This window comes from Halostella salina, assembly GCF_003675855.1.
Lineage (GTDB): Archaea > Halobacteriota > Halobacteria > Halobacteriales > Natronoarchaeaceae > Halostella > Halostella salina.
The window spans coordinates 1-54,294 of sequence record NZ_RCIH01000005.1; the positions used below are offsets into that span (position 1 = coordinate 1).

A 54,294-nucleotide genomic window follows, 5' to 3' on the forward strand; every position below is an offset into this window, starting at 1 on the left:
TCACCCTGAACAACTCGAAGGAGATCGAGATGGCACAGGGGCTGTCCGCGGACATCAAGACCGAAGGAGACGATTGAGCGGGGAGGACCGCCGGTAGGCGTGTCCGAACTGCGATCGCTCCTTCGTAGCGAGCGACGACTGACGGCTCGCGCTTCTCTTTATACACCGAGGCTGATCCCCTGCTGGTCAACCGACTGACGGAGTGACGCGGGCCGAAAGTGAGAGACGAAAGGTACGGCGGGACGCCCCGGACCGGAACCGCCCGGGCGGTTCCGGATGTGATGTGGACGCGGACGCGAGCGCGACGGGTTTTGCCAGCACGACGTGAAAAGCGTCGACTGCTGGCGCTTGGGCGTACGGTGCGGAGACGAATAAAGCCACCGGGCCGCGCTACAGTCGGCGGTCACGCAGCGCCGGGAACTCCTCGCGGACCGCGGCGACCGTCTCCGGGTCGGCCTCGGCGGTGACCAGCGCGGGGTCGTCGTCGCTACTCGCCACGGGCGTCCCCCACGGGTCGTACACGGTCGACCGGCCGAGCAGTTCAGCGTCGTCGAACGCGCCGCTCCCGTTTATCGTCGCCACGTAGAACTGGTTCTCGACGGCGCGGGCCCGCGAGAGCGTCTGCCAGTGTTCGACCCGCGGATACGGCCAGGCGCTCGGCACCAGCGTCAGCGTCACGTCCTCCGCGAAACCGCGGTACAGTTCGGGGAACCGGAGGTCGTAGCAGGTCGTGACGGCGACCGTGTGGTCGTCGAACTCGGCGGTCGGCACGCGCTCGCCGGGCGTCAGCAGTTCGTTCTCCGCCGACTCGTAGCCGAAGAGGTGGTGCTTTCGGTAAACTAGCAGGCGTTCGCCGTCGCGGTCGAACAGGACCGCGGTGTTGGCAAGCCCCTCGTCGGCCGGCGTCGTGGCGGTCTCGGTCTCGCTCAGGTCCTCGACGATGCTCCCGGCGAGGACGCCGACGCCGTGCTCGGCCGCGGCGTCCCGGATCCGCGTCAGCGTCTCGCCGTCGAGCGGTTCGGCGCGGCGACCGTACAGGTCGAACGCGAAGTAGCCGACGTTGAACACTTCCGGAAGCGCAACGAGATCCGCGCCCGCCGCCGCGGCCGACGCGACCGCCGACTCCGCGCGGTCGAGGTTGCCGGCCACGTCGCCGGCCTCGATCCGGATCTGGGCCAGCGCGACGTTCACGCCTCGACCTCCAGGTCGGCTCTGAGCGACGCCTCCAGATTGTCGAGTTCGGCGTCGAGATTCCGTTTGAAGAAGCGCTCGACGCCGGGAAGCCGGCCGTCGACGACGAAGGAGTTGTGGAGCTTACAGCCGTCGGCGGTCGCCTCGATCTCGTGTTCGCCCGTGACCCGCATCACCTTCGACCGGCCGACGAACTTCACGAACCGGGGCGGGTCGCGCTCGACGTCCTCCGTTCGGACCGTCGCGGACGTGTCGAGCAACGGGATCGGCAGGTCGACGTACCAGACCGCCTCCGTGCCGTCCTCGTTGCGGAGTTCGAAGTCGGAGACGACGCTGATGGAGCGTGCGCGTTTCTCCGGGTCGGCGATGAACTCCCAGATTCGTTCCGGCGGTACGGCGAACTCGAAGGTCCGCTGGACCCGGACAGTCATAGTACGAACGTCCGACCCGGGAGGGTAAAAGTCCGCTGGAACGTACGGAGCCGGCGGGCACGAGCGACTCGTGTTCGGGGCGGCTTCGGCAGGGCGACCGAGCGTCTCAGCTCCGCGTGACCTTCCACGTCGTCGAGCGCGCGCGGCCCCACTTCTCGATGTCGACCTCGTCGCTCTTCTCGGCGAGTCGGGGGAGGCGGACGCCGACCTGTTTCGCCGACAGCTCGATGGCGTCGGCGATGTTTTTGGCCCGGAAGTACTGCTCGCCCCGGGAGACGCTCTCGCTCAGGTACGCGAGGATGCGTCGTTCCTCTTCGGTGTAGTCAGTCATCGTCTTCGCGCGTGTATACGTCGCTGACACGTATAACCATTTCCGTGGGTACGGAGAGCTTACCAGTAGACGTGAATGTACGCGACGGCGAGGGAGGCAAACAGCATCGCCGCGCCGAAGCCCCACGCGGCGGCCCGCTCGGGCGCGCCGACGTACATGCCGACGGCACCGGCGGCGGTCAGCAGCGAGAACAGCATCGCGAACCCGATCCCCTTGTCCGACGCGACCGTATCGGTAGCCATACCCACTGCTTCCCGCGGCGGGGACTTATATCGTTCGTGTCCCGGCCTCCCGTCAGTACTAACTCGGCGTCGTTCGTTGAGCCGGTCGATGAACGGAGACCGTCTCAAGGCGGCGTTTCTCGGGAGTAAGATCCGGATAGCGGCGACGGCGCTCGGCGTGGTGGTCGTCGCCCTCGGCGCGGCCGTCGCGCTCGGCGTCTTCGGCGTCCCGGCGGTCGAATCCGTCGACAACCGGTTCGGCGACGTCAACGACACGACGACGGTGGTGGTGACCGACCTGACCGTCTCCAACCCGAACCCCGTCGGAACGGGCTTTCTCGACGCCTCGGCGACGTACACGGTCCGGATGAACGACGTGCGGATGGCGGCGGGCGAGCGCGGGAGCCTCGCCCTCTCGCCGGGCCGGAACGAGCTCCGGCTGGAGACGTACATGGACAACCGCCGGATCCCGGACTGGTGGGTCACCCACATCCGCAACGGCGAGCGGACCGACGTGGCGATCGATGCGCGGATCCGCTCCGGGACGCTCGGGCAGGGCGTGACGATCCAGCGGGGACGGACGATCAACACGAGCATGATCGAGCGGTTCAACTCGACCGAGACCCGCGAAATCGAGGGGGACAGCCCCCTGTCGGACGGCCCGGTGCTGTACGTCAACGAGACCAGCGGTCGGTGGGGGAACGTCACGGAGGCGGAGACGCCGGTGAACACGGCGTTCGTCGCGTACAACCCCGAGAACGTCCCCTACACCGTCACGCAGATCCGCTACGAGATCACGATGAACGGCATCACGGTCGGCGAGGGAACCAGCGACCGGGAGTACATCATCGAACCACGGACGACCGAGGAGATCCGGACGCGCACCGCGATCCGGAACGAGAACCTCGACGAATGGTGGGTCTCGCACCTCCGCAACGACGAGCGGACCGAACTGCGCATCGAGTTCGCGGCGACGATAGAGGTCGAGGACCCGACCTCGATCACCGGCGATACGGTGTCGCTGGACGTCCCGCTGGACGCCATCACTCACGAGGAGACCATCGAGACGGACATCCTCGGGAGCGGCAACGAAACGTCGGGCTGACGCCGATAGAGTTTTGAGGCTCCCGTCACCATGGGTAGACGCATGACACGGAGTTCACAGGCTCCTGATCGAGTTCTTCTCCGGCGATGAGGTATCGGTATCGACGACGCAGGGCGGACAGTCGGTCGTAGTTCACGTCGACGGCGACGAACACGAGCTAGCCCGTAGCGACGCGGTCGCGCTGCGCGAGGCGATCAGCGACGCCGTGACCGAGACGCGCGAGTTCTTCCGGACGGCCGGCACGTACCGCGAGGACGGCTCCTACGAGGTGAGCCGCCGCGGCGCGGACTCGGCGGGCAACGCGAAGGTGTTCGAGAGCTTCGACGCCGTCCGCCGACTGTACGACCGCCTGCCCGGCACGTTCTCCGCGGACGACGTGGAACACACCGGGATCACTGGGTCGCGCAAACACATGCTCGTCCGCCACTTCGCCGAACACCCCGCGTTCGACTGCGAGATCGAAACGCGGAGCCCGCTGACCGCGACCAAGGTCGGCGACGACGCGGAGATGCCCGACGAGCACCCCGACGCCGCACAGCCGAGCGCGACGGCCGACTAGCGGTCGTCGCCGGTCTGCAGTCAATCACCCGTCAGCTGCAGGTGCAGCAGCCGGTATCCCATGTAGCCGGCCGACATGACCACGCGGCCAGCGCGAGCGCGCGGCACTCCGACGCGCCGCGGGCGAGCGTTCGGGGAAGGGCAGGCACTCGAAGCGTGCCTTCGCGACCGCGAAGGCTCGCGCAGACTAGCGGTACCTGGGTCAACGCGCGAGCGAAGCGAGCGCGTTGCGGCGGACATGAAAAGGGCGCAGCGCGCCGCGCCAGCGGCGCGCAAGGGCTTTCTTAGTTAATGGTAGTGTGCTCGCTCTCCTCGTTCAGCGCGAGGTTCGCGGCGATCTCGGCGTTCCGCATGGCGAACTCGGCGGTCTGCTGGAGGCTGACGAGCACCTCGCGGACCTCCAGCAACGAGTCGTTCTCCATCTCCGGCAGGTCCGAGAGGATCTCCTGCTGGCGGTCGCCGATGTCGTGGAACAGCTGTCGGACCTCGATGGTGAGGTCGTAGTCGCGCTTGACCGCTGACTCGACGGCGAGCGCGGTGATCTCGTCGACGTCGTCGGTGAACTCGCGGATGCGCCGCATCGTTCCGCTGTCGATGTCCAGGCTGTGGCCGTCCGATTCGAGGACGATCTCGGCGATGTCCTCGGCGTTGTCGGCCGTGAGTTCCAGGTTCTTGGCGATCGAGCGGTAGCCGATGAGCGGGAAGCCGTCGCCCAGGCCGACCGCGCGGGCGAGGTTGGGGTTCTGGTAGGCGGTGAAGATGAGCCGCAGGAGGAGGACGAAGATCTTGTTGGCCTGACGCTCCCGGTTCAGGGCCCGCTGAGCGAGGTCCGGGTTACCGTGGGCCAGCGCCTTGATCGCCTCGCCGCGCATCGTCGAGCCGGTGGATTCGAGCCGTTCGAGCAGGTTGTCGAGCGTGAAGTCCTCCGGGTCGACCGAACAGCGGATCGAGATGCTCTCCGGGGTCTCCTCGATGACGCCCAGGCCCATGAGCTGCGTCTCGGCCTTGTAGACGGCGTTGATGTGGTCGGAGTCGAGCGCGCCCGAGGACTGCTCGACGCGGATGACCCGGCGGCCGAGCACGTACTGCGCGAGGATCGCCCGCTCGACGGCGTCGGCGTCCAGGTCGTCGGCGTGGATGATCGCCTCCGAGTCCCCCGTGCTGACCGACTCCGGCATCACCGTCAGCGTCCCCTTGCCGCCCATCCGGAGGGACACCTCGTCGCCCTTCTCGACGTCGTGTTCCTGCGCCCACTCCGCGGGCAGCGTCATCGCCAGCGTGGACGGCCCCAGCCGTTGCACCTTGCGTGTTTCCATGGCAGTTCAATGGCGAGCGGATACCTTAACCTTGACTATACCACCATTAACACTACGGGAGATATTATAACAATAGTTGCCGGTCCGGCAGGGGTGGGTTGCTCAGACGACCTGCAAGAGGCGGCGTTCGACGCGACCGACCCGGACCTTCCGCCAGCCGCGGAGCGACTCGTCGACGGCCTCGTCGCCCGTGTCGACCCGGAGGACGCCGACGGTGTCGAGTTTGGCCTTCGAGGCGACCGCCTCGACCTCGGACCGTCGGATCACCGCCGGCGATATCTGGTCGTTGCCGCGGCCGAAGAGAAACCCCTGCCCGCCGATCGGCGAGACGACGATCACGTTGCGGTCGCCGAGCGATTCGAGGATCTCGTCCTCGGTCGCGTCCCGCACCAGCACTTCGCCGTCGTGCCACACGTCGACGCCGAGCGGTGACCCGTCGAACCCGAGCGCCTCCTTCACCGCGCCGACGGTGCTGCCGGGCCCGAGGACGTACGTCGTGTCGGGGTCGACGTCGGCGGCGACCCCAGCTGCCAGCCCCTCGACGCTGCCGCCGCCGAGCTGCTTGCTCGACTGCACGGCGTCGGCCACCGGCACCGGCCGGACGGCTTTCAGTTCCGTCTCCACCTCTCCGCCGCGGTAGGCGTCCTCGTCGATGTCGTTTATTTCGCGGTCGGCAACGTCCTCGAACGTCGCGGCGATCCGCCCGGTATCTCGGGGCGAGACGCCGAAGGTCGAGGAGTACACTTTCACGCCGGCCGGGACCCCGAGCATCGGCGCGTCGCTGTCGCGGTCGGTCAGCGTCTCGGCCACGTCGACCGCGGTGCCGTCGCCGCCGGCGAACAGCACGAGGTCGACGCCGCGGTCGACGAACTCGGCGACCGCCTCGCGGGTGTCCGCGGCGGTCGTCTCCGCGCCGGGGTCGGTGACGACTTCGGGGTCGAACCCCGCGGCCGCCGCCTCGTCCGCGCCCATGCGCCCGCCGGCGGCGAGCAGTTCGACCGCGTCGGCACGCTCCGCGAGGGCGTCGAGCGCCTCGCGAGCGCGGTCCGGCGCGCGCGGCTCCGCGCCGCGCTCGCGGGCCGCCTCGACCTTCCCGTCGGTGCCTTTCAGCCCCACTCGACCGCCCATCCCGGCGATGGGGTTGACGACTACCCCGATCCGTCGCATGGACGGATCTTCGCGCGTGCAGGCAAAAATCGTCTGCCCGCGCCGGTTCGTCAAGAGTTAAGAGCGCGGCACCGAAACGCCCCGGACATGACGACGATCCTCACCGAGACCGCGCTGCCGATGGACGCCGTCGGCTACGGCGTGCTGGGCGTCAGCCTGCTCATCACCGCGGCCTGGCTCGCGTACCTGTATCGGTGACCGGCGCGGTGACAAGCGGTCGGTCCCGCTAGTTCTCGACCGGCTCGACCCGGTCGCGGATCCAGTCGGCGGCCGCGGCGACCTCGTCGGCGTCGCCGCCGCTTATCTTCACCCGGACGTGGTCCCCGGGGTAGCAGCCGACGGTCACGTCGAACCGCGACCGGAGGTCGTCGACGCGCGACAGCAGGGCGCTCTCCGGCTCGTCGGCCTCGACGACCGCGACGTGTTTCTCCGCCCCCCGGAACTCCGCCTCGACTCGCTCGAACATCGCCTGCATCTCTGCGGGGACGCCCGGCAGGACGTACACCGACTCGACGACGCAGCCGGGGGCGACGCCCACTTCGTTGTGGAGCACGCGAGCCCCTTCGGGGAGGTCGGCCGTCCCCTCCGTGAGGTCGTCGCGGGTGTAGCCGCCGTTCTCCGCGAGCCACTCCAGCGCGACCTCGTGTTCGACCACGTCGCGGCCGAGCGCGGCCGCCACCGCCTCCATCGTCACGTCGTCGTGGGTCGGCCCGAGCCCGCCGGTGACGAGAACGGCGTCGTACTCGGCCCGGTACTCGTTGACCACGCGGGCGATGTCGGCAACGCGGTCCGGGACGACGGTGACGCGCTCGACCGTCACCCCCCGGCCGTCGAGCCGGTCGCATATCCACGTCGCGTTCGTGTTGGTCGTGTCGCCCGACAGGAGTTCGTCGCCGACAGTGACCACCGCGGCGTTCATGCGCCTTGCTTACGGGCGGGTGAGTAAAAGCTCGCGGGCTACCCCATCCCCGGCGGCGGCCCGTCGTCGAACTCGTCGTCCTCGGTGTCGACGTCCAGCCCCATCTCCTCCCGGCGGCGCTCCAGTTCGCGGATCTGCCGGAGGTAGTAGATCAGGCCGGCGACCAGCACGACGCCGAGGACGGCGACGATCCCGCCGAAGATGTAGATGTCCCGGTCGAGGTAGTACCGGACGAACACGTTGCCCTCCGGGTCGTCCCACCGCAGGTGGACGCGGTTATCGACGACCTCCTTCTCGGGGTTGCCGGGGCTGACGTGGCTAAACAGGAAGTTCCCGGTCTGGTGGTTCGGCGGCAGGACCACCTCGTGGGACCCCTCCACGAGCACCGGCGACCCGAACTGCTTCGGGCGGGTGTCGGCCGTGTACGCGACGGTTCCGTTCTCCGACGGCAGGTCGATCACCGTCTCACTCCCCTGCTTCTCCACGTCGAGGGCCGAGCCGTTGACGAACGTCCCGTTGGCGTCCCGGAACTGCACCGCGCGGACGTTCACCGGCTCGTTGCCCGCGAAGCCCTGCTGGTAGACGGTCAGTTCGGACTGGTTCGAGACGTCGTACACGGCCTGGTACTCCGCGCCCTCGATCGTTATCGTCGCCGTCGCGTTCGTCTCCCAGTCGTATTCGGCGGATTCGTTCAGCTCCTCGTCGGTGATGTCGTCGGCGAAGGGGCCGAAGCTACAGCCGGCCGTCACGGCGAGCAGGCCGACCACGACCGTGCCGAGGAGGAGCCGCCTGTTCATGGGACAACGCAGCGGAGTTCGGCGGGGAGGTACTCCCCGATGCTCGCGAGCAGGCCGGGCGGGTCGGTGCCCTCGCCGCAGACGATCGACTGTTCGAGCAGGCCCAGGCGCTCGACGGTGACGATGTCGCGGGCGTGGCCGGCGCGGTTCACCGTCGCGCGCACCTCGGCGCGGGTCGCGCTGTTGACGTTGACCCGGCCGTCGCCGCGGGTCCACTCGTAGAGCCGGTCGCGCTCGGCGTCGGCGAGGCTGTGGGCGTCGTCCTCGCCGCCGTACACGAACCGCATCGGCAGGTGCTGCACCAGCCCGAACCGTTCGCGGACCTGTTCCGGCGAGCCGGGGCCGAGCCCGAACTCGTCGGTCGGGACCCGGATCGCTTCGCCGGCGTCGAGGACGAACCCGTCCTCGTCCCACCGCTCCAGCGTGCCGACGTACGTCTCGCCGGCCTCGAACTCGCCGGTGATCTCCCCCCACTCCTCGCGGAGCAGGTTCCGCGCGACGACGGCGTCCTCGCCGGAGACGGTGACCGACGGGAAGTCGTCGTGGCGGACGCCCACCTCGTAGCTCACGTCTAACTCGTCCAGCGCGTTCCCGACCAGCGAGCGCAGCGAGTCGACCGCACGCTCCCGGGCGTCGCCCTCGACGTACAGCTTGGTTGCCAGGACGACCATTATGCCTCGACGTTCAGTTCGTCGCGGAGCGCCGCGATGCGGTCCTCCATCGAATCGACGAGCCGGGTGTTCTCCATCGCCTCCAGCGGCGAGCCACATTCGGGGCACTCGAAGCCGAAGTCCATCGCCTCGCCGAACTCGAAGCGGATGGAGTCGACCTCACAGAGGTAGAACTCGTGGTTGCGCTCGTACTCCTCGCGCTCCTCCAGCGCCTCCAGCAGCCGGTACATCTCCTCCTCCAGGTTCTCCGGGATGTTCTCGTACTGGAACGTCCAGAGGTACGTGAGCCACCCGGAGTCCTCGTCTCGCAGGCGGCGATACGTCGCCAGGTCGTTCTCGTAGAGGATAAACAGCGCCCGGCGCACGTCGTTGAGTTCGAGGTCCAGCTCCTCCGCCAGTTCCTCGTCGGTCACTTCGCCGTCCGGCGGGGCGGCGGCGACCGGCATCCCCTTCGGTCCGACCAGCTCGTGAAGGTACTTCTGAATGACGGGGTCCTCGAGCAGGTCCTCAAAAGCCATTGGTTACAACCGGGGCGGTCAGGCGTTTAAAACCTCCGAATCACTCACTCGGTTCGGTTTTCGTGGCTCGCAGTCCCTTCGGGACTGCTCACCTCCGGAAGACTCCCTTCGCTCGCCTTCCGAGGTTCGCGATTCCGTCGGAATCGCTTACCTCCGAATCACTCACTCGGTTCGTTCCGGGGCGATGCCTCCCGGGGTAGCAGGCCAGTTCGGTGGGCAACTGATCTCCGGCCGTCGTGGACGAACTCCCGCACGGTCCGGGAATCAATCGCCCGTTTCGGACTGGTGATTGTACGCCCAGTACAGAAAGAGCCCGATAAACGCCAGTCCACTGACCCCGGCGAGGAGGTCCGAAACGAACTGCGGGAGCGAGAGCACCGCTGCAGCCCCCGAAACACCGTACGCGAGCAACGCGGCGGCTCCAACCAGCATGAACGCGAATTCCGCCCGGGAAACACGGCCACGAACGACCCCGTATCCGCCCAACCCAGTCACCACCACGCCGAAGACGACAGCCACGGACTGTACTTCGGGGCTCTCGACCATAACGTGTCACTCTCACATAGAGTTGGTAAGCTTTCTGCCTGTACTGATCGGGGAGCAGATCCGAGTGTGATGTCCGTTCCACTCTGGTACGCTTACCACACGCCGTACGACGGTCCGGAGTCGGTCGTGTCCTCGCCGGTGGTTCCGGAGTCCATCCCGCCGTCGCCCCGGACCGGCGTCCCGTCCGGGGCGAGCACCCACCACACGTCGCCGACGCCCTGCCCCGTCGCGTCGCCGGGTTCCTCGTCGGGCGCGTAGTAGTACAGCGGCCAGCCGTTGGCGGCCACCTGTGCCGAGCCGTCCTCGCGCTCGAACGTTGTCAGTTCGGCGGTGACGCCGTCGCCGGCCGTCGGATCCTCGGCCGTGAGCGGCGGCCAGGTCTCCGCACAGCCGCCGGAACAGGTGCTCGCCCCTTCCCCCTGCGTATCCTCGTCGAACATGTACAGCATCAGCCCGTCGGGGCCGACGAGCACCTCGCCGTGGTCCGGGTGGGAGCGCACACTCACCGTCGCGCCGTCGTCCATCCCGCTTCCGTCACTGTCGGTCCCGTCCATCCCGGTCGTCTCGGTGTCGCCGTCCATCCCCGAGGCGTCGGTATCGGTCTCCGTATCGGTTGCGTCGCCGTCGTCGCCCCCGCCGAGACAGCCGGCGAATGCGAGCGTCGTTGCGGTCGCGCCGAGGAGTTTGCGCCGAGTCGGTGGCATATTCGTTCGGAGGCGCTCCCCGTGAAAAGTCGTTTTCCGAACTGCGTCCAAACTTCGTCCCGAGTCGGGGGTCACCGGAGCGTGACCCGCGCGACGAACGCGAGCGCGACGAGTTCAAGCGTACAGAGCATCGTGACGCCGACCTGCACGTCGGGATCCGAGAACTCGAACCAGGCGATGAAATCGGGGTGGAGGACGTAGAAGTAGAGCCAGAGGAGGTTTTCCAGCAGGAGAAACGCCGCGAACACGAGCAGCGCGAGCGTGTGGCTCGCGCCGTGTCGCCGGTAGTTGCGGAGCCAGACGGCTCCCAGCCCCAGCAACACGACCGCGTTCGCGGCCGCCGCGAGCCTCGCGGCGGTGAGCCAGACGTCCATCGTGTGCCCGTTAGTAACTCCCCGTTATATGTGCTGTCCAAACTTCGTCCGACATCAGTCGCCCTCGCCGTCGACGGTCTCGAAGATCTCCTCGACCACGTCCCAGTTCGCCCTGACCTGGTCCGTACACAGGTACACCGCGGCGTACTCGTCGCCGGACCGCTCGACGACGTTGTTCTCCAGCAGCACGTCGAGATGGTGCCGGATCGTCGTGTAGTCCATGTCGAGCCGCTCGGCCAGTTCGTTGGCGTTCCGCGGCCGGTCGTCGAGCGCCCGGAGGATGCGAACCCTGGTCGGACCGCCGCGCGAACTCGCGAGCAGGTGCCAGAGTACGCCCTCCATCCAGCGGCATTTGCGGGGCGGGGGACGTAAACACCGGGCAATCGGCTGGCAAGCGTCCGGGCTGTCGGGGCCGCCGTAGCTGTCACTCCTCGTCGGGCGAGACGACCTTTTTGCCGGTTTCCATCGGGACGACGCGCTGGTCGGCGTCGGTCCACTCGCGGTCGAGTTCGCGCCCGTCGAACAGGCGGTCGAGGAAGACGGCCAGCCCCGCAACTTCGGAGTGGGGCTGGTTGGTGACGCCGACGTTCCAGTCGGCGGCCTCGTACACGTCGAACGACACCTTCTCCGCGCCGACGACGACGAGGACTGGCTCGTCGTCGTGGGCCGCCCGGATCGCCGACTCCACGTCCTGGACGCGCTCGCCGTACATCGTCAGGTGGACGACCGCTCCGGGCCAGTCCCGGATCGTCGCTTTCGGCGAGTCGACGAGTTCGGCCGAGAAGGGGCCGCCGAACCGGTCGGTGATGTCCTCGACCGTCTCCTTCGCCTGCGTGGACGCGGTCAGCAGTACGCGGTCGGCCCCGAGCGCGCGGGCGGTCAGCCCGACGTGGGTCGTCATCCGCCCGTCGCGGCCGGGTCGGTGGCCGAGCCGCAGCACGGCGACCTCGGGTTCCCCCTGCATGGGGGACCAGTCGCGGGGGAGCGGTTAGGGGGTTTCGCTTCGGAACGCGCTACTCGTCGTTCTCGTCATCCGCGTCAACGACGAGCACGGGGATCGTCGCCGTGCGGACGACCCGTTCGGTGACGCTCCCGAGCAGCACCCGGCTGATGCCGGAGCGCCCGTGCGACCCCATCACCGCGAGGTCGATGTCGTTGTCGTCGATGTACGCGACGATCTCGTCGTGGGGGCTGCCGACCGCGACGTGTTCGACGGCGTCGAGCCCCGCATCTGCGGCCGCGCGAGCGACCGCCGCAGTCGCCTCGTCGGCCTTCTCCCGCACCTCCGGCATCTCGCTCAGTTTGCCCTGCCGGAGGCGCTCGACCTGCTCGGTGCCGAGGCTGTAGTTGGTCGCCTGCAGGTCGACGACGTACAGCGCGTGTACCGTCGCGCCGTACCGCTCGGCGATGTCGACGCCGTGTTCGATCGACCTGCGGGCCGGTTCGCTTCCGTCCGTGGGGATCAGGATGTTGTCGTACATTGTTCAGTCGTCTGCGGGCGCGTCGCTATCGACGATATCCTCCGCCGAGTCCATCTGCTGCATCGGCTCGGGACTGTGGCACTGCCGGACGAGGCGCTTGATGTCCTCCGGGGGTTCCTCGGTCGCCATCGAGACACCGATGGTGACGGCGAACACGATCGGAACCGCGATCAGCGCCGATCCGATCGCCGGAACCCACTGGGCCAGCGTCGGCGAGATGGTGCCGTCAAGCGAGCCGACGTACGTCGGCAGCACCTCGTTTATCATCGGGATCGTCCAGATGACGAGGCCGGTGGTCATGCCGGCGAGCGCGCCCTGGCGGTTCGTGTTCTCCCACCAGAGCCCGAGGAAGAACATCGGGAACAGCACCGCGCCGGCCAGCGAGAACGCGTAGGAGACGAGCGCGGCGATGGGAGCCGCCGGGTCGAGCGCGGCCAGCGTCGTGATGACGCCGAGCGCGACGATGGCGGCACGGCCGACGAACACCTGCTCGCGCTGGGTCGCGTCCTCCTTGATGATGTTGGCGTAGATGTCGTGGGAGATCGCCGACGACCCGGCGATGAACAGGCCGGCCGTCGTCGCGATCGCCGCGGCGATGCCGCCGGCGGCGACGAAGCCGACGAACCACCGCGGCAGCTCAGCCAGTTGGGCCGCGAGTACGACGATGGTGTCGGCCTCGGCGGTGCTCATCCCGACACCGCCGTAGAGGTCGACGCCGAACGCCGCGAACGCGGGGGCGCTCAGGTAGAGGAGGCAGATGAAGAACAGCCCCCAGACCGTCGACCAGCGGGCGGTCCGCTCGCTCTCGACCGTGTAGAACCGCACGAGAACGTGTGGTAAGCCGCAGGTCCCGACGACCAGCGAGAACGCCGTCGCGATCCAGAGGTAGTAGCTCTCGTTGGTGAACGGCTCGCTGAACTCGTTGCTAAGCTGGTCGAACAGCGCCCCGTACTCGATCTGCGGGAGCACCGTCGAGTAGCCCTGCGAGAAGCCGACCGCGTACAGGCCGGCGAGGAACGCGACGATGAGGATGACGTACTGGACGGCCATGTTCTTCGTCGCGCCCAACATCCCCGAGAGGGTGAGATAGCCGACCGTTATCGCCATCATGAACACGACCATCGACTGGTAGCCCGAGAGGCCCGGCAGGCCGATGTCGCCGAAGATGTACAGGCCGACCAGCCCCATCCCGCGAGCCTGCCCGATCGCGTAGACGAAGCCGATGAGGAACGTGGTGACTGCGCCGATGGCGCGCGCGCTGTCGGAGTTGAACCGGTCCCCGACGAAGTCCGGCGCGGTGTACTTCCCGAACCGGCGCATCTGCGCGGCCATGAAGATGAGCAGGATGAAGTAGCCCGTCGACCAGCCGACGATGAACGCCAGCCCGTAAAAGCCCGAGAGGACCATGATGCCGGCCATTCCGAGGTACGACGCCGCCGACATCCAGTTCGCGCCGATCGCCATCCCGTTCTCCACGTTGCCGATTGAGCGGCCGGCGACCCACATCCCCTCGGCGTCGGCCACCTTGAACAGGTAGCCGATGACCAGGAACAGCAGCAGCATCGAGAGGACGAGGATCGCCGGCAGGAGCTTGAACGAAACCTCGAGCCCCTCCGGGAGCAACTGGAGCGGGACCGCGCTCATTCCTCGACACCTCCGTCAGCGGCCGGCGTGCCCTCCCCGGTGCCGGGGCTCGACCCCGACCCGTGCTCGATGCCGTACTTCTCGTCTAGCTTGTCCCGTCGCCGCGCGTACCAGAACGAGAGCGCCAGCGCCCCGCCGGGCGCGCCGATCGAGACGAGGAAGTAGTGCAGCGGGAAGCCGATGCCGGGGATCGTCTGGGTCATGACGCCCGGCGCGATCGCCGTCGCCGTCACCGGCCCGAACACGACCACGGCCCAGATGGCAAACCCCGTCCAGACGACGCGGAGGTGGTCGCGCATGAACGGGGTGCTCGGCTTCAGCAGGTTCACCTCCCTGTCGAGGTAGTCGGTTTCGCGGTGGCTCTGTGCGGCACTGGTGACCGTGCCGCCGTCCGGTTCGACTCGTCCGTCCGCCGAATCGTGCGTGGTGTTCTCACTCTCACGCGTGTCGTTGTCTGTCATAGTTGCGTTAGCTCGGTGGTGTCTCCCTGCGTTGGTTCGAAAAACGGTGCCCGCTCAGTCGTCCCCGACTTTCGCCTGGATGTCGTCGACGACGTCGGGGTTCCGCAGCGTCGACGTGTCACCCAGGTCGTCGTCGTTGGCGATGTCCTCGAGCAGGCGGCGCATGATCTTGCCCGACCGCGTCTTGGGGAGTTCCGGCGTGAACACGACCTGTTCCGGACGCGCGATCGGGCCGATGGCGTCCTCGACGCCTTCGACGATCCGGTCGCGAAGGTCGTCGCCCTCCTCGTAGCCGTCCTCGGTGATGACGTAGGCGTAGACGGCCTCGCCTTTCATCTCGTGGTCGCCGCCGACGACGGCCGCCTCGGCGACGCCCTCCACGCCGACGATGGCGCTCTCGATCTCCATCGTGCCGAGGCGGTGGCCGGAGACGTTCAGCACGTCGTCGACGCGGCCCAGCACCGTGATGTAGCCGTCGTCGTCGATCTTCGCGCCGTCCTCGGGGAAGTAGATCCACTCGTCCTCGTCCGCGTCGGAGTACTCCGCCCAGTACTCGCTGACGAAGCGCTCGTCGTTCTTGTACAGCGTCCGGAGCATGCCGGGCCAGGGCTTCTGGACCGTGAGATGGCCGGCCTGCCCGGGGTCGACCTCCGCCTTGTTCGGGTGGATCACCTTGGCGTCGACCCCCGGCAGCGGCGGCCCGGCCGACCCGGGCTTCATCGTGTTGACGCCGGGGAGCGTGGTGACCATCATGCCGCCGGTCTCGGTCTGCCACCAGGTGTCGACGATGGGGCACTCCTCGTTCCCGATATGCTTGTAGTACCACTTCCAGGCGCGGGGGTTGATCGGCTCGCCGACGGTGCCGAGCAGGCGCAGGCTCGATAAGTCGTGCTCGGCCGGGTACTCCTTGCCCCATTTCATGAACGCCCGGATGGCGGTCGGAGCCGTGTAGAAGATGTCGACGCCGTACTCCTCGATGATCTCCCACAGGCGGTCCTTCTCCGGGTAGTCCGGCGTCCCCTCGTACATCACGCTCGTCGTCCCGAGCGCGAGCGGCCCGTACACGATGTAGGAGTGGCCGGTGATCCAGCCGATGTCGGCCGAGCACCAGTACGTGTCGTCGGCCTCGATGTCCAGCACGGCCTGGCTGGTCCAGCTGACGTACGAGAGGTAGCCGCCCGTGGTGTGTTTCACGCCCTTGGGCTCCCCGGTGGTGCCGGAGGTGTACATGAGGAACAGCATGTCCTCGGCGTCGCGCGTCACGGGGTCGACGGACGCGCCCTCGTGTTCCGCGACGAGGTCGTCGTAGTCGTGCTGGCCGTCGCCGAGGTCGTGGTCCAGGTCGTCGCCGAGGCGGTCGACGACGACCGTGTCGACGCCGTGGTCGACGCCGGAGAGGCCCTCGTCGGCCTTGTCCTTGTGGTCGAGCGCGTCGCCGCGGCGGTAGTAGCCGTCGCAGGTGACCAGATACTCCGAGTCCGCGCTGTTCATCCGGGTTGCCAGCGCGTCGGCGGAGAAGCCGGCGAAGACGACGCTGTGGGGCGCGCCGATGCGGGCACACGCCAGCATCGCGACCGGGAGCTCCGGGATCATCGGCATGTACATCGTGACCACGTCGTCCTCCTCGACGCCGAGGTCACGCAGCGCGGCGGCGAACTCCTCGACCTCGTCCAGGAGTTCAGCGTACGTGTACGTCCGCGTCTCGCCGAGTTCGCCGACCCACTCGATTGCCGCCTCGTCGCCCCGGCCGTCCGCGACGTGCCGGTCGAGGCAGTTCGCCGAGGCGTTTAACTTCCCGTCGGTGAACCACTCGTAGAACGGCTCGTTCGAGTCGTCGAGCACGGCGTCGTACTCCTCCTCCCAGTCGAGGAGGTCCGCCGCCCGCTCCCAGCAGTCGGGCCAGTTCTCCGCGAACTCGTCGTAGATGGCCTCGTCGGAGACGTTCGCCTGCTCGACGAACGACTCCGGCGGCTCGAACGCCTCCTGTTCCTCCAGGCGGGCTTCGAGCTGTACGTCCTCCGGTGACTCACTGTCTCCCATGGTACAGTGTTTCAGTCTCCAACCTTCACAATAAATCCTCCATCTAAATGTACAAACCCGTCGCCCGTTCCGAAGCGTTGTCGGAGCCGCGCCGGACCGTCGGGGGCGGAGCTACGTTCCGTCGGGAGCGTCGTCGAACACCGCCTGCAGGAGCTCCCGCTGGCCCTTCCGCAGGTGGTTGTGGAGCGTCGGGGAGGAGACGCCCATCGCGTCGGCTATCTCCTCGGCGGTGCTCTCGCGGGGCCAGTCGAAGTAACCGCCGGCGTACGCCGCGTGGAGCGCCGACTCCTGGCGGTCGGTGAGCCGGTCGTCGACGCCGCGGCGGAACTCGTCGACGCTGCGGGCGGAGCGTTCGGTCTCCCGTTTCCCGATCACTGCCGCGCTCGGGAACGCGTCGGCGACCCCGTCGACGACCGACCGCAGGTCCGCATCGCTGGGCAGCTCCGCGGTCAGCCGGGTTCCGTCGCCGCCGACGTGCAGGTCGCTCACCGTCGCGCCGGCCCGGGTCAGGGCGACGGCGGGCGTCGTTCCGGTGACGACGAACTCCAGCAGCGCGTCGTCACCCCGGGCCTCGACCAGCCGGAACGATTCGACCGCGTCGGCGGCCTCGGCCCGGTCGAACGCGGCCGACGGCGACGCGCCGGCGATCGAGAGGTAGTAGACGAGCGCCGCCTCGTCGCCCGAGACGAGCGACTCCAGCGTCAGCGTGCAGTCGCAGTCGGCCGCGACGCGGTTGAAAAAGGAACGCTCGCCGTCGACCCGCAGTTCCAGTTCGACGACCGCGTCGGAGAGGAGTAGCTTCCGCCGCCGGAGCGCCGTGACGGCGTGGCCCACGCGCCGGCCGAGCGCCCGCAACTGCGCCCGCTCCTCGGCGTCGAACGCGTCCGGCTGGTCCGACAGGACACAGAGGACGCCGTGGGTCGTCTCGCGCGCGACGAGCGGGACGACCGCCAGCGACGCCGCGCCGCAGGCGCGGAACGCCTCCCCCTCACCCCCCGCAAGCGGCGGGTCGGCCGCCCGCCTGACGACCGGCTCGCCCGTCTCCGCCGCCCGGTCGACGGCGTCCGTCGCCGCGACCGCCGCCGCCATCGTCGCTGCGGCGTCGTCGGCGACGCCTGCGACCGCACTCGGTGACCCGGCGTCGGCGGCGACCCCGGCGGCGTTCGTCCACGCGCCGACGTACGGGCCGCCGGCCAGCCCCTCACAGGTCGCCCGCTCGACCGCGTCCCGGCTGTCGGCGGCCAGCGCGTCCTCGCCGGCGGTCCGGACGGCCGCCGCGACCGCCTGCCGGTGCTGGAGCCGGTCGAGTTCGTCGGGGGTCGCCCCGCCGCCGTCGCCGACGAGCCGGTCCAGCGCGCCCACGAGCGCCGCCTCGTCGGGGGCGTCGAGATACGGTTCGAGCGCCTCGAAGCTCCCCCACCCGCAGGCCGTCTTCACGACCCGGGGGTTGGCGTCGGCGTCGACGAGCAGGCGGCGGGTGAAGTAGCGCCGCAGGTCCCCGACCGAGAGGTCGGCGTACCGGTCGTCGCCGGTGCGTTCGGCGGCCCGGTCCGTGGCGTCGGCGACGATCATCCGGACGCGGCGCGCGCTCACGTCGACGAGCCGGTCGTCCGGGTCGACCCCGTTGCTCCGCGCGTACCGCCGGAGTTCGCGGGCCAGCCCCGGCGTGACGAGCGTCTCGCGCTCCACGCCGCCGTCGCCGTCCGCCACCGCGAGCAGGTGTCGTGCCGGCTCCTCCCGGACCTGCCGGAGGTCGGCCGGGCGCACCCGGGGCATCTCGTCCGCCCGGAGTCCGCCCTCGCCGGCCAGCCGGATCAGCACCCCCTCGCGGTAGCGCTCCGTCGTCCCCCGGAGCCGCTCGTAGGCGGCCGTGTCGAGCCACGCGCCCCGGTCCGTGGTCGCCCCGCTCGCGCTCATCGTTTCTCCGATACAGCGACAGCGAAATGAATCCTTCGGTGGAAACGGTGTGTCAGTTCGGGGAAATTCGCGGATATCTCCGACCATCGTTTCCGCTTTTCAGCGAAGCCGAAACTCACTCGTTCCGGACCGCGGCTTCGATCTCGCCGACGACCTCCGGGTTCCGGAGGGCGCTCGTGTCGCCGAGGTCGTCGCCGTCCGCGATGGCCGTCAGCAGGCGGCGCATGATCTTCCCCGACCGCGTCTTCGGGAGGTCCGGCGCGAAGACGACCCGGTCGGGCCGGGCGAACGGGCCGATGGCGGCCGCGACGTGGTCGCCGATCCGCTCGCGGAGCGCCGCGGTCGCGTCGTGGCCGCTCTCGGTGCTGACGTAGGCGAACACGGCCGTGTCGGGGCCGTCGTCCGCGCCGACGACGGCGGCCTCGGCGACGCCGTCGACCTCGACGATGGCGCTCTCGATCTCCATCGTCCCGAGGCGGCGGCCCGAGACGTTGACCACGTCGTCGATCCGCCCGAGCACCGTCACGTAGCCGTCCCCGTCGACCGTCGCCCCGTCGCCGGCGGCGTAGCGGTAGCCGCCGTCGTCGGTCCGCTGCCAGCACTCCTCGACGAAGCGCTCGTCGTTCCTGTACAGCGTCCGGAGCATGCCGGGCCAGGGTTTCTCGACCGTGAGATACCCCGCCTCGCCGGCGTCGACCGAGTCGCCGGCGGCGTCGACCACGTCCACGTCGACGCCGGGGAGCGGCGGCCCGGCCGACCCGGGCTTCATCGGGTCGACGCCGGGGAGCGTCGAGATCATCATCCCGCCGGTCTCGGTCTGCCACCAGGTGTCGACGATGGGGCACTCGCCCCCGCCGACGTGTTCGTGGTACCACTTCCAGGCGCGGGGGTTGATCGGCTCGCCGACGGTGCCGAGCAGGCGCAGGCTCGACAGGTCGTGGCGCTCGGGGTACTCTTTCCCCCACTTCATGAACGCCCGGATCGCCGTCGGCGCGGTGTAGAACACGTCGACGGCGTTCGTGTCGACGATCTCCCAGACGCGGTCGCGGTCGGGGTAGTCCGGCGTCCCCTCGTACATCGTCGTCGTCGCGCCCAGCGCCAGCGGGCCGTACACGACGTAGGAGTGGCCGGTGATCCAGCCGATATCGGCCGAGCACCAGTGGGTGTCCTCCGGTTCGAGGTCCAGCACCGCGTGGCTCGTCCAGGCGGCCTGCGCGAGGTAGCCGCCGATGGTGTGTTTCACGCCCTTGGGCTCCCCGGTGGTGCCGGAGGTGTACATGAGGAACAGCATGTCCTCGGCGTCGCGCGGTACCGGGTCGACGCGCTCCCCGGCGTGGGCGTCCAGCAGGTCGCTGTAGTCGCGCTGGTGACTGGGGAGATGGTGGCCCAGTTCGTCGCCGAGGCGGTCGACGACGACCGTCTCCCGGACGTCGTGGTTCACGTCGAGCAGGGCGTTGTCGGCCTTGCTCTTCAGGTTGAACGCGGTGCCGCGGCGGTAGTAGCCGTCGCAGGTGACCAGATACTCCGAGTCGGCCCGCTCCATCCGGGTGGCCAGCGCGTCGGCGGCGAAGCCGGCGAAGACGACGCTGTGGGGCGCGCCGATCCGGGCGCAGGCGAGCATCGCGACCGGCAGTTCGGGGATCATCGGCATGTACAGCGTCACCACGTCGTCCTCGCCGACGCCCAGGTCCCGGAGCGCGGCCGCGAACTCGTTGACCTCGCGGTGGAGGTCCTGGTACGTGTACGTCCGCGTCTCGTCGCGCTTGCCGACCCACCTGATCGCCGCGCGGTTCTTCCCGCCGCCCTCGACGTGCCGGTCGACGCAGTTGTACGCCGCGTTCAGCCGCCCCCCGGTGAACCACTCGTAGAACGGCTCGTTCGAGTCGTCGAGCACGGTATCGTACGGCGTCTCCCAGTCCAGCAGGTCGGCCGCTCGTTCCCAGCAGTCGGGCCAGTTCTCCGCGAACGCCTCGCGGACCGCCGGGTCGCTGACGTTTGCCTGCTCGACGAACGACGCCGGCGGATCGATCGCCTCGGTCCCGCCGGTCTCCCGTTCGGTGTCAACCCCCGTCCCGTCGCTCATTTCACGGCGTAGCTGTGGGCTGAAAGCGGCATAAGCGTTCGCACTACCCACGCTGTGTGGTGGGTATCGGCCCGACCGGTGACCACAACGTACTTCCCGCGAAGCGTCGGACCGGTACGCATGGACCTGTCCGGAACCCGAGTGCTCGTCACCGGCGGTGCCGGCCTCGTCGGCTCCCACATGGCCGACCGCCTCGTCGCCGACAACGACGTGGTCGTCGCGGACGACCTCTCGAACGGCCACCGCGACTGGGTGCCCGACGACGCCGAGTTCGTCGAGGTGGACCTGACCGACCCCGACGGCGTCGCGGAAGTCGTCACCCCGGAGGTCGACGTCGTCTTCCACTTCGCCGCCTCGAAGGAGGTCGACACGGACCGCCCCCGCGAGCAGTTCGACGCGAACAACGCGATGACGTACAACCTGCTCGAACGGATGGCCGAGGTCGGCGTCGACCGGATCGCCTTCACCTCCTCCTCGACCGTCTACGGCGAGGCACCACGCCCGACGCCCGAGGACTACGCCCCCCTCGAACCCATCAGCATCTACGGCGCGAGCAAACTCGCCGAGGAGGGGCTGCTGTCGACGTACGCCCACGCCCACGGCTTCACCGTCTGGACGTTCAGATTCGCCAACATTCCCGGCCCGGCGTTCGACGGCTCGGTGATCCCCGACTTCGTCGAGAAACTGGCCGAGAACCCCGAGACGCTCACCATCCTCGGGAACGGCCGGCAGGAGAAGTCCTACCTCCACGTCGAGGAGTGCGTCGACGCCATCCACCACGTCGTCTCGACCGCCGACGACGCGCACAACGTGTACAACCTCGGGACGCGGACGACCACCTCCGTCACCCGCATCGCCGACATCGTCGCCGACGAGATGGGCGTCGACCCCGACTACGAGTACACCGGCGGCGACCGCGGCTGGACCGGCGACGTGCCGAAGATGCGCCTCTCCGTCGAGAAGCTGGCCGCGACCGGCTGGGAGCCGCCGCTGTCCAGCGACGAGTCCGTCCGGAAGGCTGCGCGGCAGCTGGTCGAGCGGCTGGAGTGACGGCCCACCGTCCTCGCTGGACCCTCAGAGCACGATCAGGAGGGCTGCCACGAACCCGAGCATCACGAGCGACCCGAGACCGTACTTCGCCGCGCTGACCCGGAGGTCGCCGGCGTGGGCGTCGAACCCCCGGTCCGAGACGAGCAGCGGCGTCCCGTCGGTTCCCCGGACCACGGGATCGCCCCCTTCGACGCGGACCTCGCCGCGCACCTGCAGCGTATCGCCCTCCCGGATCGCCCGCGACTGGAGGGAGTACTCGCCGAGGTCGACGCCGTCGTTGTGCCGCTCGACGACCCCCGCCAGCCGGTCGAGCGAAACCTCGTTCGTGTCCCCGGAGAGGTCGACGTACGGCGAGTCCCAGAGATACGTCGAGAAGGTGTCGCTCTTGGTGATCCCGCCGACGCTCACCGCGGAAAGCGCGGGGCTGTCGTGGGACTCGACGAGCCACGACGGGTCGATGCGAACCGTCCTGCCCCCGTCAGTGACGGCGAACGACCCCGACTCGATGCCGGACGCGAACGTCGCCATCTCCGGGCGCACCTCTCCCTCCTCCAGGTCGACCACGTTGTCCCCGGACTCCGGGAACCTGGCCCGCCAGAGATACGCGGCGACGGCCGCGTCGCCGTCGCCGACGGCGGTTTCGGCGGCCTCGGGTGGCTCGTCGACGACGACCGTCCCGTCGACTGTCGCCGGTTCACCGTCGACGACGCCGCGGTCGGGGGCGGTCCCGGAGAGCGTTTGCGACAGCCTCGCGCCGGTTATCGCCCGGTAGCCGTACCAGAGCCCGCCGGGAACCAGAAAGAGGGACACGGCGAGCGTGAACGCTCCGACCATCTCGATCGTCGGGTCGTGGTCCGTGCCGATAGTTGTCAGTTGTGGTATCGTTCGGTGACCGGTCGCACGGCGTCACCGGTCGCCGTCGACCGAGAACTCGACCCGCGCCTCGCAGTCCTGCTCGCGTGCCTCCAGCGTCGCCACGGCCGCGTACTCGCCCGGATCCGGGTCGTCCCACGACGCCTCGTACGTCGCGACTTCGCCGGGTGCGATCGTCTCGGAGCCGAGCGCCTGCGCGAACAGCCGCCCCTCGCTGAAGCGCCAGACTTCGCCGTCGTCCAGCACGGCGAAGTCCGCCTCCAGCGCGTCGGGAAACGCCAACTCGACCGGCTCCTCGCCGTCGTTCCGAACCGCGAACGCGAACTGTACGCCGCCGTCGACGGTCACGTCGAGCGACCCGCGAAGCGTCATGGCCCGGGCTACCGAGCGGTGGACCATAGCCTTTCGGTCGGGCCCGCAAGCAGTACGCCTTTACCCCGGGATCGCCTACCGGCGGGCGTGCAGATCGTCGGGTACGACACGGGGTCGCCGCCGTCCGAGGAGTCCGACGGCCGCGACGCCGCGCTGTTGCTCGCCGCGGACGGGCGCGTCGACCGCGTCGCGCTGACGCCCGGGACCGACCTCGCCTACAGCCTCGGCGACCGACGCTGTGCGGGCGCGGTCGACGGGGACACCCACTACCCCTGCGAGAACGACGGCGCGCCGTACTGCGACCAGCACGCGAGCACCTGGGTGTGTGCCCGGTGTACCGGCACCTGCCTGAAAGACGAGATGGACTGCTACGAGGAGCACGCGGTGTATCTCGCCGCCTTCGCGCCGGCGACGTTCAAGGTGGGCGTCACGCGCTCGTGGCGGCTGGAGACCCGCCTGCGCGAGCAGGGGGCCGACCGCGCCGCCCACGTCCACACCGTCTCGAACGGGCGGATCGCCCGCGAACTGGAGGCCGAGATCGCGGCGGAGGTCCCGGACCGGGTGCGCGTCCCGACGAAGATCGACGGGTTCGGCCGCGACGTGGACGGCGACGCGTGGACGGCCCTGCTCGACGGGTTCGAGGTGATCGACCGCTGGCGCTTCGACTACGGGCTCGACTTGGACGGCGGGCCGGTGGCCGAGACGCTGGCGGCCGGCACGGTTGTCGGCGTCAAGGGGCGGGTCCTCCTGCTCGACAACGGCGGCACGACGTACGCCGTCGACCTGCGGGACCTGGTCGGCTACGCCGTCGAGTCGGGGTCGGTGTCGCGGTCGCTCCAGTCGAACCTCGGCGCGTTCACCTGAGCCGAGTCACCGAACCCTTTTCGGGCCGGCGACGAAAGCCGGAGGTATGTCGGACGACGACTCCACCGACAGCGAGGAACAGGCCGCCGAGAACAACGGCGAGGGCGAGGAGAAGTCCTTCCGCGAGCGCGTCGAGGAGATCCGCGAGAAGCGCGCCGAGGAGGGCGGCGAGGGCGGCGAGTCCCGAGAGGAGCGCATGGAGGAGATGATGGGCGGCGGCCCCGGCGGCCCCGGCGGCATGGGTGGCGGGGGCGGCGGCAACCCGTTCGCGCAGATGATGAGCGGGATGATGGGCGGCGGTCCCGGCGGTGCGCCCGGCGGTCCCGGCGGCGCGCCGGGCGGCCAGTCCGAGGGCGGCAACGAGGAACTCGTCCGCGAGGTGCGACAGCTCCGCGACGAGGTCCGCGACGCGACGCGCCAGCTTCAGCGCATCGCCGACGCCCTCGAAGACGACTGAGAGCAAACACCACGAGCGTAGTTTCCGCCGATTCCTGTCCCGGAAACCGACACTAATTTTAACCGGCCACCGTTACTACCCCCACTACGATGTCGCTGACAGCCGTGCTCGTCGCGAAACTGCTCCGCGACCTCCCGCGCCAGCACCAGCGGGCGGCGCTCGTGTTAGCGCCGCTGTCGGTGCTCGGCTACGTGGGCGTGTCGGCGGCGTACGAGTCGGACCCGTGGGTCGGCGTCGCCCTGCTCGTGGCGGCGACGCTGCTCGCGACCGGCGTCGTCGTCGCGGTGATGACGGGTATCGGTCGGACGCTCGACTCCTACGACACGCTGCCGTAGAGGTCGGCCAACCGCTCGACGGTTCGGCTGACGCTTATTTCGTCCCGACGGTCCAGACAGTTCTCCGCGAGGCGGTCACGGTCGTCCAGCGCGTCCTCGATCCGCGCCCGGAACGCGTCGATGTCGTCCTCCGGGTAGTGATACCCCGTGACGCCGTCGACGACGGTGTCCGAGAGCGCCCCGCTGTCGACGCCGACGACGGGTGTCCCGCAGGCGTTCGCCTCCAGCGCGACGAGTCCCTGCGTCTCGACGGGGCTGGGGAACGCGAACACGTCCAGCGCCGAGTAGAACGCCGGCATCTCCTCACGGTCGAGGAAGCCGAGGAACCGGACGTCGGCGGTACTGTCGGCGGCCTGTGACTGCAGGTCCTCGTGGGCCGGGCCGTCGCCGCCGAGGACGACGGTCACGTCGAGGCTCTCCGCGGCCGCGATCAGGTCCGAGAGACGCTTCTCGTAGCCGTGCCGGCCGGTGTACCCGACGAGCGTCTCACCGACGAGGTCGTGCCGTTCGCGGAACTCGGACGTCTCGGTCGGTCTGAACTGCTCGGTGTCGATCCCGTTCGACACCACCTCGACCGGTGTCTCGACGCCGAGTTCGTTCCGGAGGTACTCCCGGACCGGTTCGGTCGGCACGACGACGCGGTCGGCGCGGTTGAAAAACCACCGCTCGTACCCGTCGACGAACTCCCGGAGGCCGCTCGCGATCCCGTCGGTCGGCGCGAGGTAGTCGGTGTACTCGCCGCCCGGCGTGTGGTAGGACGCGACCAGCGGCGCGTCGGCGCGGCGCGCGAGACGCATCGCGCCGAGGCCGAGCGCGAACGGCGTGTGGGCGTGGACGACGTCGACGTCCTTGACGGCGCTCGGGATCTTCGGCGCGCCGAGGCGGTACCCCTGGTACCACGGGAACGCGACGCTTCTGACCGGATGTTCGTTGGGGCCGGGCGAGTGGCCGTCCGACCGGGGGTACACCACGTCCATTCGCCCGCCGTTGCGGTTCCAGCGGTCCCGCCAGGCGTCTATCGTGTAGGTCACGCCGTTCACCGTCGGGAGATAGGTGTCGGTAAAGGCGGCGACCTGTTGGTCCATTACCGGGCCATTGGTGGGGGAGTTAATAAAAAACCCGTCATCTCCCGATCACCTCGGTTCGACCGTCCGATCCCCCTCCCGTCGCCGCCTCGGAGGCCGCTGTTGAATTTAAGTTCGTGCAGGGAGATCACACGGCACATGGACGACCTCGCTGACCTCGCGGTCCTCGCCGTCTCGATGGTGGCCGCCCTCTTCGGCGTCACGCTGGTCGGTGCCGGCGAGGTGACCGGTCTCGCCGCGCTCCTCGTCGGGGTACTCGGCTTCGCGTACCTGAAGGTGGACCTCGATGCGGTCGGTGCGACGGACGACGCCGGCGAGCAGGCGGCCGCCGAGGACGACCCGCTGACGGTGCTCCGGGACCGCTACGCACGCGGCGAGATCGGCCGGGACGAGTTCGAACGCCGACTGGACGACCTGCTCGAAACGGACCCCGTCGAGCGGGAACGGGACCGCGACGAGGAGCCGCTGCTGGAGGACCGATGAGCGTCGAACGAGCCCGTCCACCCCGACTCCGTCACCGGGTTTGTTCGCTGCAGGACCTCTAGGAGTAGAAACAAAAAATACTTGGCTTTCAGTTGCCCAGCGTTACGTGGGGCGTTTCAGGATAACACTCTCTCCTTGTCCTGATCGGCCCCGGAATCCCCCCACCCCCCCATTTCCGATGACGATACCCGAAGAGCGCGTCGCCCGGCTGGAGTCGCTCGCACGCGAGGCAGCAGCCGCGTCGAACCAGGAGCGCGCCCGGGAGTACGTCCGGCTTGCCAGACGCGTCGCCGAGCGCAACCGGCTGGCGCTCCCCCGCCAGTTCAAGCGGTTCACCTGCGACGCCTGCGACAGCTATCTCCGTCCGGGAGCGAACGCGCGCGTCCGGACCCGCGACGGGCACGTCGTCGTCACCTGCGACTGCGGCGAGCAGGCACGCTACCCGTACTGACGGGGTCGGTTCGTGCAACAAGCTTGAAACCGGAGCCGAACGTACAGGGTTCCATGACTGATCAGCAGCTCCGAAAGCAAGCACACGACACGGACGTCACGGTCTGGGTCGGCAAGAGCGGGATCGATGCGGTGACCGGCGAACTCTCCGACCAGTTACAGGACCGGGAGCTCGTGAAGGTGAAGTTCCTCCGGGCGGCCCGTGGCGGGACGAACACCGACGAACTGGCCGCGGAACTGGCCGACGCCGTCGACGCTGAACTGGTCGAGACACGCGGGAACACGGCGGTGTTGCACTGATGGCGATCATCGACGAGTATCTCATCGACGCCGGCCTCTCGGCGGACCTGGCCGCACCGATCGCGTCCGCCATCGAGTTCGTCGTCGGCTTCGCCGTGGTCTATCTCATCGGCAAGACGTTCGTCTACCCCCTCGTCCGGCGGCTGCTGAACCGCCGTGACCTCGACGCCCACGCCCGGAAGCCGCTGATGAAGGTGACCCAGATCGTCGTCGTGTTCGCGGCCATCTCCGTCGCCTTCGGGGTCGCGGGCTTCGGGAACTTCCTCAACTCGCTGGCGACCATCGCGGCGGCCGCGACGCTGGCGATCGGCTTCGCGCTGCAGGACGTGATCGCCAACTTCGTCGCCGGGATCTTCATCTTCACCGACCGGCCGTTCCGCATCGGTGACTGGATCGAGTGGGACGGCAACTCGGGCGTCGTCGAGGACATCAGCCTCCGGGTTTCGCGCGTCCGCACGTTCGACAACGAGCTGCTGACGGTACCCAACTCCCAGCTGACCGACGGCGTCATCAAGAACCCGATGGCGAAGGACAAGCTCCGCCAGAAGTTCGTGTTCGGCATCGGCTACGACGACGACATCGAACAGGCCACCGACATCATCATCGAGGAGGCCGAGAAGCATCCCGACATTCTGGAGGATCCGGCACCCTCGGTCCGACTGACCGAACTGGGCGACTCCTCGGTCGGCCTCCAGTCGCGCATCTGGATCGCCGACCCCAGCCGCGCCGACTTCGTGAAGGTCCGCGGCGACTACGTCACCAGCGTGAAACAGCGGTTCGACGAGGAAGGGATCGACATTCCCTACCCCAACCGCACGCTCTCGGGCGGCCTCGAACTGGCCAACGCCGCGGAGATCTCCCAGCCCGCCGACGACTGAACGGCCACCGGGGAGCCTTTCTTTAACGAACTGACCTTATCTCGGGCCGGGAGGCGGTCCCGTCCGCCGACCCACCGGGAGATCAAAGATCTCCCGAGCCCTCCCTCGCTTCGCTCGGGAGGATGGGGGAGGGCAGGCTGGCAGTAGTTGCGGCTCGACGTGTAGCATACGGCGGCGGAGCCGCCGTTTCGCCGGACGCGACCGCAGGGAGCGTCCGGGGTTTTTGATCGACATTTTTTGCCCGAGCGGTTCGCTCGCTACGCGAGCGAACCCGAGGGACGAAAAAGGTCGGTATGAATGGGTGGACGCCCGGAGTTGCCCGGCGTCCCGAACGGGGGAATCCCGGTTGCCTCCTCCACCCCGCGACCCATCGAGCGACAGGTGTCCGACGGTCCGCTGCTCGCTTCCGCGCCTGACGGATTGCCGCCGACCAACCGCGGCGAGCCGTCCCTGCGGACGGTCGCCGCGGACCGCTGTCCCCGCTGGACGAGGCTTCCACGTTGGCTCCCGGGGCCCCGTCCGGTCGGACCGGACGCGCCCGGGGTTCGGTCCCCGCTGAAGGCCATAGGGCGGGTGGAGAGCAGGGCCTAGCTGCCCGACCTAGTCCATTCACTGGTAGCCGGTGCTGTCTTAAGGGCCTTTCGGGTTAGTCGGGGACGGCGGGCCGTCGTCGGGAGTCGGTCCGGCCACTCTCGACGGTGCCCCGACACGGTCGTCCGCGTCAGAACAGCCGAAGGACGCGCGCGTAGAAGGCGGCGGTCGCCGGCACGACCAGCGTTACCGCGAGGAACAGCCAGCGGTGGTACTCGATCCAGTCGGCCGTGCCGATCTGGAGGACCAGCGAGGCGTCGACCGAGGCCGCCCAGATGCCGGCGAGGGCGGTCATGATCAGCCCCAACCCGAGCGTCGCGCCGGCGGCGGTCTCCGGCGGGGTCCGTCCCTGTCGCCCGGCGGCGAAGGCGATGGCGGCGACCAGCGCCAGCATCGTGATCGCCCACGGGCCGACGAAGCCGGCCGAGTAGTAGGGTTCGAGACCGCTGGCCTCGGCGGCCGGGAGGGCGACGTACGGCGCGGCGGCGACGGCGGCGATGGCGAGCGTGCCGAGCAGCCCGAGCGTCGGCGGAACCGTCTCGTCTACCATATCACGAACTGGTCCCGCCGCGCGCATAAACGCGGCGTTCGAGTCGGAAGGTCCAACTGGCCGGACCTCCGTACCGACGCGTATGGGACTGGGAAGCACCGCGAAGAAGCTCCAGAACGTCGCCGACCGCGCCGAGCAACTGTACAAGCAACTGGCCGACGTGCGCGAGCGCGTGATGAAACTGGAGAAGACGACGACCGAAACCGGCGACCGCGTCGAGCGGATGGAGACCGAACTGGAGAAACAGCGGGCGGTCCTCGACGCCATCGCCGCCGACCGCGGGATCGACGTCGACCAGTTGCTCGCCGAGGCGGCGATCGAAGAGGTCGACGACGAGAGCGATGGCGAGGGTGAGACCGCCGCCGCCGACGATACGGCCGGATCCGGCGAGTCGACGGCGGAGTAACCCGGAGACAGCCGACTCGTTTTCCGTCCCGGCGGCCGAATCGAGGCCCGGGACGGCAGCGACGACCAGTAAAGTATAACGGGCGCGGCAACTATTGCCCGAGCGATGACCACCCATCGGGAACCGGTCGACTCGGTGCTCGCCACCGTCGGGGAGACGCCGCTGGTTCGCGTCGCGGCCTCGCCCGACGACGTCCCCGTCTACGCCAAGGTGGAGTCGTTCAACCCGGGAGCGAGCATCAAAGACCGGATCGGGAAGTACATGCTCGAACGCATGATGGAACGCGGCGAGGTGTCGCCCGGCGGGACGGTGATCGAGCCGACCGCGGGCAACACCGGGATCGGGTTCGCCGTCGCCGCCGGACAACTCGGCGTCGACGCCGTGTTCGTCGTGCCCGAGCGGTTCAGCGTCGAGAAGCAGCAACTGATGGACGCGCTCGGGGCCGATGTCATCAACACGCCCACCGAGGACGGCATGGACGGCGCGATTCAGCGCGCCCACGAACTCGCCGAGGAACTCGACGACGCCGTCGTTCCCCAGCAGTTCGCCAACCCCCTCAACGCCGAAGCCCACTACGAGACGACCGCGCCGGAGATCTACGAGGCGCTCGACGGCGAGGTCGGGGCCGTCGTCGCCGGCTGTGGCACCGCCGGCACGCTCATGGGGATCGCGGAGTACGCCCGCGAGCAGCACCCCGACACCTACGTCGTCGCCGTCGAGCCGGAGGGGTCGCTGTACGGGACCGTGCTCGGCGAGGACGAGACCGAGGACGAGTACAAGATAGAGGGGATCGGCACGCACGACCCGACGACCAACGAGCTGTTCGACCCCGAACTCGTCGACGCGGTGATCGACGTGTCGGACCGCGACGCGCAGGACGAACTCAAACGGCTCGCCCGCGAAGAAGGGCAGTTAGTCGCCTCCAGCGCCGGCGCGGCGAGCGTCGCCGCGCGTCGAGTGGCCCGGGACATCCGTGACGGCGAGATCGACGCCCCGTACGACACCGTCGTCACGCTCTTCCCCGACTCCAGCGAGCGCTATCTCTCGAAGGGGATCTACCGGTCGTTCGAGGAGTGGGACGGCTAGCGGAGCCGCTGGTGTTCGACCTTCATACAGCGGTCCTGCACCACGTGTAGGCCGGCCGCCTCCGCGCGCTCGGCCGCCTCGTCGTCGCGGATGCCAAGCTGCGTCCAGACGACCTTCGCGTCGTCGCGCTCGACCGCCTGGTCGACGATGCCGCTCACCTCCTCGCTCGGCCGGAACACGTTGACGACGTCGATCTCCTCCTCGACTTCGGAGAGCGAGTCGTACGCCCGCTCGCCCAGCACCTCCTCGGCGAACGGGTTGACCGGCGTCACGTCGTACCCGTGTTCCTGCAGGTATTTCGGGATCTCGTGGGCGTCCTTCCCGGCCGTCCCCGAGCAGCCGACGACCGCGATCCGTCGCAGGCCCAGTAACTCACGTAGCTCCGCGTCGCTCTCGACGGGCATTGGAGAGAGATCACGGAGCCGGCCGATTAAAGCCTGCTGGTCAGTTCGACGCCGACGGCACGCCGACGGTCGTCACCGACGGCTCGCCGCCGTCGTCCTCCACCTCGATGACGCCGTCGAACAGCTGTTTCAGCGTGTTCAGGGTCTGTTCCTCGTGTGCCGTCGAATCGAGCACGTACAGCCCCAGCGCCTCCGCGCTCTGGACGCGCCCGGTGAACACGTGGAGGAACCGGAACACCGTCTGGACGTTCGAGTACATCAACAGCGTCGACACGGAGTGGAGCAACACGCGGTTGCGCTGGATCCCCCGGGTCTCGTAGAACTCCTGAAGGAACTCCGAGAGCTGGATCCCCAGTCCGGTCATGTCGACCGGCGAGGAGGCGTACTTCACCCGGGGCGTGTTCTCCGCGTTGCCCACACCCCGTTGCTTCGTGACGCAGTCGACGACGCCGAAGGGTTTGTCGTCCAGGTCGGGCACGAGCCGCTCGTACTCCGTGACGAGCTTGTCCGCGCTGTCTTTCGTCGTGACGACGATCGCACCGTCCCCCTGTTTGGTTCCCTCGGCGAGTATATCGGTCGCTATCCGCCGCTTTCCGGTCATTGGGGGGCCGGAAACGAGCAGGTTGGTCCCCGGATTCACTTCGACATCCGGGAGGACAGGAGCCAGATCATACATGAGGGATCGTCGTGGAAAGACCAGCACGGATGCGCCCGGCTGTTTTCTGATTAGCTCAACGTGTTCGTCTGGTATAAAGCTGTACCAAGCGGTCGCATATAGTTTTTGGTTCAAAGTGCAACCCGGGCGTAATAATGAACGCCCGATCGTACTCAGGCCGGGACGACCGTCGCCCCGCGGCCGACGACGAAGGCGACGGCGGCGAGAAACATGCCGTACTTGATGTGGGACTGACCGGCTGTCGGGTCGGCGAAGCTCTCGGCGGCGGCGTACAGCATTATCGCGTCGGCCGGCACCACGACGAGCAGATACGCCACGCCGAACGTCTCCCGGAGGTACGGGACTGGACTGGCGAGCACCGCGACGACGAGGACGGCCGTCCCGACCCACAGCGCTCGCCGTTCCCCGACGGCGATCGGAAGCGTGTTCAGCCCCTCCTCGCGGTCGCCGTCCACGTCCTCCACGTCCTTGATGATCTCGCGGGTCACCGTCGACAGCGCCGCCAGCAGGAACAGGACGACCGTGGCGTCCGGCCGACCGACCGCCGCGCCGCCGAACAGGAACGTGCTTCCGCCGAGAACGGCCACGACGGCGTTGCCCACGCCGGGCAACCCCTTGAACAGCTTCGTGTAAGCGACCAGCGCCACGAGGTTCACACCGGCGATCGCGATCGCCAGCGGCGGCAGGACGACCGCGAGCACGACCGCACCGAGAAACAGCGCGAGGCTGAAGGCCAGCGCCCCCCGCGGCGACACCGCCCCACGCGGGATCGGTCGGTCGGGGTCGTTGATCGCGTCGATCTCCCGGTCGAAGTAGTCGTTGATCGCGTTGCCCGCCGCCGTCGCGAGCACCGTCGCGCCGACCGCGGCACCCGTCGGCACCGCCGGCACCGTCAGGCCGACGGCGACGAACGCCCCGACGAACGTCAACGCCCCCGCAGCGACCGCGTTCAGCGGGCGCGTCAGTTCGACCAACCCACGGGCCCGCCGTCCGACACTCATGGCCGTGGTTCCCGACGGCTTGCTAATAAATCGCGCGGTCGTCGACGGGTGAAATCATTGGGTTTAAACCGCCCGGTCGCCCTCCGATCAACTGCGGGCGCTTAGCTCAGTTTGGACAGAGTACTTGGCTTCGGACCAAGCTGTCGCGGGTTCAAATCCTGCAGCGCCCATGTGTAATTAAGTCGCCGCGCATCCACGCGACGGCGGCAGGTTCCTTAAGACACTCACGCGACGACCGACGGTGAGTCCAAGTCGTCGCAACTTGCACCCCCGGTGCGTCCCGCGGTTCCGGAGAGCCAACATGGACGCACTCACACCCGACGACGCAGTATCGCTATACTTGGAGGACCGCCGAGCAAACGTGAGCGACGCGACTATCCGGTCGCACCGCTCGCGCCTCAGTCACTTCTTAGACTGGGTCGAGGAACAGCCGGACATCGAGCACATGAGCGACGTCACAGCTCAACACTGTCACGAGTACCGGTTGTGGCGGCGAGACGGGCCCGGTGACCCGAACGCAGTGACCATGAAGACGCAGATGGACACGTTCAGGGTCTTTCTCAAATGGGCCGAAAGCCGGGGTGCGTGCCCGGAGAACCTGCACGACGCAGTCCTCAGCCCCACCCTGTCGAACGGTGAGAACGCGAAGGAAACGATGCTCGATCCCGACGTCGGCGACGCACTCCTCGAACACTTGGAACGGTTCGAGTACGCCAGCCGGGAGCACGTCGTTATGCTACTCATCTGGCGAGGACTACTCAGACGCGGCGGTGCGCGAGCGATTGACGTTGGCGACGTCGAACTCTCAGGTGACGACCCGAGAATCCGAGTCCGCCACCGGCCCGACGAGGACACCCCGCTCAAGAACAAGAACGACGGTGAGCGCACGATCGGCATCAAACCCGAGACCGCGACCGTCATCGAGGATTACATCGAGACAAGCAGGCACGACGTCGAAGCCGACGGGCGCGAACCACTACTGACGACCGTGCACGGACGCCCGCACGTGCAGACGCTGCAAGCCGACTGCTACGCCGTCACACGCCCATGCGAGGGACCGACCGGGGAATGCCCGCACGACCGCGACCCCGGCGCGTGCGACGCCGCACGCGACCGACAGCAAGCCTACGAGTGCCCGAGCTCCCGCGGCCCGCACGACACTAGAAGGGGAGCGATTACCGCGTGGCTGCAGGCAGACGTCCCCTCAGAAATCACGGGCGCGCGAGCATCGACGTCACCGGATGTCCTCGATGAGCACTACGACCAGCGCTCGGAGAGACAGAAGCAACGGCAGCGCCGGAAGTACTTGGACCGAGTGTAACCGGCGCGCGTAGCTCAGGGTGGCGAGCCAAGGGGGAGTTCGTGACACACCCCCCTCAAAATTTGTAGTTGTAGTCACACCCACCGGGAGTGTCGAGACAGGCGTGGACCGCGCCGCTGGGCGGTCAAGCCCCACCGGGCGACTGACTACCTTTTCACCACGGGTAGATCCCTCAATATCCAACACCATATTCGGGCATTTCGGGGCCGTAACTACCCAGTGACTTACCTAGAGTAACGAGTGCAGACACAGCGAAAAACTTTATCGCGGGAGCTAACACGCTATTACGATCTCGGGTATCTCCCCACCCGGTAACTCCCCGACCGAAGAACCCGACGTGTAACTACCGTCCCCGGTTTTTCCGAGCGAATCGGCGAGTATCACGTGTACCGATGCCCCCAGTAGTCATCCTCGCACGCGGCAACACCCCCGACATCCGGCAGCAAAGCATCGACCAAATCAAGAACTGGATTGAAACCAACGACGTCCCAGGCATCACCGCCGACACCGTCCAATCGCTGTTCGAATGGACCGAAGAGAACGCCGCGACCGCCGGCATCAAACAAGACGCCAAGTCATACCTGTACGTCGCCGCAGGCACGGACACCGTTCGGGACAGGCAGGGACCCGACGACCCGGCCGTGAAAGCGCTGGAACGCGCACGCGACACTGACGGTGCGAGGCTCATAGTAGACACACTCGCAGGACTCCCGGTCGAGGACGTGTTCACGGTCGCGCGCACGGGTACGGGTACGGACGTGTACGACGCCACGCACGACGTCACGATCACCCCGCCCACGTCAGGCGACGAGTACTCCGTGGCGACGCGACGCGCGATCGAAGTCCTCGCAGGCACCGCCGAGCACGCGGATGCGCTCCTCGCAGGCATCGAGTGGCAGGGAGGTAGACCGCCGCTTGGGTGCACGAGCGAGGGTGGGCGGCTCGCACCCGACGTCAACTACGACACGGTGTGTCGAACCCTGCAGCGGGTCGAGGACGGCGACATGAGCAAAACGCGCGCCGCCGACAAACTGTCGTGTGCTCGCAAGACGATCGACAACGCACTCGATAGGCCCGAGTTGTACCGGCTCGAATAGCGAGAGGACCGACGGTGCAGCCGGCAGGCAAAACACCCCCTTTTCGCCGAAACCGGCCGCGCGAATCCGGAAAGTGCCGATACAGGCGCTGTACCGGGCGATTCACCCCGGCAAAACAACCAAAATCCGGCGTTTACCCCCGTGTTGTTTTGCCCGATTGCCGCGAGAAGCCTTCTACCGGCCGAAAACAGTAACCCAAAACAACCAAACCGAGTTACCCAATCAAATTCAAACAATCGGGGAGAGTCATGTTCGTGTTGCAGTCAAGTGCGTGTACCTGTTTTGGTTGAAGCGGTCTCCGGATATCGGTACTCTCAGACGCTCTCGCAAGGATGCAGCAAAACAACCGGGGGGTAATCGGCCGAATCTGGTTGTTTTGCCTGCGGGTCGTCGGTCCGTTCGGTGCGGTGCCGTGTGGTGGCGGTGGCCTGTGTCGGTGCCTGCCGGGTGTGGCTGCAGCTGCGGCGACGGCGGTATGGTCGTGCAGTCAGTCGTCGGCGGCAACTCTCATCGGCGGGTGTGTTCGTGGGTCGATGCGCCGGTCGCGCGGGCGCTGTGGTATGGTTTTTTGATTCGAGTGTGGTTCCGTTCGGATTCCGCGCGTGCTCCCGCTATCCTTAAGTTAAAGGTAAGGGGTTAGTGTCGATGTTTTGCCTACTCGGTACCGTCTGGGATAAATACGAGTTCGTGTGTTTCACGGCCTGTACAGTGCTTTCGGTGTAGTTTTGTAGTTGAATCTAATCCCGTTCGGATATCCTACTCAGAACCCCCTACGGCAAGTCTTTAAGTGCAACCACGGACAATCATATGGTAAGCTCACTCGGGACACGCACCCCGCTCACTGTGGTCGATTATCGGCCGCAGAACGTGGGTGCGGGCGCGCCCCAAGCGCGCACGCACCGAGTGGGTGAGTTAAGGTATTCCACCCATGCGACGAAACAACGCAAACTCAGATAAAACCGAGGGTTTCCCTCAGAAGCCCTTGACCGCATCAGTCGAACTGGACGGTGAAACAATCACGATCGACGCCGCGCACCACGTCGTCAACGACGACGCGCAGCTGCTGCACCTTTACCTCGAAGAACGCGCCGGTGGCATCGACGTCACCGTGCCGCTCGCCGACAGCGCGGCGGAGGCGTGGGCGCGGACCGACGTCGGCCGGGAGGCACTCGGTCTCGATACTGACGACGACGACCAGGACGCGACGGTGACGCCCGGGTCGCAAGTCGAGTACCGCGGTGAGCCGTGGATGGTCATCGAGACCGGTGCAGACGGCACGCACGCGCTGTTAGACCCGCGATCGGACGCAGCTCGGGACATGTGCCCGACGTCACCCGCGGCAGGTGACTGCCCGACAGTCAGTGCGTCAATTGACGAGGTGACTGTCATCGTGCAGAACACCGGCGGCACACCGCTCGCTGCGGACGGTGGTAGCAACGACGAGGATGACGACGGTGAGCTCGTTACGGACGGCGGGCGTGACGTGTGCAAGCGCGACGAGTGCGACAAGCCCGTGGACGCGAACCCTTGGTTCGACCCATTTTGCGGGCGGTACTGTCTCGACGAGTACCACGACCGCGACGCGCTCGATCACTACGACGTGACGGGGTGGTGAAATTGCCCAGGGACACTAACAACAACGACGACGACGCTGCAGACGCACAGGACACCGTCGCGGACGGCGGCACCGTCACCGGGGGTAACAACACTGAGAACGGTGACGAGGCGCTCGAAACCGGCGACGGCGACTTACTCGCCCAGCTCAACGGGTACTCGGACGAGGAAATCGAGAACGCGGTGGACGTCACCGGAATCGAGATCGACACGCACGTCGATAAGCGATTCACGAGCGTTCCCGAGACCACGGACGAGACCGGTGAGGACCGCGACATGCCGCACGACCGTGACGAACTGAAATGGCTCGCCGGTGCAATCGACTCAGGCGCGAAAGTCACGGTGTGCGTGCGAGTGCTCGATATCCGCGAGTACGATGACGGACACGCAGACGTCATCGTCGCCGACGGTACGGCGGCGACAGCGATTGAGGTGCCGGCGCAGATGCGGCCGTCAACGGACGAGCAGCCGGACCCGGTGGACCAGTACAGTCCCGGTGACACGGTGCTTATCGAGCGGCTCGATGCCGTGGAAGTCCGTGGGAACGATTACTACGTGACGCTCCGGCACGGGTTCGACGCCACTGTCGAAGTGTGGGACGAGTGGGACCGGCCCGACCACGTCCCGGTCGGCGTGACCGTTGACGAGAAGAGCGCGTTAGTGAACGACGCGGAACGGTACGCGTTCGAGAAGACGCACGTCGCGCGTGAGCGTGTGGTCGAAACGATCGTTGACGAGTTCGAACTGTTGAACCCGAAGGACACCGATGAAATGTGGATGTGGGTCGATGAAACCGCGTGGGAACCCGGCGCGGAAGACGTCGTGAAAGGAGTGCTGCAGGACGTGTTACCGTCGCAGGCGAACACTCGCGGTGAGCGGAACGAAATCGCCGACCAAGTCAAGCTCGCAACGCAGACGAACGACAACCCGTTCACACTCGGTCCGCCAGACGACCCGGACCTGAAATGGTGCGTCCCGGTGCAGAACGGACTCATCGACCTGCGGAAGGAACCCGGGCAGGAGCTCATCGACCACGCACCGGAGCACTACACGACGCGGCCGGAACTCCTCGATGTGTCGTACGACCCGGACGCGGAGTGCCCGGGCATCATGGAGAACCTGGAGAAGATAGCGACGGACGAGGCGATGCGGAAGACGATCGAGGAGATGATTGCGAACGTCATCATGCGTAACAACGACTTTCGGAAAACCTACATCAAGGAAGGCGACGAGCAGACGGGGAAGTCGTTCATCGACAAGCTGGTGAAGTGGTTGGTCGGTGAGGACGGCGTGCAGCACATGGACTTCACGAAGTTCGTGACCGACGACTTCGAAGCCGACGCCGCGCGGAATTCGTACGCGGTCATCGACGACGACGCATCAGCAAACAAAATCTCGAAAGAACAGTGCTCGGCGTTCAAGAAATTCGTCGGTAGCGGCGGTGTGCGGACGGGTGCGAAGAACGTGCAGCGCGAGAGCTATGACCCGTTCGCAACGATCATGATTAACGTGAACGACCCGCCGGTGTGGACCGGTTGGGACGGGTCGATTAAGAGTCGGCTCATGCCGCTGTTCTTCACGAACCAATTCGTGGCGGACCCGGACCCGGACGACCCGAACCAGCATCAGAAGCGCAAGGAATCCGAGTTAGAACGCGAGCTGCGCACCGACGAGGAACTCTCGGGCCTGTTGAACGTCGTCATCGAAGCGGCGAACCGGTTGTACGAGACCGAGGAATGGTCGATCTACGAGAACTACTACGACGAAATGCTGACGCGTGACCAGGAGGAAGCGCACGCGAAGCTCATCCGGAAGTACCGCAATCACGCGGACACGACGCGGCGGTTCGCTCGGAAGTTCATGACGCAGACCGATGAAGCGGTGGAAGTGCGGAAAGACGACTGGCACGCGATTTACCGTCGGTACTGTGACGACGAAGGGAAGGAACCGCAGGACCCGTCGAAGTTCTGGCAGCAGCTCAGGGACGACGATACGGTGTACATCGAGACGAAGAACCCGTACCAGTCGAAGCGCGTGACGGTGCACCTCGCACCGACAACGAAAGCGCTCGAATACGCTCCCGCGCCGGTGAAGGACCGCATCAAAGGGCTCGTTGAGACGCCCGGGTTCAACACCGGGATTGATGAGACGACGCCGATCGCCGAGCTCCCGCACGGCAGCGATTACGTCACGGTCGAGGGTGAAGTCGTGACGAAGACGCTCGATAAGGACCCGCGTGACGGGTCGATGCGGCAGGTCATCGTGTTGGAGGACGACTCGGGCGGTCGGGTGTCGGTGTTGTCGCCGAATGCGACGGATGAGCTCGCCGATGACGAGTTGATGGATGCGTTCGACGCGGTGCTGCAGGGTGATACGGTGCGCGTGCACGCGGGTATCACGCTGCGTGACGGTCCGTATATGCGGCTGCAGGCAGGGTCGTCGTCGGTCGATATCGTTGACCGGCCGGCGGGCCGCGGGTCGGACCCGACTGACGTGACGGACGCCGACGACGGTGACGGTGATGAACGGTCGCAGGCGGACCGCGTGCAGGGCGTGAAGGACGTCGTCGCGGACCTCGAAGCCGAGCACGACCAGGGTGCGCCGGTCGAGGACGTCATCGACGAACTGCAGGAGCGCGCCGGGATGGATGCGGATCAGGCGGAGCACCAGATCGAGAAACTCAGGCAGAAAGGTGCCGTGTACGAGCCCGCGGACGGTCGGCTCCGGATGACCGGAGGTGAGTCATAGACGATGCCCACGCATCAGACCGCGATGCGGATCATGTACAACCGCGAGACGCTGCACCACTTCCCCGCGCCGGGGAAGCGGTGGCGGTGGTCGGACGTCGTCGGCAACGGCGAGGGTAAGGTTGACCCGAAGGAAGCGCACGTCGTCAGTGCGTACCTCGTTAAGCACGATGACGGGCGGTACTCGGTCGATCAGCGGCTCGAAGAGTACCTCGATGAGAAGTACTCAATCGAGTTGGAAGGGTCGGTGACGGACCCGCAGCAGGACACGCTCCCCGGCGTTGACTCGGGCCCGTCGCGGGAGTCGGTGCGTGCGGACGGCGGCACTGACGGGCCGCGTGACGACCACGGTCGGGAGCTCCGGCAAGTGTCGCTCACCGGTGAGGACGTGACGGACGATGCACGGCTCGCGCAGGCGCGTGAGACGATGCGTGAGCGTGACCGCATCAGTGACCAGGATTGGTGCGGGCGTGCGGGTCGCGCGGTTCGTGACGCCGAGCAGCGCCGTCTCACCGCGTTCATGGACGCGGGCGCGGGCGTGTTCCACCGGGCGACCGGCGACGTGTACTCGGGCCCGAGCCCGGCCGCGGGTACGTCGGGTGGCGAGCCGGTCGTCGCGTAACACCGGCCGCGAGAACACCACCCTGCAAAATTTGAGTCTGGTTGTGTGGTCGTAATTCCGGCGTTTCAACGGGTTGAGCGTGCTGTGAACGCCCGTGTTGGCACCCCCGGGGGGTGTTACAGGTACGCGGCAGGGTTGAGGGACACGTGCCAATCGTACCGGCAAATCACCGCGTCCCGGCGCGTTACCTCGTACTGCCCCAGGTTGTTATCGCCGCGTAACCGGAGGAACGCGTCAGTGCTACCGACCTCAGTTTCAACGACGCGGTGAATGACTGTCGGTCCGTCCCGTGGTGGGTGGCCTTGTCGGGCGATACGTTTGTCAGGGTACGGTGTGCGGTTGAGTTCGACTGCGTCGTACGTGGGTGCGGCGACGACGTCACCCTCCTCGATATCGCCGGGTGCGACGCCCGGGTCGCACACGACGACCGCGGGCCCCGATATCGTGGGGTGCATCGAGGTGCCTGTGGCGATGCGGACGCCGGGTGCAGCGGCGATCGTGGCGACGACGAGCAGGGTGATGCACGCCGCGACGACCGCGTACCGTTCCCAACTCTCACTCATTACTCGATTATCGTGCAGTAGCTCGGTTAAACCCGGGACGCAGTGTCCTAACCCGCCGTGGGGGGTTTATCCGGGCATTCACCCGAGTTCCGGCCGAGGCGCTCGCCCAAACCGGAAGCGGGCGCTGTAACCGAATTATGGCACGAAACGAAATCGACGTCATCGACGTCGCCGGGCTAGTCGCATACCCAGTATTCCTGGGAATCCTCCTCGGCATCTTCACCTTCTCGGTGGATGTCCTGGGCGGATTCAATTTCAACCAAACGCTGTTCGCGGACTACGGTATCGAAGTCACGATCGCCGCGCTCGCCGCGCTCGCCGCGGGTGGGTGGATTATCGTGACGAACGAAATCGACGGGAGCGACTACGAGACGCACGAATACGCCGGTGTGCTCGCATCCCTCGGATTCCCAGCGCTGTACATGGTGCTTGAACCTGTGCAGGTGCTGGTGAACGGGAACGAAATCGCCGCCGTGTTCGTGTGGCTCGCCGGGTCCGCCGTGACGGTGTACGTCGCGTACATCGAGTGAGGACCAGTCCTCCACCGATATTTCAAAAACAATGGCACGAAACACTCAGACTGAAGTAGAATCGGACGCCGACCCGCCCGACGACTCGGGCGACGGCGAAACGCAGCTGTACCGGACCACCGGCCCGCACATGAGTCGCCGCACGATGCTGAAGGGCATCGGCGCTGCCGGTGCAGCCGCCGCACTCGGTACCGGGACGGTCGCGGCGGACCACGGCAGCACGGACCCGGTAGACGTCCCTGAGGACGGCACCGGTGACGGCGATAACGCCGGTGTGAACCCGGCGCGGGTCAGCGACGGTGCGCAGGTGTTCGGCGCGCTCACGATGGGGCCTGCAGGGGTGCTGGCAGGCAAGGCGATCGGTGACACAGTGAGCGATAACGTCGATGCACCAGACATCGCCGCGGAAACGGTTGGCGACTGGATTTATGGGGGTTACGAGGACAGGCTCGACACGCAGCTGCAGGCGGACCTGCACGCGCACGCGGACACGGTCGCTAACAGCAACCGTTGGTCGTTCAAACAGCTCGATAACCGCCTCGCAGTGTCGAAGAACAACTGGATTGCGCAAGCGCAATTCGAGGTAATCAAGACGCTCAACGACGTCAAAACGACGACAACCACAACGACGAACACGACCGAGACGAACACCACCAGCACGACCACCACGTCAGGCACGACGGGGAAACAGGAAGCGGTCGATGCCGGTGTGCAGGGTGTGCTCGATGCCGTCGCACCAGTGCACCGCAACCTCCTCGCAATCGAGACAGCGACGACACTCAGGTACGCATCGTTCGACGCGCGCGAGGACGCCGCCGGGATCAGTGACAGCGACAAAGTCACGCACCCGGTGCACAACGCCCCGACCGGCTCGACAGTCGCGGGCGTGGTGCCCGTGCACGTCACACTCACCGACGGTGAGACTGTCGAGTCGTGGGCATTGCACGTCACCGCCAACGGTGATGACGCAGTCCTGCACTCGCACGCCCAGGACGCGGCGCTCACGGCCGGTGATAACCCGTCACTCCCGGTCGATGCGACGCGCATGTACGAGCTCGTTGACGAGTTCAGTGTGAACTCGTCAACGGGGAACGTGGAGTACACGCACCCGGAGACGGGCGATGTGATCCCGGCATACCCCCTCAACCGGGGGGCTGATGACGTGCACGCGGTGTATGACCCGACAGGCGACCGGTCGGCAGACGACTTAACGTACCTGCTTGGTAGTGAGTCCGTCATCGCTCCGGTGCTGCCGGGCACGGATCTCACCATTCCGGGGATGGGCGATTACTTCCGCGAGCGCGTGTACCCGATGGCAGCCACACTCACCAGCGAGATCGAGACGTACGCGAGCGACGTGTACGACGCGGTCGCGGCCGGCGAGATCGACGTGTCAGACCTGATGACGCCCGCGATCTTCGCGGAGGAACTCGCGCGCGACTGGGCGAGTTCCGGTGACACCGGGTACTCGCGCGCGTTGCTGGCGCAGCTCGGCATCGACACGGACCTCCAGACGTCGATGGACATCACTGTCGCTAACAACACCGACGCGTCAACCACGCTCGATTACAGCGCGATCGGTGAGACGGCCGCGTTCGCGCACTCCCTGTCGAACGCGCAGGACGAGGTGACTGTCGTCGTGGACCCGGGTGGCGCGTCGGACAATAGCGGGACGATGCACGTGCCCGCGGGCACCGAGACGATGAACGTCCGCGTGGAAGGGTACACGGACGACCCGTCGAACCCCGGGTACGTCGTGCAGGACGTCACGCTCACCACGTCGGGCGGGACGACCGTCACGGTGCCAGTGTCCGAGCTCGCCGAGCAGGACGGGAACGTCGCCGCGGGCGAGGCGTGGTACGACGAGCTCGATGCGGACGGTGACGGTAGCGTGACGATCAGCAGCATCGACGTCAATTACACCGTCACGTCGAGCGACGGGACGACGTCGGAGTACAGTGAGACGGTCGTCAGTACTGCGGGACTGTCGATCCGCATCGACGCGTCAGACGTCGCGTGGAAGTATAGTGACGCGCGACTGTCAACGAATTGGCGGCCGCACGGCGGCGACCCCGACCAGTGGAGCACTGCCGTCAGCGAGAAGACGACGTTCACGGGCGTCACACTCAGCGATACGACGAACGGTGACACGCTCGATCTCACGGTCGGGTTCAAGCACGACGGTGAACCGGACTCATCGACCAGTCCGACGACTTACACCGTCCCGTCGGGCAAGTCGCTGAACGTGCAGCTCGCCGGCACCACCAGCAACGTCACCGCGGTGAACATCACGACCGCCGCGGGGAACACGCACACGGTGAGCGTGCCGAGCGGCACCACGTTCGTGAGCCTGCCGCACACGGACGTCGTGAGCGCTGGGTCGGATTACACGATCGACACAGTGTCGGTCGAGTACAACAACTCGTCGGGCGGGACGAGCACCGCGACCGCTGGCACAGTGTCGCAGACCCTGTCGGTCGAGAACGTCGATATCCCGACGTACGATTTCCTCACCGGGAAATGGTACTTCACGGACAACGCCGGTGACGGTGACCACGTCATCGTCGCAACCGAGAACGGTGACTGGGTCGAACTCGAATCCGGCGACGTGTTCAAAATCACCAGCGCGACCGACGCCGACGGGAACTCCCTGAAAGGCGTGACACTGTCGGACACCAACCGGCACAGCTTAGACGTCACGCGAGTCGAGGAGGAAGTCAAGCGCGCGATCGAGACGCAGCAGGCAATCGAGGACACCACGCCAGACGATATCACCGGTGGCGGTGGCGGTGGTGGGCTCGGTGGCAGCGCCGCGGGCGCAGCGCTCGGTGCGGTGCTCGGCGGTGGCGTCGCAGCGTACGTGTTGAGCGAACTCCTCGGCGGCGACTAACCCCGCCCCTAATTTTAGCTGTGGTTAAGTGGTTGCAAAACACGGGTTTCATCCCCTTGAGACGCCCGCGAGTCGGCGTGTTGGCACCCCCCGGGGGGTGTACCGTGCGGGGTTTATCCGAGCATTTGCCCGACCGACGACTATGAAGAAGCTGATAGCGATCGTGATAATCGCCGCAGTAGCGGCCGAAGTGCTCGGTGTCCCCGTCATCGACCCGGTATGGCAGTGGGTCGATTCGACGCTCATCGACCCGTTCATCAATTGGCTCACCGGCCGGGTGGCACCATGGTAGCGACGCGCCCCGTCACTGTGGTTGTAGTCGCCGTGTTGCTCCTCGGTGCGACGGGTAGTGTCGGTACTGTAGTTGCGCAGGAAAACAACACGACCACGACGACGCCGGGGAACGAGTCGGATCCGTGGACAGACCCGGAAGGAGCGGAAACTACGGACACGAACCCCGGGGAAGACGCCGAGAATCAGTCAGGACCCGGCGCGAGTAACAGCGGTGACAGTGCCGGTGACAGTGAGTCGAAAACACTCTCCCGGTACACCGAAATCACGGACTGGGAGTACAGCGGTGGGCAGTGGGTCATCACGTTCGACGCGTCCGAGCCGGTCACCGTGACACTGTCGCAGGCCGGGCAGGCCGAGGAAGGTGCGACGACGTTCAACATCCGTCAAGTCACTCTCGATAGGGGTGTGAACACGGTCACGTTTGAAGCGGCAGCGCTCAACGGCGAAGCGCAAGTATCGATCGTGTCCGAGTACTCGATCGACGAAGGCCGCGGTGTGCTGTTAAGCACGGGTCAGACGGGTGGGTCGAGCCCGTTCGAAGGCACGTCAGCGACCGCCGGGTGGCTGGGTGGCGCGACAATCACGACGCTCATGGGCGTGTTAGCGTTCCGCCGCAGGCTGAAAGGCGGGCGCGGTGCGCCCGAGGAGGTGTAACCTAACGATGCTCGAAGAACTCATCGGCAGCGAACCCATCGAACGCACCGCACCGACATTCGACTCGAAGTGGGACCGCGTCACGTACCTACTGTCCGAGTGGAAGTGGCCGCTCATCGTTATCGCAGTGTCCTCGATGATCGTGTACGCCTCTACGGACACGCGACTCCCGACGCCGCCGGACGCCGCCGTCGCGTTCGCAATCGCCGGCGGGCTCATCGCAATGCCGTCATACATCGTGTGGGTCATCGTAGCGAAGAAAGTCGTGAGTAAAATCTCGGTGCGCGTCATCGAGTACGGCGGCCCGAACGGTGAAGTGACGACGTACGACGTCCCGCCGAAAACGTGGAAAGCCCGAGAGACGAACCTGTTCGATGCGTACCGTGCGCCCGGCACCGACCAGTGGAAAGTGTGGGACTTGGAGTGGAAGGACGATATCGACCAGCTCGAAGTCACCGGCGTATGGCCGAGTGCCGCCGACCCGAATGATGTCTACAAGTCGCAGAAGAAGGTCGAGAAAATGTTCATCGATATGCTGAAAGAGCTCATGAAGGCACAGGCGTTCCAGGCGACCGTCGCGGCGAAGGGCGTGGACATCTACGACGAGTCGCACAAGGAACACCTGGAGCTTACTGAAGCCGGTATCCTCCCCGATGGAGTCGATGCGGCCGCCAAAATCGAGGAGCTCGAAGATGAAATCGCCGGGTCGCTCGATATCGAGGAGATCGGTGAGATGGACGGTGACACCGGTGATCCGGACCGTATCGACGCTGCACAGTCACCGGAACCAGCTCCGACGGACGCTCAACACGGGGGTGAACGGTAATGCCAGGCGATAGTCCCGACTGGGTATTCGGCGAACTCGGCGAGTACGTCGAGGGTCGGCACAAGAACGAGAACGATAACACGTACCGGCACGTCGGCGAAATCGGCGATAACGACGTCCGCACGTCACTGACGAAAGCGAAAGCAAGCTTTGACCGGCTCATCGAGAAAGGTGAGCTCCCGGACTGTGTCGAAGGCGATTACTACGATAACCGTATCCCGCGGCAAATCCGGCGCATCGAAGGCACCGAGACCGCGAGCCGAGCGGTCGCGCAAGGCGACGCCGGCACGCTCCGCTCGATGACCGGTGCGCCGGACAAGGCGACGGACCTCAGTTACCAGGAGCCGATCCGGAAGATGATTAAAATCCTCGGCGACCGGCCCGCGCCGATGATGTACGTCGGCGGTGAGCCCGGCGTGGGTAAGACTCGGTGGGCGCTGTGGACGCTTGAACTGTGGAAGGACAACGTCGCCCCGAACGGCATCATAGCGAGCAACCTGAAGACGCTCAAGCCGACGCAGGACCATCGTGACGACCGGCACGAGCACGTCGCCGGGTACCAGGACCTCGATGAGTGGTTGCGGCAAGAGGACATGTCTACGGTCATGGCGGGCGACGCGACGCCGAAAGCGATACTCATCGACGAAGCCAGCTCCGCGCTCGGTGGCGGTGGCGAGGACGGGTACAACGTCCGCACGTACCTCGGCCCGCTCATCTTCAAAATCCGGCGGTTCATCTCGAACGATGGACTGGTTATCTGGATCGGGCACGACAAAGGCGACGTGCACCCGCTGTTCCGAGCGATCGCTATGTTCGTTGAGAAAGAGTCGAAGAAGGACTTCACGGTGTACGAAACCGTCCGCAACCGCAGCGGAGTCGAACCGATTCAGTCGTTCCAAGGCGTGCCGCCGGGGAACTACGACGTCAATGAGAACGAAAAGCCGGACTTTGACCTTGACCCGACCGGCGGTGAGAACCTCGATGAAGGCGGTGACGACGCGATCGACAGCGGTGAAATCCAAGGCATCATTCGAGACACGGCGATTTACACCGTCGTGAAGAGCAAGGAGGACGGGCTGACAGACCGCGAGGTAGCGGCGAAGGTGCCCTACAGTAGAACGTGGGTTAACGACCGTTGGAACGAATACGAGGACGGCGAGCACCAGGACACGGTTGACAGAGTCGAGGAGCGAATCAAGTGACTGCGTCGGGGTGCGTGTCTGACAACCACCATGACACCCCCCTATACTATACATAGTACTGCACTGACCGCAAGGGAAGTGACGAATGAATATGAGTGTGGTTGCAGCGCGCGGGGCGTGCAGCGGTCGGGCCGATTGAAGTTCAAATGACGCGCGTCACACGGGTTGCGCGCGTACGCGCGCGCGGGAGAGCGGTCGGCGTGCCCGGTTTATCCGAGCATGTGGTCGAGAATCAGGTACAGCATGACAGTCACACAGGCGTTTATCGGCGGCGTGCCGGGCGGGCCCGAGCTCTTGGTTATCCTCGGTATCGCAGTGTTGCTGTTCGGCGCGGACCGTATCCCGAAGCTCGCCCGTTCGACCGGTGAGGCGATCGGCGAGTTCCGGAAGGGCCGCGAGGAGTTAGAACAGGAGCTCGAAGACACCGCGACCAACGACGCGGGTGATGAACGGTGAGGGTCGAGACGACCATCGAGTGCACCGAGTGCGGTGACACCGTGATGCTCGATACGGCCGCGGTCGAGCTCGCGTGCAGCTGCGAGTTCGCGCCGCTCGCGTCGCTCCCCGACGCGTGGCGCGTGATTGAGTCGGGAGAACCGGCTGACGCGGGCACGAACCCCGGGGGTGACGCAGAGTAATGACGTCGAATCAAACCTCAGGGAACGCCGACCGTCGGAAAGCCGCGGGGACCGCGGTCGAACGGTACGTGTGCGACGAGTACAATCTGCAGGCGGACCACTCCGGCCGCGCCGACGCCGCGTACGCGAACGGCACACCGGTCGAGATCAAAGCAGCGCTGCGCCGCAAGTCCGACGGTCGGGGAGGAACGAAGGAAGGCGAGTTCGCCGTTTTCGAAAGCGCGCACCGGTGGTTGCGCCGGAACGACGGCTACTATATCTTCGCCGTTTACAGGTTCCGCGGCCGTGGCGTGCAGGTACTCGAAACGAAGCGCGTGCACGCATCGAACCTCCCGTATTTCACGTTCAACGAGAGCAAACACCCCGGGCGCGGACGTGACGATCGTGAGGCTCGATTCAAAATCTCGCAGATATTCTAACCCCCTCGAAAATATGTGGTTAAGTGGTTGCAAATCACGTGTTTCACCCCCGTGAGATGCCCGTGAGTCGGTGTGTTGGCACCCCCGGGGGGTGTGGCGTCCCGGGTTTATCCGAGCATTCGAGTAACCTCGCACATGCAGGCAACCAGTACACCAGAATCGCACGAACTGCACCCCGCGGAAGCCGCCGACGCCACCGAGCAGAAATGTCCTCGATGCGGGACAGCCACGATGCGCGCCGACGGTGAGCAGTGGTGTGTCGTGTGCGCCGCGCCCGTCGAGAGTGACGAGGCAGGGTGACCACCACGAGTGAGCAAGGTGCGTGGCCGTGCAGTGTTACCGTCCGATGTTACCGCCCATCCTTACCGGTCATCGTTATCGGGAGGGACGGGCGCAGTTTGCGGGCTTACTTGGCGATCGGGAACGTCGTGCAGCGCGTGCAGCTTGTCGATACGGACGTCGCGGTGTGGGTCGCGCGCATCGACCCCGCTCGGTGGGACACGATCGTGCGAGCGTGGAGTACGCGAGCGAAAGCACGGGAGTGGGTCGAGGCGCGCGTAGACTCGGAAATTACGTGGGAGGAACCCCGGGGTTCGAGCACGCATGAGACGCTGCACGGCACTGCAGACGCCGGTGATACTGACGTCGAGGTGCGACGCGTCCCGGTGCAGGACCCGGCAGCGCTCGCCGGCCGTTACCCCGACGACCTCCCGAACGCCCGGTACCTCATCGACCGCGACGGCGACGACGAATGAGTTTGCGAGCCATCAAGTGATTGAACGATGTGTGTTCACGTGCCGCCCGCACCTGAACGCGGGCGGCGTTCCCCGAAGTGAGAGTGTGAGAGTGCCCGGTTGTGGTGGACCGGGAACCCCGCGGGCGGGCGCGGCACCGCCCGCCCCGGCCGCGGTGGTGCGCGGCCGACAACAGCTACCCGGACCTGTAGTTGTAGTCTTTTCCTAACGAAGACCGACTCTCATCCTACCTGATATTTATTATCTCCCCGCAACCGAGGCACTGTATGGCAACAGACACCGGTGAAACCGCAGCGTGTCAGAAGTGCACGCGAGAAATCCCGGTCGAAGCCGACAGGTGCCCCGAGTGTGGCCACGAACCCGGACCAGGGATCCTCGGCGGCATCGTAATGTGGGTGAGCCTGATGCTCGGTTCGACGTTCCTTGTCATGAGTCTTGCCAGTCTCATCGTTATCGCAGACGGGTTCCCCGTCATGCAGGGCCTCACCGTAGCCGGGTTTACCGGGTTCATCGCCGCCGTTTTCCTCGGCATCGTGTACGCCGGGTACAAAGGCGGGCAGCGCGGACCGACCGACGAACCCATCGGGTCGAGCGGCAACAACGGCAGTGAGTCGAAGAGTATCAGTGAGTCGTGGCAGGAAGGCTCGGAACGCGGGGAGCGGTGGGCGGAGCAGATTAACGCGGCGTACTACGCCGCTGTGCACGCGCTCCCGTCGTGGCTGTGGACCGTCGGTGTACTTCTGGGGTGCGTCTTGTCGTTTGCAATGTGGCCGGCAGCTGCAGCGGAGAACGAAACGGCGATGGGTATCAGTCTCATCGCCGGCGGTGGATTGCTGTTTTTCGTGATTGTCGTCGATTCGCTCCGGTTGAACGATGCGTACGATGAACTGAATTTCCGCTGGTGGTTCTGGTCGATTCTCGCGTTCCTGCCGCTCATCGGGTGGCTGTTCGGGCTCGCATGGTTGTGGCGACGACGCCGGAAAACCGCGAGCGCGGCATAATCCTACCTATCCATGTCTGAGAGACCCGTCGCAGTTGACGCCGACGAAACCGCTCGAAACGATAGCCTCCCGTACCCGATCGTGGCGTACCCGCCGCATTACGGCACGTTCATCGGGTTCAAACCCAGTCACGACGGTGATCTGTACTTTTGCTCATGCGCGCGTGAAGCCATCGAGAACTACGTTCAATGCGAGATTGAAGGACTCACCGGGTCGCACCAGGACCCGACGCCGGAGAACGTGTTGAACGGGGGGTTCCCCGAGGAAACGAAAGACATCGTTCGACGCGCCGGCATCAACGATGCGAGTGAAATCCCCGAGGTACTCCGGTTCGAGGACCAGCTGTGTCACGAGTGCAACGCCGTCGTTCCGAAGAGACGGTACTGCGCGGACATGTACGGCACCGTGTTCAGGCAGAACTACGGGTGGTACGTGTACAAGAAATCGTACGAGTACGGTGTGTGCAAGCCGAAATCCGACACGTTACTCGCAGACACGTTGTTCGACAGTCTTCCCGGTGAAATCGTTTCAGTCGTGGACGACGATCTTATCGAGGAGTTAGAAGCGAAAGCGGCCCGGTTCAACGAACTCCGGCAGAAACGGTTCGACCGGGAGCGCGAAATCGAGAACGCGAAGAAAGACGAGATGCGTGAGTTACGGGACGAGTTCGGTGATGAACGCGGGTCCGACGAGTACTACGACGCGTTAGGGTCGATTCGAGAGAAGTACGAGGGGAAGGACCCGCTCGCGGAGGACGAGCAAGCGGAGTTAGACGAGTTACGGGAGGAACTGTCCGAGAACAGTAAGCGCGTCTCGGACACGATCGAGAATGAAGTCCGGCAGGCGGTCGGGCACTACGAGAAAGGGAATCGGTGGACGTCGGAGACGATTCTGTACCAGCTCATCGAATCACGGTACGGTGACGAGTACACGATCGAGCGGCATCACCGCCCGGACTGGTTGGACGGGTTAGAGCTCGATATTTTCCTTGTGGAACCCGGTGTGGGTATCGAGTATCAGGGCGTGCAGCATTACGAGGCTGTTGAGCACTGGGGTGGCGAGGAAGCCTTGGAGGAACGGCAGGCGCGTGACGAACGGACACGTGAACTGTGCGCCGAGCGCGGTGTGGAGTTAGTCGAGGTTCGGCACGACGAGGAACTGTCCGAGGAACTCGTCACGTCGAAGGTTGACGCCGTGATTGATGATTGAAAGAACTTCTATAAAGAACCTCACCCACGATTGGCGTGAACCGTCGTTCGAAGCCGTGAACCCGAAGTTTCTGAGGGGCAAGTAGGCGAGTCGTTAATACGTGCGAGTCGGAACCCGCGATTGATTATGAGTGACAGTCCAGGGCAGGAACTGTTAGCATTGGCGAGTCAGCGCCCGCCGGTGAACCCGTTCGGCGCGAAGTACACCGACCCAGTCCTCGTCGCGTTACTCAAACTCCCGTACGTGAGCTACGATCGGCGGCAGGCGCTCGCGGAAGCGTGGGACGAGTGGAAACCGGACGAGTACGTCTACCGGGCGTTGGCGTGGTACGCCCGTCACGACCAGAACCTGTTGCTGTTCGCGCGGCTCGCAGTGACGGTGAGTCCGATTGTTCTAATGCACGTCGGGGTTGGGGTGGGTCGAGTTGTATCGTTTGTCGTCGCGTCTCTGTTCATCGTTGAATGGTTGAATCGGGTGCGGGTCGAGAAGGAGCGCGAGCAGGCGATGGAGGATGCGAAGCGAGAGTACTGGCGGCAGGTGGAGCGACCGCGGATTAATGCTCGGGAACGGGAGTTGTGGCAGGAGTTAGCGGAGGAGCGTGACTGGGAAGAAGAGGAGGACTCTGCCGAGTCAGACGAGTAGTCAACCAGCGTTCCCGTCGTCGTCATCGTCGGCGAAATCGTCGAACGGGTCGATAGCGGGCCCCTCCATCGAGAAGTTCCCGTTCCCGTCACCGTCACTGTCGTCGTCAGTGTCCAGCTCGAAGCCGTTGTACTCATCCCACCATTCTTTTTCGCCGCCCTCGTCGTCGCCGCCGTCTTGGTCGTCACACATCACGACCACGTCAGGCCTAAACCCGCATAAACGTGCGGTATGGGCGTTCTACCACTGTTATCGCCCATCCTTACCGTACATCCTTACCGTACATCCTTACCGTACATCCTTACCGTACACCCTTACCGTACACCCTTACCGTACACCCTTACCACCCATCCTTACCACCCATCCTTACCGATCACACTGATCGCCGTCCCCGGTTTATCAGAGCGTTTCACCGAGTACCGAGTATGAGCGACACCTTCGAGGAATGGGTCGAGGACGGCGTTCAACTAGTCGAGGAGCACGCGTCGCCGTGGCAAGGCTGGGTGCTCGTCGCGCTCACCGCGCTCATCGCACTCGGCGCTCCGGAACGGATGTCGGAGTTGCTCGCAGTCACGATCGTGACGATGCTCGCGGGGAGCATCGCGCTGATAATCGTTCCTAACCGGTCACGGTGCCCGGCGTGCGACGCGGTCGTCGCGCACAACGCGGTGCACTGCGGGGCGTGCGGCGAGGACCTGGGGTGCGAGCACGACGACCTGCATGACAGTGTCGAGTATTGTCCGCGGTGCGGCGACAATGTCGGTGGTCGATTGAACCAGGATTACTGGTGTCCGGTGTGCGATCGTGACCGTGAGACCGGCGGCAAGGCCGCGGTTTGCGATGGGTGCCGAGGAAAGGACGGTGAGGACCGATGAAAAGGGCGACCGTGACCGAAGCCGCAGTCACGTCAATACTCCTCGGTATCGTTGCAATCCCGGTCGTACTCGTGACAGGGGACGTGTACGCCGGGTCTCTCGCCGGTGCAGTGGCAGTGACCGTGGCGAACGTGGCGTATTGGAAGTGGCGAGAGGTGCGCGGCGATCTTGTGGTCGATGAGCACGGGACGCCGTGGTACGTTCCAGGTGAGGACCGATGACGGTGAGTGTCGAAGCTTGGATGTTAGCCACCGCGTTCGTGGCCGGGTTCATCACTGGAGCGGCCGCTGCGATGTACTGGTTCGTTCACGGGTTCGTTATGGGAGCGGTTGAACGACTCGAAGCGCTGGAGTAGGGGTGTCCGATAACCCCCCATTCTAGGACAGAATCCCGGCTCATGTGACCGCGAGGGGTGGGGTGAACGCCCATCTATCACGGTTTATCGTCCGGACTGTGAGGTTAACGGACACCCCACCGTCACGGGTTTATCCGAGCATCACACCGACTGTCGAGTGTAACATGCCCCCGACCGACACAGACACAGACGCCATCGACGACGACGAGTTCGACCAGCTCTTCGAGACCGAGGAACAGGCACGCACGCGACTCGACGTCGCCGCGGACATCGTAGACGCATCGATGGTCGCAATCGAGGACGCAATCGACCGCGGAGAAATCACCCGGTCGTACGTCACCGAGAACCCGGGCAAGACAGCGTGGACATCGTTCCGCCACGGGGTCGAGGCAGCGACAGTGCCCGAGGATACTGACATCCGCGTCCCCCTCATCGTGACCACGGTTGAGACCGCGATCCGACGCGAGTACGGGGACGAACCCCGGGTGCGAGACGCATAGAAATCCGAACAACGACCCTCACACGACACAACACACTAACCATGCGAATGAAACCATTCGAGACCGACGACGGGTATCGAGTATGGTTGAACGACGACGAAGTCGAACGCCTCATCGAGAAGATGGAACAGCGCGGCGGCACCCGGCACGCGGTCGGCGGCCGGCTCGGTGTGCACTGCGGGTTACGGCGTGACGAGGCGTCGCAGGCACGATCGGCGGATATCGCCGACGACCTCGGTGAGCGTAACCTGCGAGTATGGGAGGATGCGGCGAAACAGGACAAGTACCGCGAGACACCGATCCCGAACGACCTTGCGCGCGACATTGAACGCATCGTGGAGTTTAGCGACGACATCACCAGGAGTGACGCAGTCCTCGATGTTACAGGGAAGACGCTCAACAGGTGGGTGCAGCGCGCGTGCGAGGAGCTGTTCGCGGAAACTGGGGATGAAGGGTGGCTCGAAGTCAGTTACCACGACTTACGCCGCACATGGGGAACGCGAGCCTTAGAGGACGGCACGCTCCCGAGTGTGGTGATGTACTGGGGTGGGTGGGACGACTGGGAAACGTTCCGCGAGCACTACCTGGGGGAGTTCTCACCGCACGCGCTCAGACGGGAGCGAAAGAAGCTGTCGTGGATGACCGGCGACGCGCCAGCTGGCGACGACGTCGAGTCGCACATGACACCGGTCGCGCAGCCGCCCGCGGGTGGGTCGAGTGCAGCGCAGCACCAGTCCGACTAACCCCCCGTTTTCGCTGTGGTTGTGTGGTTTGTGGTTGAATGTCCGTTAGAACGCTTGTACCCCGCGAATACACGGGCAGTATACTGTCAGTAGGGAAGCCGGACTGTGAGTACGACGGAAACGCCGAAAACGGGCGTAAAACCCTACTCAGAACCCCGAAACCCGTGGCTAGGCTTTATACCTAACCGGAGGATACCACTAACTGCGAATGCCCCGAAACACCACCGAATGCCCGGTCTGCGGGAAAACCGCGATGCGGATCGAGCAACGACGGACCATGGACGAGACAGTAACGATCTACCGGCACTCCGCATGGCAGTTTGACGACGACGACGTGTCAGACGCGGACGTGCTGGCCTGCACGGACGTCACGACACACGACCGCGAGGACGACTTGACCAAGGAGTGCCCCGGGAACGGGTGCGACGTGATAATCCCCGCAGAAGACACAGCATGCACGC

At 66.1% G+C, this 54,294-nt stretch carries 65 protein-coding genes, 1 tRNA gene, 1 other RNA gene and 1 pseudogene (1 of these 68 only partly in view); 37 read left to right on the plus strand and 31 right to left on the minus strand.

The window, feature by feature from the left end; translation table 11 throughout:
- Positions 1-390: 390 nt before the first annotated feature.
- The 4 genes from D8896_RS10515 to D8896_RS19390 all read right to left on the minus strand — a co-directional run bounded on the left by D8896_RS10515 (position 391) and on the right by D8896_RS19390 (position 2,195).
- A complete protein-coding gene (locus D8896_RS10515; RefSeq protein ID WP_121822062.1) occupies positions 391-1,191 on the minus strand; it encodes a nitrilase-related carbon-nitrogen hydrolase in 801 nt (266 codons plus the stop codon).
- Positions 1,188-1,622 (minus strand): SRPBCC family protein, encoded by a 435-nt coding sequence (locus D8896_RS10520; protein WP_121822063.1) that lies wholly within the window; start codon positions 1,620-1,622, stop codon positions 1,188-1,190. Before D8896_RS10520 ends, D8896_RS10515 begins: the two co-directional genes overlap by 4 nt.
- Positions 1,623-1,728: 106 nt before the next feature.
- Positions 1,729-1,953, minus strand: a complete 225-nt coding sequence (locus D8896_RS10525) for a DUF7123 family protein (protein ID WP_121822064.1) — start codon at positions 1,951-1,953, stop codon at positions 1,729-1,731.
- Between the two features lie 59 nt (positions 1,954-2,012).
- Positions 2,013-2,195: a DUF7525 family protein gene (locus D8896_RS19390; protein WP_162991531.1), complete on the minus strand. Its 183-nt coding sequence runs from the start codon at positions 2,193-2,195 to the stop codon at positions 2,013-2,015.
- 88 nt (positions 2,196-2,283) lie between these two features.
- Here D8896_RS19390 and D8896_RS10530 point away from each other — a divergent pair, with 88 nt between their 5' ends.
- On the plus strand, positions 2,284-3,279 hold the full coding sequence (locus D8896_RS10530) for an LEA type 2 family protein (RefSeq protein WP_162991532.1): 996 nt from the start codon (positions 2,284-2,286) through the stop codon (positions 3,277-3,279).
- 67 nt (positions 3,280-3,346) lie between these two features.
- Positions 3,347-3,838 (plus strand): DUF7528 family protein, encoded by a 492-nt coding sequence (locus D8896_RS10535; protein ID WP_449404866.1) that lies wholly within the window; start codon positions 3,347-3,349, stop codon positions 3,836-3,838.
- 283 nt (positions 3,839-4,121) lie between these two features.
- On the opposite strand, the gene D8896_RS10540 is transcribed toward D8896_RS10535, so the two are convergent.
- The 17 genes from D8896_RS10540 to acs (D8896_RS10620) all read right to left on the minus strand — a co-directional run bounded on the left by D8896_RS10540 (position 4,122) and on the right by acs (D8896_RS10620) (position 20,475).
- The gene (locus D8896_RS10540; protein ID WP_121822066.1) at positions 4,122-5,153 is read right to left on the minus strand and encodes a phosphate signaling complex PhoU family protein; all 1,032 of its coding nucleotides are present in this window, start codon (positions 5,151-5,153) and stop codon (positions 4,122-4,124) included.
- 102 nt (positions 5,154-5,255) lie between these two features.
- Positions 5,256-6,320 carry an ATP-NAD kinase family protein gene (locus tag D8896_RS10545; protein WP_121822067.1) on the minus strand — a complete coding sequence of 355 codons (1,065 nt, stop codon included), beginning with the start codon at positions 6,318-6,320 and terminating at the stop codon, positions 5,256-5,258.
- A gap of 226 nt (positions 6,321-6,546) precedes the next feature.
- The gene (locus D8896_RS10550; protein ID WP_121822068.1) at positions 6,547-7,239 is read right to left on the minus strand and encodes a competence/damage-inducible protein A; all 693 of its coding nucleotides are present in this window, start codon (positions 7,237-7,239) and stop codon (positions 6,547-6,549) included.
- Positions 7,240-7,277: 38 nt separating this feature from the next.
- The gene (locus D8896_RS10555; RefSeq protein WP_121822069.1) at positions 7,278-8,036 is read right to left on the minus strand and encodes a DUF5803 family protein; all 759 of its coding nucleotides are present in this window, start codon (positions 8,034-8,036) and stop codon (positions 7,278-7,280) included.
- Complete coding sequence (locus D8896_RS10560) at positions 8,033-8,707, minus strand: DUF2110 family protein (protein WP_121822070.1); 675 nt, start codon at positions 8,705-8,707, stop codon at positions 8,033-8,035. The genes D8896_RS10555 and D8896_RS10560 overlap by 4 nt, the downstream gene beginning before the upstream one ends.
- A complete protein-coding gene (locus D8896_RS10565; RefSeq protein WP_121822071.1) occupies positions 8,707-9,225 on the minus strand; it encodes a transcription factor in 519 nt (172 codons plus the stop codon). The genes D8896_RS10560 and D8896_RS10565 overlap by 1 nt, the downstream gene beginning before the upstream one ends.
- A 264-nt stretch (positions 9,226-9,489) precedes the next feature.
- Positions 9,490-9,771 (minus strand): hypothetical protein, encoded by a 282-nt coding sequence (locus D8896_RS10570; protein WP_121822072.1) that lies wholly within the window; start codon positions 9,769-9,771, stop codon positions 9,490-9,492.
- A gap of 92 nt (positions 9,772-9,863) precedes the next feature.
- Positions 9,864-10,475, minus strand: coding sequence for a COG4315 family predicted lipoprotein (locus D8896_RS10575; protein WP_121822073.1), 612 nt, complete (start codon positions 10,473-10,475; stop codon positions 9,864-9,866).
- A gap of 71 nt (positions 10,476-10,546) precedes the next feature.
- Positions 10,547-10,849 carry a hypothetical protein gene (locus D8896_RS10580; protein ID WP_121822074.1) on the minus strand — a complete coding sequence of 101 codons (303 nt, stop codon included), beginning with the start codon at positions 10,847-10,849 and terminating at the stop codon, positions 10,547-10,549.
- A gap of 54 nt (positions 10,850-10,903) precedes the next feature.
- Positions 10,904-11,191 carry a winged helix-turn-helix domain-containing protein gene (locus tag D8896_RS10585; protein WP_121822075.1) on the minus strand — a complete coding sequence of 96 codons (288 nt, stop codon included), beginning with the start codon at positions 11,189-11,191 and terminating at the stop codon, positions 10,904-10,906.
- Positions 11,192-11,273: 82 nt separating this feature from the next.
- Positions 11,274-11,813, minus strand: coding sequence for a tRNA (cytidine(56)-2'-O)-methyltransferase (locus D8896_RS10590; protein ID WP_121822076.1), 540 nt, complete (start codon positions 11,811-11,813; stop codon positions 11,274-11,276).
- 49 nt (positions 11,814-11,862) lie between these two features.
- The gene (locus D8896_RS10595) at positions 11,863-12,330 is read right to left on the minus strand and encodes a universal stress protein (protein WP_121822077.1); all 468 of its coding nucleotides are present in this window, start codon (positions 12,328-12,330) and stop codon (positions 11,863-11,865) included.
- A 3-nt stretch (positions 12,331-12,333) separates the two neighbouring features.
- A complete protein-coding gene (locus D8896_RS10600; protein ID WP_121822078.1) occupies positions 12,334-13,974 on the minus strand; it encodes a sodium:solute symporter family transporter in 1,641 nt (546 codons plus the stop codon).
- Positions 13,971-14,435, minus strand: a complete 465-nt coding sequence (locus D8896_RS10605; protein ID WP_121822079.1) for a DUF4212 domain-containing protein — start codon at positions 14,433-14,435, stop codon at positions 13,971-13,973. The genes D8896_RS10600 and D8896_RS10605 overlap by 4 nt, the downstream gene beginning before the upstream one ends.
- Before the next feature lie 54 nt (positions 14,436-14,489).
- Positions 14,490-16,475, minus strand: coding sequence for an acetate--CoA ligase (gene acs / locus D8896_RS10610; protein WP_121822080.1), 1,986 nt, complete (start codon positions 16,473-16,475; stop codon positions 14,490-14,492).
- A 111-nt stretch (positions 16,476-16,586) separates the two neighbouring features.
- Entirely contained in the window at positions 16,587-18,392 is a 1,806-nt protein-coding gene (locus D8896_RS10615) for a bacterio-opsin activator domain-containing protein (RefSeq protein WP_121822081.1), read from the minus strand.
- Between the two features lie 115 nt (positions 18,393-18,507).
- Positions 18,508-20,475: an acetate--CoA ligase gene (acs, locus tag D8896_RS10620; protein WP_121822082.1), complete on the minus strand. Its 1,968-nt coding sequence runs from the start codon at positions 20,473-20,475 to the stop codon at positions 18,508-18,510.
- A gap of 120 nt (positions 20,476-20,595) precedes the next feature.
- Here acs (D8896_RS10620) and D8896_RS10625 point away from each other — a divergent pair, with 120 nt between their 5' ends.
- On the plus strand, positions 20,596-21,525 hold the full coding sequence (locus D8896_RS10625) for an NAD-dependent epimerase/dehydratase family protein (RefSeq protein ID WP_121822083.1): 930 nt from the start codon (positions 20,596-20,598) through the stop codon (positions 21,523-21,525).
- A 24-nt stretch (positions 21,526-21,549) separates the two neighbouring features.
- On the opposite strand, the gene D8896_RS10630 is transcribed toward D8896_RS10625, so the two are convergent.
- Together D8896_RS10630 and D8896_RS10635 are read right to left on the minus strand one after the other, a co-directional pair.
- Complete coding sequence (locus D8896_RS10630) at positions 21,550-22,359, minus strand: hypothetical protein (protein WP_162991533.1); 810 nt, start codon at positions 22,357-22,359, stop codon at positions 21,550-21,552.
- A gap of 72 nt (positions 22,360-22,431) precedes the next feature.
- Positions 22,432-22,770, minus strand: coding sequence for a BsuPI-related putative proteinase inhibitor (locus D8896_RS10635; protein ID WP_121822369.1), 339 nt, complete (start codon positions 22,768-22,770; stop codon positions 22,432-22,434).
- An 87-nt stretch (positions 22,771-22,857) separates the two neighbouring features.
- Between D8896_RS10635 and D8896_RS10640 the strand changes: the two genes are divergently transcribed.
- The 3 genes from D8896_RS10640 (at position 22,858) to D8896_RS10650 (ending at position 24,426) form a co-directional block, all read left to right on the plus strand.
- The gene (locus D8896_RS10640) at positions 22,858-23,634 is read left to right on the plus strand and encodes a DUF2797 domain-containing protein (protein WP_121822085.1); all 777 of its coding nucleotides are present in this window, start codon (positions 22,858-22,860) and stop codon (positions 23,632-23,634) included.
- 46 nt (positions 23,635-23,680) lie between these two features.
- Positions 23,681-24,091: a hypothetical protein gene (locus D8896_RS10645; protein ID WP_121822086.1), complete on the plus strand. Its 411-nt coding sequence runs from the start codon at positions 23,681-23,683 to the stop codon at positions 24,089-24,091.
- Between the two features lie 89 nt (positions 24,092-24,180).
- Complete coding sequence (locus tag D8896_RS10650; protein ID WP_121822087.1) at positions 24,181-24,426, plus strand: hypothetical protein; 246 nt, start codon at positions 24,181-24,183, stop codon at positions 24,424-24,426.
- Here D8896_RS10650 and D8896_RS10655 read toward each other — a convergent pair.
- A complete protein-coding gene (locus D8896_RS10655) occupies positions 24,408-25,511 on the minus strand; it encodes a glycosyltransferase (RefSeq protein WP_121822088.1) in 1,104 nt (367 codons plus the stop codon). The genes D8896_RS10650 and D8896_RS10655 overlap by 19 nt on opposite strands.
- Positions 25,512-25,649: 138 nt before the next feature.
- On the opposite strand from D8896_RS10655, the gene D8896_RS10660 reads away from it, so the two are divergent.
- From D8896_RS10660 to D8896_RS10675, 4 genes are all read left to right on the plus strand, one after another.
- Positions 25,650-25,994: an SHOCT domain-containing protein gene (locus tag D8896_RS10660; protein ID WP_121822089.1), complete on the plus strand. Its 345-nt coding sequence runs from the start codon at positions 25,650-25,652 to the stop codon at positions 25,992-25,994.
- A 178-nt stretch (positions 25,995-26,172) separates the two neighbouring features.
- A complete protein-coding gene (locus D8896_RS10665) occupies positions 26,173-26,445 on the plus strand; it encodes a ribonuclease P protein component 4 (protein ID WP_121822090.1) in 273 nt (90 codons plus the stop codon).
- A 53-nt stretch (positions 26,446-26,498) separates the two neighbouring features.
- Positions 26,499-26,744, plus strand: coding sequence for a YhbY family RNA-binding protein (locus tag D8896_RS10670; RefSeq protein ID WP_121822091.1), 246 nt, complete (start codon positions 26,499-26,501; stop codon positions 26,742-26,744).
- Positions 26,744-27,622 carry a mechanosensitive ion channel family protein gene (locus tag D8896_RS10675; protein ID WP_121822092.1) on the plus strand — a complete coding sequence of 293 codons (879 nt, stop codon included), beginning with the start codon at positions 26,744-26,746 and terminating at the stop codon, positions 27,620-27,622. Before D8896_RS10670 ends, D8896_RS10675 begins: the two co-directional genes overlap by 1 nt.
- A 299-nt stretch (positions 27,623-27,921) precedes the next feature.
- Here the strand turns inward: D8896_RS10675 and ffs are convergent.
- Positions 27,922-28,233, minus strand: an RNA gene (gene ffs, locus D8896_RS10680) — signal recognition particle sRNA.
- A 110-nt stretch (positions 28,234-28,343) separates the two neighbouring features.
- Positions 28,344-28,763 carry a DUF7548 family protein gene (locus D8896_RS10685; protein ID WP_121822093.1) on the minus strand — a complete coding sequence of 140 codons (420 nt, stop codon included), beginning with the start codon at positions 28,761-28,763 and terminating at the stop codon, positions 28,344-28,346.
- A gap of 82 nt (positions 28,764-28,845) precedes the next feature.
- Here D8896_RS10685 and D8896_RS10690 point away from each other — a divergent pair, with 82 nt between their 5' ends.
- Together D8896_RS10690 and D8896_RS10695 are read left to right on the plus strand one after the other, a co-directional pair.
- Positions 28,846-29,169 (plus strand): DUF5798 family protein, encoded by a 324-nt coding sequence (locus D8896_RS10690; RefSeq protein ID WP_121822094.1) that lies wholly within the window; start codon positions 28,846-28,848, stop codon positions 29,167-29,169.
- A 105-nt stretch (positions 29,170-29,274) separates the two neighbouring features.
- The gene (locus D8896_RS10695; RefSeq protein ID WP_121822095.1) at positions 29,275-30,255 is read left to right on the plus strand and encodes a PLP-dependent cysteine synthase family protein; all 981 of its coding nucleotides are present in this window, start codon (positions 29,275-29,277) and stop codon (positions 30,253-30,255) included.
- Here D8896_RS10695 and D8896_RS10700 read toward each other — a convergent pair.
- The 3 genes from D8896_RS10700 to D8896_RS10710 form a co-directional block, all read right to left on the minus strand.
- On the minus strand, positions 30,252-30,659 hold the full coding sequence (locus tag D8896_RS10700; protein WP_121822096.1) for a CoA-binding protein: 408 nt from the start codon (positions 30,657-30,659) through the stop codon (positions 30,252-30,254). The genes D8896_RS10695 and D8896_RS10700 overlap by 4 nt on opposite strands.
- Before the next feature lie 40 nt (positions 30,660-30,699).
- A complete protein-coding gene (locus D8896_RS10705) occupies positions 30,700-31,335 on the minus strand; it encodes an RAD55 family ATPase (RefSeq protein ID WP_121822097.1) in 636 nt (211 codons plus the stop codon).
- 152 nt (positions 31,336-31,487) lie between these two features.
- Positions 31,488-32,336 (minus strand): geranylgeranylglycerol-phosphate geranylgeranyltransferase, encoded by an 849-nt coding sequence (locus tag D8896_RS10710; RefSeq protein ID WP_121822098.1) that lies wholly within the window; start codon positions 32,334-32,336, stop codon positions 31,488-31,490.
- Positions 32,337-32,431: 95 nt separating this feature from the next.
- Here D8896_RS10710 and D8896_RS10715 point away from each other — a divergent pair.
- From D8896_RS10715 to D8896_RS10740, 6 genes are all read left to right on the plus strand, one after another.
- Positions 32,432-32,506, plus strand: a tRNA-Arg gene (locus tag D8896_RS10715).
- A gap of 131 nt (positions 32,507-32,637) precedes the next feature.
- The gene (locus tag D8896_RS10720; RefSeq protein ID WP_121822099.1) at positions 32,638-33,657 is read left to right on the plus strand and encodes a tyrosine-type recombinase/integrase; all 1,020 of its coding nucleotides are present in this window, start codon (positions 32,638-32,640) and stop codon (positions 33,655-33,657) included.
- A 392-nt stretch (positions 33,658-34,049) separates the two neighbouring features.
- The gene (locus D8896_RS10725) at positions 34,050-34,754 is read left to right on the plus strand and encodes a hypothetical protein (protein ID WP_121822100.1); all 705 of its coding nucleotides are present in this window, start codon (positions 34,050-34,052) and stop codon (positions 34,752-34,754) included.
- 982 nt (positions 34,755-35,736) lie between these two features.
- Positions 35,737-36,369, plus strand: coding sequence for a hypothetical protein (locus D8896_RS10730; protein ID WP_121822101.1), 633 nt, complete (start codon positions 35,737-35,739; stop codon positions 36,367-36,369).
- A 2-nt stretch (positions 36,370-36,371) separates the two neighbouring features.
- The gene (locus D8896_RS10735) at positions 36,372-39,116 is read left to right on the plus strand and encodes a DUF5906 domain-containing protein (RefSeq protein ID WP_121822102.1); all 2,745 of its coding nucleotides are present in this window, start codon (positions 36,372-36,374) and stop codon (positions 39,114-39,116) included.
- A gap of 3 nt (positions 39,117-39,119) precedes the next feature.
- Positions 39,120-39,737: a hypothetical protein gene (locus tag D8896_RS10740; protein ID WP_162991534.1), complete on the plus strand. Its 618-nt coding sequence runs from the start codon at positions 39,120-39,122 to the stop codon at positions 39,735-39,737.
- 116 nt (positions 39,738-39,853) lie between these two features.
- Here the strand turns inward: D8896_RS10740 and D8896_RS10745 are convergent, their stop codons facing one another.
- Complete coding sequence (locus tag D8896_RS10745) at positions 39,854-40,300, minus strand: S24/S26 family peptidase (protein ID WP_121822104.1); 447 nt, start codon at positions 40,298-40,300, stop codon at positions 39,854-39,856.
- Positions 40,301-40,437: 137 nt separating this feature from the next.
- On the opposite strand from D8896_RS10745, the gene D8896_RS10750 reads away from it, so the two are divergent.
- The 13 genes and pseudogenes from D8896_RS10750 (at position 40,438) to D8896_RS10805 (ending at position 51,360) form a co-directional block, all read left to right on the plus strand.
- Positions 40,438-40,830, plus strand: a complete 393-nt coding sequence (locus tag D8896_RS10750; RefSeq protein WP_121822105.1) for a hypothetical protein — start codon at positions 40,438-40,440, stop codon at positions 40,828-40,830.
- 31 nt (positions 40,831-40,861) lie between these two features.
- The gene (locus D8896_RS10755; RefSeq protein ID WP_121822106.1) at positions 40,862-43,720 is read left to right on the plus strand and encodes a twin-arginine translocation signal domain-containing protein; all 2,859 of its coding nucleotides are present in this window, start codon (positions 40,862-40,864) and stop codon (positions 43,718-43,720) included.
- Between the two features lie 142 nt (positions 43,721-43,862).
- Entirely contained in the window at positions 43,863-44,012 is a 150-nt protein-coding gene (locus tag D8896_RS19395; RefSeq protein WP_162991535.1) for a hypothetical protein, read from the plus strand.
- Positions 44,006-44,668 carry a hypothetical protein gene (locus D8896_RS10760; RefSeq protein ID WP_121822107.1) on the plus strand — a complete coding sequence of 221 codons (663 nt, stop codon included), beginning with the start codon at positions 44,006-44,008 and terminating at the stop codon, positions 44,666-44,668. Before D8896_RS19395 ends, D8896_RS10760 begins: the two co-directional genes overlap by 7 nt.
- Before the next feature lie 7 nt (positions 44,669-44,675).
- On the plus strand, positions 44,676-45,494 hold the full coding sequence (locus D8896_RS10765; protein WP_121822108.1) for a hypothetical protein: 819 nt from the start codon (positions 44,676-44,678) through the stop codon (positions 45,492-45,494).
- Positions 45,494-46,696, plus strand: coding sequence for a hypothetical protein (locus D8896_RS10770; protein WP_121822109.1), 1,203 nt, complete (start codon positions 45,494-45,496; stop codon positions 46,694-46,696). Before D8896_RS10765 ends, D8896_RS10770 begins: the two co-directional genes overlap by 1 nt.
- Positions 46,697-46,939: 243 nt before the next feature.
- A pseudogene (locus D8896_RS10775) lies at positions 46,940-47,143 on the plus strand (Sec-independent protein translocase subunit TatA/TatB); the annotation flags it as partial.
- Between the two features lie 5 nt (positions 47,144-47,148).
- Complete coding sequence (locus D8896_RS10780; protein ID WP_121822111.1) at positions 47,149-47,334, plus strand: hypothetical protein; 186 nt, start codon at positions 47,149-47,151, stop codon at positions 47,332-47,334.
- Positions 47,334-47,753: a hypothetical protein gene (locus D8896_RS10785; protein WP_121822112.1), complete on the plus strand. Its 420-nt coding sequence runs from the start codon at positions 47,334-47,336 to the stop codon at positions 47,751-47,753. The genes D8896_RS10780 and D8896_RS10785 overlap by 1 nt, the downstream gene beginning before the upstream one ends.
- Positions 47,754-48,163: 410 nt before the next feature.
- Complete coding sequence (locus D8896_RS10790; protein ID WP_121822113.1) at positions 48,164-48,508, plus strand: hypothetical protein; 345 nt, start codon at positions 48,164-48,166, stop codon at positions 48,506-48,508.
- A gap of 266 nt (positions 48,509-48,774) precedes the next feature.
- Positions 48,775-49,509 (plus strand): hypothetical protein, encoded by a 735-nt coding sequence (locus D8896_RS10795; protein WP_121822114.1) that lies wholly within the window; start codon positions 48,775-48,777, stop codon positions 49,507-49,509.
- An 81-nt stretch (positions 49,510-49,590) separates the two neighbouring features.
- Complete coding sequence (locus D8896_RS10800; protein WP_162991536.1) at positions 49,591-50,718, plus strand: PDDEXK family nuclease; 1,128 nt, start codon at positions 49,591-49,593, stop codon at positions 50,716-50,718.
- Positions 50,719-50,844: 126 nt separating this feature from the next.
- A complete protein-coding gene (locus D8896_RS10805) occupies positions 50,845-51,360 on the plus strand; it encodes a hypothetical protein (protein WP_121822116.1) in 516 nt (171 codons plus the stop codon).
- Here the strand turns inward: D8896_RS10805 and D8896_RS10810 are convergent, their stop codons facing one another.
- Positions 51,361-51,552 carry a hypothetical protein gene (locus tag D8896_RS10810; RefSeq protein WP_121822117.1) on the minus strand — a complete coding sequence of 64 codons (192 nt, stop codon included), beginning with the start codon at positions 51,550-51,552 and terminating at the stop codon, positions 51,361-51,363.
- 233 nt (positions 51,553-51,785) lie between these two features.
- Here D8896_RS10810 and D8896_RS10815 point away from each other — a divergent pair, with 233 nt between their 5' ends.
- The 6 genes from D8896_RS10815 to D8896_RS10835 all read left to right on the plus strand — a co-directional run.
- On the plus strand, positions 51,786-52,235 hold the full coding sequence (locus tag D8896_RS10815) for a hypothetical protein (protein ID WP_121822118.1): 450 nt from the start codon (positions 51,786-51,788) through the stop codon (positions 52,233-52,235).
- Positions 52,232-52,456 carry a hypothetical protein gene (locus tag D8896_RS10820; RefSeq protein ID WP_121822119.1) on the plus strand — a complete coding sequence of 75 codons (225 nt, stop codon included), beginning with the start codon at positions 52,232-52,234 and terminating at the stop codon, positions 52,454-52,456. Before D8896_RS10815 ends, D8896_RS10820 begins: the two co-directional genes overlap by 4 nt.
- The gene (locus D8896_RS19400; RefSeq protein WP_162991537.1) at positions 52,453-52,590 is read left to right on the plus strand and encodes a hypothetical protein; all 138 of its coding nucleotides are present in this window, start codon (positions 52,453-52,455) and stop codon (positions 52,588-52,590) included. The genes D8896_RS10820 and D8896_RS19400 overlap by 4 nt, the downstream gene beginning before the upstream one ends.
- A gap of 164 nt (positions 52,591-52,754) precedes the next feature.
- Positions 52,755-53,090, plus strand: a complete 336-nt coding sequence (locus D8896_RS10825; RefSeq protein WP_121822120.1) for a hypothetical protein — start codon at positions 52,755-52,757, stop codon at positions 53,088-53,090.
- A gap of 86 nt (positions 53,091-53,176) precedes the next feature.
- A complete protein-coding gene (locus D8896_RS10830; protein WP_205596810.1) occupies positions 53,177-53,833 on the plus strand; it encodes a site-specific integrase in 657 nt (218 codons plus the stop codon).
- A 208-nt stretch (positions 53,834-54,041) separates the two neighbouring features.
- A protein-coding gene (locus tag D8896_RS10835) for a hypothetical protein (RefSeq protein ID WP_121822122.1) crosses the window boundary here: on the plus strand, positions 54,042-54,294 show its 5' portion. It continues 56 nt past the right edge of the window; 253 of the gene's 309 nt are visible here — the first part of the coding sequence; the start codon lies at positions 54,042-54,044; its stop codon lies off the right edge, out of view.

Bases quoted from the DNA above. Each gene is read 5' to 3' on its own strand.
- D8896_RS10520 (WP_121822063.1), bottom strand. From the start codon at position 1,622: ATGACTGTCCGGGTCCAGCGGACCTTCGAGTTCGCCGTACCGCCGGAA.
- D8896_RS10525 (WP_121822064.1), bottom strand. From the start codon at position 1,953: ATGACTGACTACACCGAAGAGGAACGACGCATCCTCGCGTACCTGAGC.
- D8896_RS19390 (WP_162991531.1), bottom strand. From the start codon at position 2,195: ATGGCTACCGATACGGTCGCGTCGGACAAGGGGATCGGGTTCGCGATG.
- D8896_RS10530 (WP_162991532.1), top strand. From the start codon at position 2,284: ATGAACGGAGACCGTCTCAAGGCGGCGTTTCTCGGGAGTAAGATCCGG.
- D8896_RS10540 (WP_121822066.1), bottom strand. From the start codon at position 5,153: ATGGAAACACGCAAGGTGCAACGGCTGGGGCCGTCCACGCTGGCGATG.
- D8896_RS10545 (WP_121822067.1), bottom strand. From the start codon at position 6,320: ATGCGACGGATCGGGGTAGTCGTCAACCCCATCGCCGGGATGGGCGGT.
- D8896_RS10550 (WP_121822068.1), bottom strand. From the start codon at position 7,239: ATGAACGCCGCGGTGGTCACTGTCGGCGACGAACTCCTGTCGGGCGAC.
- D8896_RS10555 (WP_121822069.1), bottom strand. From the start codon at position 8,036: ATGAACAGGCGGCTCCTCCTCGGCACGGTCGTGGTCGGCCTGCTCGCC.
- D8896_RS10560 (WP_121822070.1), bottom strand. From the start codon at position 8,707: ATGGTCGTCCTGGCAACCAAGCTGTACGTCGAGGGCGACGCCCGGGAG.
- D8896_RS10565 (WP_121822071.1), bottom strand. From the start codon at position 9,225: ATGGCTTTTGAGGACCTGCTCGAGGACCCCGTCATTCAGAAGTACCTT.
- D8896_RS10570 (WP_121822072.1), bottom strand. From the start codon at position 9,771: ATGGTCGAGAGCCCCGAAGTACAGTCCGTGGCTGTCGTCTTCGGCGTG.
- D8896_RS10575 (WP_121822073.1), bottom strand. From the start codon at position 10,475: ATGCCACCGACTCGGCGCAAACTCCTCGGCGCGACCGCAACGACGCTC.
- D8896_RS10580 (WP_121822074.1), bottom strand. From the start codon at position 10,849: ATGGACGTCTGGCTCACCGCCGCGAGGCTCGCGGCGGCCGCGAACGCG.
- D8896_RS10585 (WP_121822075.1), bottom strand. From the start codon at position 11,191: ATGGAGGGCGTACTCTGGCACCTGCTCGCGAGTTCGCGCGGCGGTCCG.
- D8896_RS10590 (WP_121822076.1), bottom strand. From the start codon at position 11,813: ATGCAGGGGGAACCCGAGGTCGCCGTGCTGCGGCTCGGCCACCGACCC.
- D8896_RS10595 (WP_121822077.1), bottom strand. From the start codon at position 12,330: ATGTACGACAACATCCTGATCCCCACGGACGGAAGCGAACCGGCCCGC.
- D8896_RS10600 (WP_121822078.1), bottom strand. From the start codon at position 13,974: ATGAGCGCGGTCCCGCTCCAGTTGCTCCCGGAGGGGCTCGAGGTTTCG.
- D8896_RS10605 (WP_121822079.1), bottom strand. From the start codon at position 14,435: ATGACAGACAACGACACGCGTGAGAGTGAGAACACCACGCACGATTCG.
- acs (WP_121822080.1), bottom strand. From the start codon at position 16,475: ATGGGAGACAGTGAGTCACCGGAGGACGTACAGCTCGAAGCCCGCCTG.
- D8896_RS10615 (WP_121822081.1), bottom strand. From the start codon at position 18,392: ATGAGCGCGAGCGGGGCGACCACGGACCGGGGCGCGTGGCTCGACACG.
- acs (WP_121822082.1), bottom strand. From the start codon at position 20,475: ATGAGCGACGGGACGGGGGTTGACACCGAACGGGAGACCGGCGGGACC.
- D8896_RS10625 (WP_121822083.1), top strand. From the start codon at position 20,596: ATGGACCTGTCCGGAACCCGAGTGCTCGTCACCGGCGGTGCCGGCCTC.
- D8896_RS10630 (WP_162991533.1), bottom strand. From the start codon at position 22,359: ATGGTCGGAGCGTTCACGCTCGCCGTGTCCCTCTTTCTGGTTCCCGGC.
- D8896_RS10635 (WP_121822369.1), bottom strand. From the start codon at position 22,770: ATGACGCTTCGCGGGTCGCTCGACGTGACCGTCGACGGCGGCGTACAG.
- D8896_RS10645 (WP_121822086.1), top strand. From the start codon at position 23,681: ATGTCGGACGACGACTCCACCGACAGCGAGGAACAGGCCGCCGAGAAC.
- D8896_RS10650 (WP_121822087.1), top strand. From the start codon at position 24,181: ATGTCGCTGACAGCCGTGCTCGTCGCGAAACTGCTCCGCGACCTCCCG.
- D8896_RS10655 (WP_121822088.1), bottom strand. From the start codon at position 25,511: ATGGACCAACAGGTCGCCGCCTTTACCGACACCTATCTCCCGACGGTG.
- D8896_RS10660 (WP_121822089.1), top strand. From the start codon at position 25,650: ATGGACGACCTCGCTGACCTCGCGGTCCTCGCCGTCTCGATGGTGGCC.
- D8896_RS10665 (WP_121822090.1), top strand. From the start codon at position 26,173: ATGACGATACCCGAAGAGCGCGTCGCCCGGCTGGAGTCGCTCGCACGC.
- D8896_RS10670 (WP_121822091.1), top strand. From the start codon at position 26,499: ATGACTGATCAGCAGCTCCGAAAGCAAGCACACGACACGGACGTCACG.
- D8896_RS10675 (WP_121822092.1), top strand. From the start codon at position 26,744: ATGGCGATCATCGACGAGTATCTCATCGACGCCGGCCTCTCGGCGGAC.
- D8896_RS10685 (WP_121822093.1), bottom strand. From the start codon at position 28,763: ATGGTAGACGAGACGGTTCCGCCGACGCTCGGGCTGCTCGGCACGCTC.
- D8896_RS10690 (WP_121822094.1), top strand. From the start codon at position 28,846: ATGGGACTGGGAAGCACCGCGAAGAAGCTCCAGAACGTCGCCGACCGC.
- D8896_RS10695 (WP_121822095.1), top strand. From the start codon at position 29,275: ATGACCACCCATCGGGAACCGGTCGACTCGGTGCTCGCCACCGTCGGG.
- D8896_RS10700 (WP_121822096.1), bottom strand. From the start codon at position 30,659: ATGCCCGTCGAGAGCGACGCGGAGCTACGTGAGTTACTGGGCCTGCGA.
- D8896_RS10705 (WP_121822097.1), bottom strand. From the start codon at position 31,335: ATGTATGATCTGGCTCCTGTCCTCCCGGATGTCGAAGTGAATCCGGGG.
- D8896_RS10710 (WP_121822098.1), bottom strand. From the start codon at position 32,336: ATGAGTGTCGGACGGCGGGCCCGTGGGTTGGTCGAACTGACGCGCCCG.
- D8896_RS10720 (WP_121822099.1), top strand. From the start codon at position 32,638: ATGGACGCACTCACACCCGACGACGCAGTATCGCTATACTTGGAGGAC.
- D8896_RS10725 (WP_121822100.1), top strand. From the start codon at position 34,050: ATGCCCCCAGTAGTCATCCTCGCACGCGGCAACACCCCCGACATCCGG.
- D8896_RS10740 (WP_162991534.1), top strand. From the start codon at position 39,120: ATGCCCACGCATCAGACCGCGATGCGGATCATGTACAACCGCGAGACG.
- D8896_RS10745 (WP_121822104.1), bottom strand. From the start codon at position 40,300: ATGAGTGAGAGTTGGGAACGGTACGCGGTCGTCGCGGCGTGCATCACC.
- D8896_RS10750 (WP_121822105.1), top strand. From the start codon at position 40,438: ATGGCACGAAACGAAATCGACGTCATCGACGTCGCCGGGCTAGTCGCA.
- D8896_RS10755 (WP_121822106.1), top strand. From the start codon at position 40,862: ATGGCACGAAACACTCAGACTGAAGTAGAATCGGACGCCGACCCGCCC.
- D8896_RS19395 (WP_162991535.1), top strand. From the start codon at position 43,863: ATGAAGAAGCTGATAGCGATCGTGATAATCGCCGCAGTAGCGGCCGAA.
- D8896_RS10760 (WP_121822107.1), top strand. From the start codon at position 44,006: ATGGTAGCGACGCGCCCCGTCACTGTGGTTGTAGTCGCCGTGTTGCTC.
- D8896_RS10765 (WP_121822108.1), top strand. From the start codon at position 44,676: ATGCTCGAAGAACTCATCGGCAGCGAACCCATCGAACGCACCGCACCG.
- D8896_RS10770 (WP_121822109.1), top strand. From the start codon at position 45,494: ATGCCAGGCGATAGTCCCGACTGGGTATTCGGCGAACTCGGCGAGTAC.
- D8896_RS10785 (WP_121822112.1), top strand. From the start codon at position 47,334: ATGACGTCGAATCAAACCTCAGGGAACGCCGACCGTCGGAAAGCCGCG.
- D8896_RS10795 (WP_121822114.1), top strand. From the start codon at position 48,775: ATGGCAACAGACACCGGTGAAACCGCAGCGTGTCAGAAGTGCACGCGA.
- D8896_RS10805 (WP_121822116.1), top strand. From the start codon at position 50,845: ATGAGTGACAGTCCAGGGCAGGAACTGTTAGCATTGGCGAGTCAGCGC.
- D8896_RS10810 (WP_121822117.1), bottom strand. From the start codon at position 51,552: ATGTGTGACGACCAAGACGGCGGCGACGACGAGGGCGGCGAAAAAGAA.
- D8896_RS10815 (WP_121822118.1), top strand. From the start codon at position 51,786: ATGAGCGACACCTTCGAGGAATGGGTCGAGGACGGCGTTCAACTAGTC.
- D8896_RS10820 (WP_121822119.1), top strand. From the start codon at position 52,232: ATGAAAAGGGCGACCGTGACCGAAGCCGCAGTCACGTCAATACTCCTC.
- D8896_RS19400 (WP_162991537.1), top strand. From the start codon at position 52,453: ATGACGGTGAGTGTCGAAGCTTGGATGTTAGCCACCGCGTTCGTGGCC.
- D8896_RS10825 (WP_121822120.1), top strand. From the start codon at position 52,755: ATGCCCCCGACCGACACAGACACAGACGCCATCGACGACGACGAGTTC.